The organism is Candidatus Hydrogenedens sp. (assembly GCA_035361075.1).
GTDB lineage: Bacteria > Hydrogenedentota > Hydrogenedentia > Hydrogenedentales > Hydrogenedentaceae > Hydrogenedens.
Genome location: DAOSBX010000012.1, coordinates 1 through 57,671 on the forward strand (window position 1 = coordinate 1; position 57,671 = coordinate 57,671).

Annotated in this window: 42 protein-coding genes and 1 riboswitch (1 of these 43 running past the window's edge); of the genes, 22 read left to right on the forward strand and 20 right to left on the reverse strand. The window is 38.8% G+C overall.

Annotated features, from left to right (window positions below):
* The 4 genes from PLJ10_05305 to PLJ10_05320 form a co-directional block, all read left to right on the forward strand.
* On the forward strand, positions 1-1,282 hold a 1,282-nt coding region (locus PLJ10_05305; GenBank protein ID HOK09062.1), incomplete at its 5' end, for a TolC family protein.
* 67 nt (positions 1,283-1,349) lie between these two features.
* Positions 1,350-2,411, forward strand: coding sequence for an efflux RND transporter periplasmic adaptor subunit (locus PLJ10_05310; GenBank protein ID HOK09063.1), 1,062 nt, complete (start codon positions 1,350-1,352; stop codon positions 2,409-2,411).
* Between the two features lie 20 nt (positions 2,412-2,431).
* The gene (locus PLJ10_05315) at positions 2,432-3,589 is read left to right on the forward strand and encodes an ABC transporter permease (GenBank protein ID HOK09064.1); all 1,158 of its coding nucleotides are present in this window, start codon (positions 2,432-2,434) and stop codon (positions 3,587-3,589) included.
* Positions 3,586-4,785, forward strand: coding sequence for an ABC transporter permease (locus tag PLJ10_05320; GenBank protein ID HOK09065.1), 1,200 nt, complete (start codon positions 3,586-3,588; stop codon positions 4,783-4,785). Before PLJ10_05315 ends, PLJ10_05320 begins: the two co-directional genes overlap by 4 nt.
* 4 nt (positions 4,786-4,789) lie before the next feature.
* On the opposite strand, the gene amrB is transcribed toward PLJ10_05320, so the two are convergent.
* Entirely contained in the window at positions 4,790-6,040 is a 1,251-nt protein-coding gene (amrB, locus tag PLJ10_05325; protein ID HOK09066.1) for an AmmeMemoRadiSam system protein B, read from the reverse strand.
* Between the two features lie 80 nt (positions 6,041-6,120).
* Between amrB and PLJ10_05330 the strand changes: the two genes are divergently transcribed.
* From PLJ10_05330 to thiL, 3 genes are all read left to right on the forward strand, one after another.
* Positions 6,121-6,255, forward strand: a complete 135-nt coding sequence (locus PLJ10_05330) for a hypothetical protein (GenBank protein ID HOK09067.1) — start codon at positions 6,121-6,123, stop codon at positions 6,253-6,255.
* A gap of 127 nt (positions 6,256-6,382) precedes the next feature.
* Positions 6,383-7,270 carry an NAD(P)H-hydrate dehydratase gene (locus tag PLJ10_05335; protein HOK09068.1) on the forward strand — a complete coding sequence of 296 codons (888 nt, stop codon included), beginning with the start codon at positions 6,383-6,385 and terminating at the stop codon, positions 7,268-7,270.
* Positions 7,263-8,246 carry a thiamine-phosphate kinase gene (thiL, locus tag PLJ10_05340; GenBank protein ID HOK09069.1) on the forward strand — a complete coding sequence of 328 codons (984 nt, stop codon included), beginning with the start codon at positions 7,263-7,265 and terminating at the stop codon, positions 8,244-8,246. Before PLJ10_05335 ends, thiL begins: the two co-directional genes overlap by 8 nt.
* Before the next feature lie 90 nt (positions 8,247-8,336).
* Here the strand turns inward: thiL and PLJ10_05345 are convergent, their stop codons facing one another.
* Positions 8,337-9,401 (reverse strand): glycosyltransferase family 9 protein, encoded by a 1,065-nt coding sequence (locus tag PLJ10_05345; GenBank protein ID HOK09070.1) that lies wholly within the window; start codon positions 9,399-9,401, stop codon positions 8,337-8,339.
* 201 nt (positions 9,402-9,602) lie between these two features.
* Positions 9,603-10,532, reverse strand: a complete 930-nt coding sequence (locus tag PLJ10_05350) for a Stp1/IreP family PP2C-type Ser/Thr phosphatase (protein HOK09071.1) — start codon at positions 10,530-10,532, stop codon at positions 9,603-9,605.
* Positions 10,533-10,726: 194 nt separating this feature from the next.
* Here PLJ10_05350 and PLJ10_05355 point away from each other — a divergent pair, with 194 nt between their 5' ends.
* Together PLJ10_05355 and PLJ10_05360 are read left to right on the forward strand one after the other, a co-directional pair.
* Positions 10,727-13,255: a hypothetical protein gene (locus PLJ10_05355; protein HOK09072.1), complete on the forward strand. Its 2,529-nt coding sequence runs from the start codon at positions 10,727-10,729 to the stop codon at positions 13,253-13,255.
* A 32-nt stretch (positions 13,256-13,287) separates the two neighbouring features.
* Positions 13,288-14,136 (forward strand): hypothetical protein, encoded by an 849-nt coding sequence (locus PLJ10_05360; protein ID HOK09073.1) that lies wholly within the window; start codon positions 13,288-13,290, stop codon positions 14,134-14,136.
* Between the two features lie 11 nt (positions 14,137-14,147).
* Here PLJ10_05360 and PLJ10_05365 read toward each other — a convergent pair whose 3' ends face one another.
* Both PLJ10_05365 and gltB read right to left on the reverse strand, forming a co-directional pair.
* Entirely contained in the window at positions 14,148-15,644 is a 1,497-nt protein-coding gene (locus PLJ10_05365; GenBank protein ID HOK09074.1) for a glutamate synthase subunit beta, read from the reverse strand.
* A 10-nt stretch (positions 15,645-15,654) separates the two neighbouring features.
* The gene (gene gltB / locus PLJ10_05370; protein ID HOK09075.1) at positions 15,655-20,193 is read right to left on the reverse strand and encodes a glutamate synthase large subunit; all 4,539 of its coding nucleotides are present in this window, start codon (positions 20,191-20,193) and stop codon (positions 15,655-15,657) included.
* 522 nt (positions 20,194-20,715) lie between these two features.
* On the opposite strand from gltB, the gene PLJ10_05375 reads away from it, so the two are divergent.
* On the forward strand, positions 20,716-21,084 hold the full coding sequence (locus tag PLJ10_05375) for a DUF1330 domain-containing protein (protein HOK09076.1): 369 nt from the start codon (positions 20,716-20,718) through the stop codon (positions 21,082-21,084).
* Between the two features lie 54 nt (positions 21,085-21,138).
* Here PLJ10_05375 and PLJ10_05380 read toward each other — a convergent pair whose 3' ends face one another.
* The 7 genes from PLJ10_05380 to rny form a co-directional block, all read right to left on the reverse strand.
* Positions 21,139-22,533 (reverse strand): aldehyde dehydrogenase family protein, encoded by a 1,395-nt coding sequence (locus PLJ10_05380; protein HOK09077.1) that lies wholly within the window; start codon positions 22,531-22,533, stop codon positions 21,139-21,141.
* Positions 22,534-22,597: 64 nt separating this feature from the next.
* Positions 22,598-23,263, reverse strand: coding sequence for a carbonic anhydrase (locus PLJ10_05385; protein ID HOK09078.1), 666 nt, complete (start codon positions 23,261-23,263; stop codon positions 22,598-22,600).
* Positions 23,264-23,405: 142 nt separating this feature from the next.
* Positions 23,406-24,473: an NAD-dependent epimerase/dehydratase family protein gene (locus PLJ10_05390; GenBank protein ID HOK09079.1), complete on the reverse strand. Its 1,068-nt coding sequence runs from the start codon at positions 24,471-24,473 to the stop codon at positions 23,406-23,408.
* Positions 24,474-24,527: 54 nt separating this feature from the next.
* Positions 24,528-25,658, reverse strand: coding sequence for a glycosyltransferase family 4 protein (locus tag PLJ10_05395; GenBank protein HOK09080.1), 1,131 nt, complete (start codon positions 25,656-25,658; stop codon positions 24,528-24,530).
* 7 nt (positions 25,659-25,665) lie between these two features.
* Positions 25,666-29,247 carry a chromosome segregation protein SMC gene (smc, locus tag PLJ10_05400; protein ID HOK09081.1) on the reverse strand — a complete coding sequence of 1,194 codons (3,582 nt, stop codon included), beginning with the start codon at positions 29,245-29,247 and terminating at the stop codon, positions 25,666-25,668.
* Between the two features lie 58 nt (positions 29,248-29,305).
* Entirely contained in the window at positions 29,306-30,091 is a 786-nt protein-coding gene (locus PLJ10_05405; GenBank protein ID HOK09082.1) for a TIGR00282 family metallophosphoesterase, read from the reverse strand.
* Positions 30,092-30,149: 58 nt separating this feature from the next.
* Positions 30,150-31,715: a ribonuclease Y gene (rny, locus tag PLJ10_05410; GenBank protein HOK09083.1), complete on the reverse strand. Its 1,566-nt coding sequence runs from the start codon at positions 31,713-31,715 to the stop codon at positions 30,150-30,152.
* Positions 31,716-32,369: 654 nt separating this feature from the next.
* Here rny and PLJ10_05415 point away from each other — a divergent pair.
* Complete coding sequence (locus PLJ10_05415; protein ID HOK09084.1) at positions 32,370-33,614, forward strand: immunoglobulin domain-containing protein; 1,245 nt, start codon at positions 32,370-32,372, stop codon at positions 33,612-33,614.
* Positions 33,615-33,963: 349 nt separating this feature from the next.
* Here PLJ10_05415 and PLJ10_05420 read toward each other — a convergent pair whose 3' ends face one another.
* Complete coding sequence (locus tag PLJ10_05420) at positions 33,964-35,394, reverse strand: sigma-54 dependent transcriptional regulator (GenBank protein ID HOK09085.1); 1,431 nt, start codon at positions 35,392-35,394, stop codon at positions 33,964-33,966.
* 445 nt (positions 35,395-35,839) lie between these two features.
* Between PLJ10_05420 and PLJ10_05425 the strand changes: the two genes are divergently transcribed.
* The 4 genes from PLJ10_05425 to PLJ10_05440 all read left to right on the forward strand — a co-directional run bounded on the left by PLJ10_05425 (position 35,840) and on the right by PLJ10_05440 (position 40,751).
* Positions 35,840-36,457: a response regulator gene (locus PLJ10_05425; protein ID HOK09086.1), complete on the forward strand. Its 618-nt coding sequence runs from the start codon at positions 35,840-35,842 to the stop codon at positions 36,455-36,457.
* A gap of 46 nt (positions 36,458-36,503) precedes the next feature.
* Positions 36,504-38,621 carry an ATP-binding protein gene (locus PLJ10_05430; GenBank protein HOK09087.1) on the forward strand — a complete coding sequence of 706 codons (2,118 nt, stop codon included), beginning with the start codon at positions 36,504-36,506 and terminating at the stop codon, positions 38,619-38,621.
* Between the two features lie 3 nt (positions 38,622-38,624).
* Positions 38,625-39,101: a phosphohistidine phosphatase SixA gene (gene sixA, locus PLJ10_05435; protein HOK09088.1), complete on the forward strand. Its 477-nt coding sequence runs from the start codon at positions 38,625-38,627 to the stop codon at positions 39,099-39,101.
* A gap of 126 nt (positions 39,102-39,227) precedes the next feature.
* The gene (locus tag PLJ10_05440; protein HOK09089.1) at positions 39,228-40,751 is read left to right on the forward strand and encodes an alginate export family protein; all 1,524 of its coding nucleotides are present in this window, start codon (positions 39,228-39,230) and stop codon (positions 40,749-40,751) included.
* 199 nt (positions 40,752-40,950) lie between these two features.
* On the opposite strand, the gene PLJ10_05445 is transcribed toward PLJ10_05440, so the two are convergent.
* Positions 40,951-41,919 carry a DUF1559 domain-containing protein gene (locus PLJ10_05445; GenBank protein ID HOK09090.1) on the reverse strand — a complete coding sequence of 323 codons (969 nt, stop codon included), beginning with the start codon at positions 41,917-41,919 and terminating at the stop codon, positions 40,951-40,953.
* Between the two features lie 600 nt (positions 41,920-42,519).
* Between PLJ10_05445 and PLJ10_05450 the strand changes: the two genes are divergently transcribed.
* The gene (locus PLJ10_05450) at positions 42,520-42,966 is read left to right on the forward strand and encodes a GatB/YqeY domain-containing protein (protein HOK09091.1); all 447 of its coding nucleotides are present in this window, start codon (positions 42,520-42,522) and stop codon (positions 42,964-42,966) included.
* A gap of 23 nt (positions 42,967-42,989) precedes the next feature.
* Here PLJ10_05450 and PLJ10_05455 read toward each other — a convergent pair whose 3' ends face one another.
* The gene (locus PLJ10_05455) at positions 42,990-43,937 is read right to left on the reverse strand and encodes a glycerophosphodiester phosphodiesterase family protein (GenBank protein ID HOK09092.1); all 948 of its coding nucleotides are present in this window, start codon (positions 43,935-43,937) and stop codon (positions 42,990-42,992) included.
* 125 nt (positions 43,938-44,062) lie between these two features.
* Between PLJ10_05455 and PLJ10_05460 the strand changes: the two genes are divergently transcribed.
* The gene (locus tag PLJ10_05460) at positions 44,063-45,175 is read left to right on the forward strand and encodes a DegT/DnrJ/EryC1/StrS family aminotransferase (protein ID HOK09093.1); all 1,113 of its coding nucleotides are present in this window, start codon (positions 44,063-44,065) and stop codon (positions 45,173-45,175) included.
* On the opposite strand, the gene PLJ10_05465 is transcribed toward PLJ10_05460, so the two are convergent.
* From PLJ10_05465 to PLJ10_05485, 5 genes are read right to left on the reverse strand one after another with little or no spacing between them, the layout of a single operon-like run.
* Positions 45,158-46,816 carry a galactokinase family protein gene (locus PLJ10_05465; protein HOK09094.1) on the reverse strand — a complete coding sequence of 553 codons (1,659 nt, stop codon included), beginning with the start codon at positions 46,814-46,816 and terminating at the stop codon, positions 45,158-45,160. The two genes, PLJ10_05460 and PLJ10_05465, sit on opposite strands and share 18 nt — an antisense overlap.
* Entirely contained in the window at positions 46,813-48,636 is a 1,824-nt protein-coding gene (locus PLJ10_05470) for a VWA domain-containing protein (protein ID HOK09095.1), read from the reverse strand. Before PLJ10_05470 ends, PLJ10_05465 begins: the two co-directional genes overlap by 4 nt.
* A gap of 4 nt (positions 48,637-48,640) precedes the next feature.
* Positions 48,641-51,019 carry a tetratricopeptide repeat protein gene (locus PLJ10_05475; protein ID HOK09096.1) on the reverse strand — a complete coding sequence of 793 codons (2,379 nt, stop codon included), beginning with the start codon at positions 51,017-51,019 and terminating at the stop codon, positions 48,641-48,643.
* 22 nt (positions 51,020-51,041) lie between these two features.
* On the reverse strand, positions 51,042-51,527 hold the full coding sequence (locus PLJ10_05480) for a biopolymer transporter ExbD (protein HOK09097.1): 486 nt from the start codon (positions 51,525-51,527) through the stop codon (positions 51,042-51,044).
* Complete coding sequence (locus PLJ10_05485; protein ID HOK09098.1) at positions 51,524-52,258, reverse strand: MotA/TolQ/ExbB proton channel family protein; 735 nt, start codon at positions 52,256-52,258, stop codon at positions 51,524-51,526. The genes PLJ10_05480 and PLJ10_05485 overlap by 4 nt, the downstream gene beginning before the upstream one ends.
* 368 nt (positions 52,259-52,626) lie before the next feature.
* Positions 52,627-52,712, forward strand: a riboswitch (ZMP/ZTP riboswitch).
* Positions 52,713-52,768: 56 nt separating this feature from the next.
* Here PLJ10_05485 and gcvT point away from each other — a divergent pair.
* The 5 genes from gcvT to folD all read left to right on the forward strand — a co-directional run.
* Positions 52,769-53,854 carry a glycine cleavage system aminomethyltransferase GcvT gene (gcvT, locus tag PLJ10_05490; GenBank protein HOK09099.1) on the forward strand — a complete coding sequence of 362 codons (1,086 nt, stop codon included), beginning with the start codon at positions 52,769-52,771 and terminating at the stop codon, positions 53,852-53,854.
* A gap of 67 nt (positions 53,855-53,921) precedes the next feature.
* Positions 53,922-54,302, forward strand: coding sequence for a glycine cleavage system protein GcvH (gcvH, locus tag PLJ10_05495; protein HOK09100.1), 381 nt, complete (start codon positions 53,922-53,924; stop codon positions 54,300-54,302).
* Positions 54,303-54,414: 112 nt separating this feature from the next.
* On the forward strand, positions 54,415-55,755 hold the full coding sequence (gene gcvPA, locus PLJ10_05500; protein ID HOK09101.1) for an aminomethyl-transferring glycine dehydrogenase subunit GcvPA: 1,341 nt from the start codon (positions 54,415-54,417) through the stop codon (positions 55,753-55,755).
* A 5-nt stretch (positions 55,756-55,760) separates the two neighbouring features.
* The gene (gene gcvPB / locus PLJ10_05505; GenBank protein HOK09102.1) at positions 55,761-57,209 is read left to right on the forward strand and encodes an aminomethyl-transferring glycine dehydrogenase subunit GcvPB; all 1,449 of its coding nucleotides are present in this window, start codon (positions 55,761-55,763) and stop codon (positions 57,207-57,209) included.
* A gap of 22 nt (positions 57,210-57,231) precedes the next feature.
* Positions 57,232-57,671, forward strand: partial view of a bifunctional methylenetetrahydrofolate dehydrogenase/methenyltetrahydrofolate cyclohydrolase FolD gene (gene folD, locus PLJ10_05510; protein ID HOK09103.1) — the 5' end (the start) only. 463 nt of this gene lie beyond the right edge of the window; only the first 440 of its 903 coding nucleotides appear in the window; it begins with the start codon at positions 57,232-57,234; its stop codon lies off the right edge, out of view.

Sequence of the window (57,671 nt, forward strand, 5' to 3'; positions counted from 1 at the left end):
GCCAATATCATTTGCGGATGCTGTTGCAAAGATGGAAGCCAACAATCCGTCTCTTTCCGCTGCAGAAGAGGAGATTCAACAAAAAGAACAGGAACTCAAATCAGCAGAGGGGTTACGTTATCCTAAAGGAGAGATTGAACTAAAACAGACATTTTTAGATTCTCCGATAGACATTAGCATTGACCCGATACCATTTTCCTATGAAGTCCAAGAAAAACAGTTTACCAAGGGGCAAGTTAAGTTAAGTTTACCAGTATATACTGGTGGACGCATCTCTGCAGCAAATGAAGTATCACAATATCGCAAGAAAGAAGCGACCGCACAAAAAGAATGGACGCGTTGCCAGCTTCTAACAGAACTTGCTCAACGGTATTATGGTTTAGTACTTGCAAAACAGAACTATAAGGTGCAAACTCTAAAAAGGGAATTGATGGAGCGTCATGTTGACCGTGCAGAACGTTTATTCCGTGAAGGTATTATCGCCAAAGTTGAATTGCTTCATGCTCAGGTGGAGTTAGCCAAAGCCAAACAAGAAGAAGCCTCCGCACAGCGAGATATAACAATTGTTCTTGAAGGTCTAAATAATATCCTTTTTGAAAACTCTATATGGGAACCGAAATCCGAGTTGTTTGTTCTCAATGCAGACCCATCATTGGAAAATATGAAGGCAGGTTTAGACGAAACACATCCTGCAATTCTTATTGTATCTTCCAAAGTAGAGCAGGCGTATGCAGGAGTTAAAGCAGAGAAAGGAGCAAATCGACCTACAATATACCTCTTTGGAATGCATGAAATCTTCAAAGATGACCTTACCTTATTAGACCCTACTTGGGCTTTTGGAGTAGGCATGAACTACACTTTCTTTGATGGTTTTCAGGGCAAACATAAAACCGCAGCTGCAAAGGCATTGGCTCGAAAAGCAGAGTATATGCGGGCAAAAATAAAGAAAGACCTGGAAAGTTTAATGGTGAAAAGATATGAAGAGATGAAAAAAGCACGTGAACAGTGGGAAAGTTTTGATACAACACTACAACTTACTAAAGAAAATTTACGCGTTCGAACAAAAGCATTTGAAGAAGGTGTAAGTACGTCCCTGGAAGTAGTTGATGCGGTCTATCAACATTCGCGAGCACAATTAGGCAAATTAAAATCCGCTTATGACTACGATATCGCACTGTTTCAATTATTAGAAGCCAGTGGTCGTTCTACACAATGGCAAGATTTTATGAGTGATGTTAAGGCGGTGGAGGCGGAAGAAGAAGAAATAACAATACAACAATAATTTAGAAAAATAATTTAACAATTATTTAGTAATTTATGAAGTAACCGATAAAGAAGGGTATTATCTCATGCGGCATCCGCGGTTAGTAGCGTTTTTCATGTTTATGATAGGCTTGTTTGTCGTTTCATTTCTCTCTTATATATTTATCCAGCCTCAACCATTTTATCTGCAAGGAGAAGTTGAGACAGATAAAATTAATGTCTCCGCTAAAGTTCCAGGTCGTTTGCTCGAAATTATTGCTGAAGAAGGGCAAAATGTTAAAAAAGGTGAGATTATTGCAATATTAGACCGTCCTCAGTTAGAAGCAAAAAGAAAGCAAGCGGAAAGTGCTCAAAAGGCAGCTCAAGCTCAGTTTGAGAAGGCGGAGAAAGGAGCCCGTGAAGAGCAAATACGTATGGCTCAAAACCAATGGCTACAGGCACAAGCAGGCAGAGAATTGGCAGAGAAAAGTTTTCAGCGAATACAAAAATTATTTGAGGAAGGGGTTGTGCCTGCTCAAAAACGTGATGAAGTAGAAGCACAATATAAAATGGCATGTCGTTTAGAAGCCACCGCAAGAGCCCAATACGATATGGCACTCAATGGGACACGTGAAGAGGATAAAAAAGCAGCAGAAGCATTAGTTCAACAAGCGTCTGGAGCGGTTCAAGAAGTTGATTCCTTAATTGAAGAAGTTACCGTAACAGCACCTGTGGACGGGGAAATCCTTGAACATATTGTATATCCTGGTGAAATTGCCTCCGCAGGTATGCCAATATTGACTATGATTAACCCTGACAAGATATGGGTCACATTTAATATTCGTGAAGATCAACTCAAAGGCTTGAAAAAAGGGCAGGTGATTGCAGGAATGATTCCTGCATTAAACCGACGCATCCTCGAGATGGAGGTTTACTATATCTCTCCTTTAGGAGAATTTGCGACGTGGCGAGCAACCAGTGCTTCTGGCGGTTTTGATTTGCGCACATTTGAGGTTCGGGCAAAACCATTGCAAAAACTGGAAGGTTTACGCCCTGGTATGAGTGTGGTAGTCCCCTGGGAACGTCCAGATAAAGAAGCAGATTGGGTCATCAAGATACGCAAAGGAGTTGATAATCTTTTAAACAAATACATATTTCACAGAGGGTAAAAATAATGGAAACGGGTCTGATGAAGGTCCTCCGACGGGAACTTCACATCATCGCTCATAGTCCGTTCTATTATTTATTCACTTTCATTTTACCTATTATTAGCTTCATTATCTTATATGCCATTTTTTATCAAGAGATTCCTCGTGATTTACCCATAGTTGTATGTAATTATCAAAATTCAGAATTAGCCCGACAGATTATCCGTTCTGCAGATGCTTCCGCTTCTCTTAAAGTGGCTCTGGTAACACCTAACTTTCAAGAAGGCGAACAATGGTTGAAGGAAGGTAGAGCCTACGCTATGATATACATCCCCAAAAACATTGAGCAGAAACTTATGGGTAATAAAGAAGAAGCAGTCGTTGCTTTTTATAATAATCAATGGATGTTAACCAGTAGCCTTATTAGCAGGGCTCTGCGTGAGGTTATCGGTAAAATATCATATCAGGAAGAATTTTATTTCCGTTCACAAAAAGGAGAACCTGCAAATTATATTCCTACCTTTGCAAACCCTATCGCCTTAGATAGTCAGCCCTTATATAATCCCAACTTGAATTATCGGTTCTTCCTATTACCTGCGTTGCTTCCAAGTATGATTCAGGCTTTCATCATCATGGTTATGATTCGTGCCTTCGGCTCCGAGTTGAAATATGGCACGGTCAAAGAATTGATGGATAAAGCTGGGGGAAATTATTGGATTGCCATTATAGGTAAATCCATTCCCTATACTATTGCTTTTAGCGTGTTAACACTTTTCATGCTTACCCTGTTGGTATACGGTGCTAACGTTCCTTTCGAAGGGGATCTATCTTTTGTGATTGTATCCAGTATTTTATTTGTCCTTGCATATCAAAGTATTGGCTTTGCCTTCGTTACACTAACTTCAAATTTAAGAATGGCAAATAGTTTGGGTGGCTTCTATGCGGGTCCTGCTTTCGCATTTGCAGGCATTACATATCCCGTTATTGGTATGCCACTACCTGCAAAAATATGGAGTTATTCCCTGCCAATCACCTATTACTTAAAAATACTCCTTGAACAAGCCATTCGTGGTATGCCAACTTGGGTCTCTGTGACGAATATGATAATTTTGTTTTTATTCTTCTTTATACCACTATTGATATTGGCTCCACGTTGGCAACGTTTTGCAACCCATCCAGAATACTGGGGAAAAATATGATAAAGTATTTTTGGGAAATATTGAAAGAAGAATATAACGCTATTTTCAGTGACCCTGGAATACTCATGATTGTTATTGCTGGGTTAAGTGTTTATACAATGGTCTATCCACTACCTTATTCGCCAGAAGTTTTGAAAGAATTAAAAGTAGTTGCGGTAGATAGAGATAATACCGCATTAAGCAGAAAACTCCTCCGGTGGATTGATGCCACAGAAGAGGTAACTATTTATTGTCGTGTGGCTGATTTTAACGAAGCAAAAGAACTCATTACCGCAGGCAAAGCATATGGAGTTATTGTTATCCCTGATGAATTTGAGAAGAACGTGTTAACTCGAAAACGTAGCGTCGTTCAACTCTTCGCCGATGCCTCTTATTTCCTCATTTATCGCCAGATATTTACAGGCGTCTACAAAGCAACTGCGACATTATCCGCTGGCGTGGAAATTCGCAGACTAACAGCAGAAGGAATGACTGAGCCTTATGCTCAAATGAAATGGAATATTGTCAATACAGATGTTCGTGCATTATTTAATCCCGTTGGAGGCTATGCTACCTATGTTGTTCCAGGGGTGCTTATGCTAATTTTACAGCAAACATTACTTATCGGTATTGGTATACTTACTGGTACAAGGCAAGAACAATATGAAAGTTTGCCACTACCAGAAAAAGGGGAGAGACCTATCTTTTTCTGCATCATACTTGCCCGTGGGTTTGCCTATTTCAGTATGTACATCTTCTTCCCATTCTTTTATATGTTGGTTATATACCGTATCTACAACTTACCACAAATAGGCAATTTACCTGAAGTTATGCTTTTCCTAATTCCCTATGTAAGTTCTATTATCCTATTAGGATTTACCTTATGCACAATATTTGTCAGCAGGGAAATATCTATACCTGCCCTTATCTTCACTTCTATTCCCACCGTTTTATTAGTAGGTTTTGCATGGCCTCTCGAAACATTACCACAATGGTTACGTTGGTTTTCTTTACTCTTTCCGAGTACAAGCGGTTCCGCAGGTTTTGTGCGAATGAACCACATGGGTGCTTCCCTATACGAAGTGCGTTGGGAATGGTTTACACTCTGGGGTTTGAATTTCCTCTACTTTACAACTGCTTGGCTCTCCTTTCGCCTCTATCACTATCGCATCCAGCACAAACAATTACTCTTCACAGAACACCCACCTTTAGTGTAATTTTTTATCCAAAGTAAGCAATGCTGGCAAAGGAAACAATACCACCAATAGGGTCAGGTGCTTGACCATAATAAAGAAATTCAGAACGTTCTGCTTTATGTTGGATTAGTCTTAACGTCGAATAAATAGAGAACAACCCACATACACGACGTTGATTCTTATCCTTCATAACTGACTTATAAAAACATCCCGCATCCATGTTAAGTGCTTGCTGAAGGTCCTCATCATCCCGATTCCGAATTTGTTGCCGTATGGTATCATCAATCTGAATTGGGTCTCCAAAACGTTGACCTACATGAGCCAAATCCGAAGCCGAAAGAATCAATATCTGCTCCTTACTCCCTTCGATATAATCAATACATAATCGCAGAAATTTCTCTACATCCGGAACCGAATCCGGAGGTGTCTCATACTCATTATCAGCAAAAGGTCCGCATAATATCGGTACAATCTGAATATCTGTCCCAAAAAGATAATTTAGCATTAAAACCTGAAACTCTATCGAATGTTCCATTCGATGCATAATCTCAGACTCAAATAGGTCTATCCCCATATTCTTGGATAGATAATCCACACATTCCTGATTTGTTTTTATCGTGCCTAATGGGGTGCTGTAATGCTTCCGTGTCAAGATGAAAGGCGTACTTCCCCCTTGATGACTAACCCCAAAAATGAACACCGTATCTGGTTTTTCGCACTGATAAAGCCGATAATACGCATGGGCATAACCAACTCCACCACGTTGAAAATCAATATGAGGAACCACCAAACCGACCATCCTCTCACCCGTCGGCGTCTGCTTGTCAGGCAACGGTCCAGGTCCTCCAGGCTTCGTAAAAAGTGAACCAAGAAAAGCCCCCAATTCATGTTTCGCTGAAGAATAAGATTGACCCGCATGATATGGGAGACGAACCGTTTGCTGAAGGAATTCGCTCTCTATACGATTTTTAATCTCCTCGAAACGCTCATTTAACAGAAACCCATGTTCATCAAGAAATTCTACTATCTTCTCTATCTGCTCACTCGGAATAAGGGCACCTTGAAACTCACGAGCAAACTCTAACTGTATATCCCGTAATGTATGATTCCCATCTAAACAAACAGCAATAAAAAACGCCGCTGGCGAAAGGGTTATCTCTGTATTTACATACCCCAGTGGGTCATGAAGACAGATTAAAGTCTGTCCCTGATGATGAACAGGGAAAGCCTCTATGTTACGCAATGGCGGATATGGCTGATTCGAATTCGTTTCCATAACAGCAACTAATCAAACCTCAAAAAATTTGTTTCTTCTTATATTATAGGAGATATAGATGCTTATAAAAAAGAAACGTAATGCAAAGTTTATTAACAAATACATTTTCCCCGTTAGCATCTCCAAATAGCTCAGCCATATTACCTGCGTTAGAAAGAGCATCAACAACAACCCAGATGAATAATAATGCAAGCATCCCACTTGTAAAATCATAAGTAAAATAACTACCTCATTCTATAAATGAGGTAGGGTTCATCAAATAAAAAGGATATATTGGCTTCTCAAGTTTATATATGGAGATGTAGATGTTTTATAATTGAAGGAAAAGAATATGGAAAAGTTATGGATAAATTCATAAATGTTAATGAATTGAGAAAGATTTTGCCCACAAGGTCATCCCATGACCATAAAGGCAGATTCGGTCATCTTCTTATCGTTGCGGGTTCGCGATATTATACAGGTGCGGCGAAATTATCCGCATGTGCAGGGATGCGTTCTGGTACAGGATTGGTGACATTGGCGGTTCCATCTGTTGTGGCAGATGTGATTGCAAGTAATCTAATGGAAATCATTTTTTATCCATTACCTTCAACGAAAGAGGGGACATTTTCGGAGGAAGGTGCTGAAAAAGTCATTGAATTCTCGAAAGATAAAAATGCAGTTCTTATTGGACCTGGATTAACTCAACATCCATCTACTGTAAACTTTGTTAAAAAGGTAGTCCCTAATATCGATGTGCCTCTTATCCTTGATGCAGATGGTCTGAATGCTATCAGTGACACTCCAGGTATTCTGAAAATGTGTAAAGGAATACCTATTCTTACACCTCATCCAGGTGAGATGTCCCGCTTAATTAAAAAATCTACGGGGGACATACAACGAGAAAGGGAACAATGTGCCCTCGAGTTTGCAAAACAGATGGGTGTAGTGGTTGTTCTAAAAGGACATCACACAGTAATTGCAAGCCCTGACGGTGAATACGCAATAAATACCACAGGTGGACATGGCTTGTCTAAAGGTGGCACAGGAGATGTTCTTGCAGGTATTATCGCAGGTCTCGTAGCACAAGGAGTTTCTCCTTACCCAGCGTGTCAAATAGGTGTGTGGCTCCATGGTAGAACTGGAGACCTTGCGGAACGAGCCTTACACCCCCGAAGTATGACCGCAGGGGATTTACTTGACTTTTTACATCAAGCGTGGAGGGAGTTAGACCCACAACCGTATGATTAAGATTCAAAATATAGGCGAATTAGCATTTATAAAAAAACTTGAGACCCTTATCCCAAAAACGAACGAAGAAAATGTTATTCTATCGTTGGGAGATGATTGTGCGGTAGTTAAGTCTGGCTCCTCTCTATTCTTAATTTCATCAGATATGTCAATAGAGAATATCCATTTTTTATCAGATAATTTTCCGCCATCTGCAATAGGCTGGAAAGCAATGGCTTCTGCATGGAGTGATATTGCTGGGATGGGGGGAGAACCTCGTTGGGCAGTGGTTTCTATAGCTTTACCCAAAAATATTTCTGTACAAAAAGTAGAGGCTATATATAAAGGCATGTTAGAGGCAACTAAATTTGTAAACGGGACCATCATCGGTGGCGATACAACCATGTCCCCAGATGATAATATTGTTATTGATATAACTGTTGTAGGTGAAGCCTTACGAAAAAAGTTTATCCCCCGCTCTGGTGCAAAACCTGGCGATGTTATTGCAGTTACAGGCTCATTAGGAAATTCGTCCGCAGGTTTATTGGCATTGAAACAACATTTACCTGTCCCCGATTTATGGCGTTCGCATTGGTATCCCATACCACGGATGGAAGAAGGGAAATGGTTATGCACAAAAGGCAAAGCAACTGCTATGATTGACATCAGCGATGGGTTGATTACTGATGCGGAACATATCGCAGAAATGTCTGGTGTAGGTATTAATATCCAAAAAGATAATATCCCTATATCCACTGAGCTATCAGATTTTTGCGAAATATACCATCTCGATATTGATAATTTTATTCTGGCAGGTGGAGAAGAATATCAATTATTAGTGTCTATCCCAAAAGAGAAATGGCAGAACGTATATACCCAATTCAATGCCCATTTTCCCTGTTCCATAACTGCGATTGGCTATGTTACCAACGAATGGCAAGGTGTCCGCATCGATGGCACACTTCCCTCCCTCAAAGGCTACGAACATTTTAAATGAGAGGGTACGCAATTATTTTATACGCTATAATTTCAATCTCCTTTACAGTTTACAACGTTTTATCTGTAAAAGATACAAATATAAATCAAATTATGACGAATTGATTTGTTGTGTTAGTTCGAGGACGGTTTTGAAAACTTCGTCGGGAGTAATTTGCTTTAATGCTTCTTGGGCTTGATGAAGTGTCATTTTCTTTGGGAAAGGAATGGGTCCTTTGTAAAGTACTTTGAAATAAGTGCCATGTGGAGCATGTTGTTGTGGGTTTGTTCCACCAAAGATGCAAATAGCAGGTTGATGTAACAGCCATGCTAAGTGCATGGGACCAGTATCACCTGAAATAAAAACGGAGGAATGAGAAATCAAGCAGGCTAAATGTTTTAATGTGGGTAATTGAGGAGATACAAGAACAGGGTATTGCATGCGTTTGGTTATTTGTTTTATGACATCAAGTTGTCCTGGACCCCATGTAAATAATACCTCAAATCTTCCATCTGCGATTAGAAGGTCTGCAAGTTTTGCAAAGTGTTCAAATTGCCACTGTTTCTCGGGACGTTCTACTGGGGGATGTATTATAATTAATTTTCTATTTGTTTGACAGAGTGTTTGTAGGAGTTCCTGTATTTCTTCCTCAATTTCCGCAGGAAGTAGCATGCCTAACCAGTCATCTATCTTTTCTGCTCCTATAGCCTCAGCGAGGAAAAAGTTTTCTTCTACGCGGGTAAGTATCCTATCCTTCGGCAATGAAACACGATGAGTTGCAAAAATATAACTCAGTTCTTGGGCTCGTGGAGGTGCGAATGAGATGCGGTACGGTGCCTTAGAAAAAAAAGATATAAGACCACTTTTTAGGATACCATGAAAATCAAGAACAAGGTCATATCGATTTTGTCTTATGTGCCTACACAAAGTTAAAAACTTATTCAAAGATGTCATGAGCTCGTTAGTTCGGTCAAATATAATGCAATTGTTTAATGCGGGATGCTCGTTAATGACATCACAGGCTTTATTTTCCACAACCCAATCAATTTGAGCATCTGGGTAGGCTATTCGGATAGCCTCCATTGCAGGAATAACACGAATAACATCACCAATAGCACTCAAACGGATAATTAAAATTTTTGAAATATGTTGTTTAGGTATTAACATGGTATTCATTTATTATCATTATCTTTTTTAATTGTAATGAATTGGATATAGTCATTGCATAGTTTGCCCCCTTATTTAATTGAGGTTATTGACGATTGAGAAAACGAATTTATATGGAATTAAACGCCCCATTCTGCCAAGCGATATGCCAACGATGCTCTTTATGCAACAGGCAGGTTGTTTATATTCGTTTTTGTTTGTTCAGAAATTTCAATGAATGACATCGTGGAGATAATAACCAACAATAGCGGAAATAGCCCCATAAGCGATGAGGAATAAGGTTTTGAGTATTTTGCTACCATGTTTCCGCCAGAATAAACGAACTTTGAAAAAAAACTGTTGGAATGGTTTTGGCTCGATAATAGTAACAATAACTGTAATATTATCTTTACCACCGTTTTCGTTTGCAAGGTTTACAAGTCGTTGTGCTATTTCACCGGCGGTACCACCTTTGCGAATTTCCTCGCAGATTTTGTTATCGGGAACCATATTAATAAGGCCATCTGTGCAGAGGAGTAAAATATCCCCAGACACAGGATGCCAACGATAGACATCTACTTCAATATCGGGATGAGTTCCTATGCACCGTGTTACAATATGTTTTCGTGTATCCTTTTCTGCTTCCGAACGGGACATAAGTCCTTGTTTTATTTGTTCATCGACCCATGAATGGTCTTCGGTAAATTCTAAAATTTCGCCGTTCCGTATGTGGTAAGCTCTGGAATCACCTACATTCGCAATATAAATTTTTCCAGGGATAACAATAGCTGCAATTGCTGTTGTCCCCATAGGTCTACTACCCTTGACTAAGTCTTTGTTTGTCTTGTAGATACTTTCATTGGCTTTTTGGAATGCCTCACGAAGTAAAGGTAAAGGTCCTTCATCTCGTAAGTCTCTCACCTCTTCCTCGGTATTTTCTTGCCAAGGTTCTTCTTTTAAGATATCTTTAATTAGTGACACTGCTAATTTGCTTGCTACGTCACCTGCAATATGCCCCCCTAACCCATCTGCTACAATGAGCAATGCACCATCTTCAAATAATTTAATATCCGTTGACTCGCTTCGGAATATTCCAAAGAAATCTTCATTTTTGTCTTTTTTTCTGCCTTTATCGGATACTCCCGCAATATCTAACTTCATTTTCCATCCTTTTTATAAAAGAACATTATTCCTCAATTATTATGATGTAGTATATAATCATATTACAATTGTTATTATATTTGGAAATTGATTCCGTTAGAAATTTATTTCCATGTCTAAAAATGTTTGAAAATTAAAATTTAAATGTATTTAAGATTTATTTCGTCTATATATAATGAATAAGGAGAATGAATATGAAAGACACAATCGACATAACATCCTTGAAAGAATTCAGAAAGGGTAAATATATGAATATCAATGAGATATTAAGAATATTTGTTGTGGCGATTTTTACTATATTGATAGTAAGAATGCCCACAATTTATGCAGATGCGGACTTTCCATTGCATGGACGGATAAGTTATGATGCAGAAAGTACCTTAATAAAAGGGGCTGACGATGACGATTGGAGTCGTGCCACATTAAATACATTGGTGCTAACAGGTGACACGTTGTGGACAGATAAAGCAGGGAGTACAGAAATAGAATTTCCTGAGGGAGTTTTCCTGCGGATGGCAGATGCTTCCAAAGTAAAAGTAGAACAGATTTCCCCTGAAATAATATTTTATGGCATAACGGGTTCTTTTTATATTGAACGGGTTGCCCGCAGTTCTGGAAATGTAACATTCCGAACACCTGCCTGCCGTATAACATTCGACCCGAATACCTGTACCCGTATCGATATTGGTGATGGTGGTGCGACACGTGTTTCGACAAGATGGGGAAAAGCATACGTTACGACAGACCGTGGTGGCAATGAAATGGTAAGTAGCGGTAAACGATGCTGGATAGATGTGGAATATTTACCCTCAGAGGTTGTCTCGTTTGCAACAAATGAAATGGACAGTTTCGACCGTTGGAATCAGGGCAGGTCTGAATTACTTTCTGCACCTGTTCGTACACCACCTAAATATGTTGAAGTCACCAGCAAAACAATTGGATATACAGAACTGGTGGACAATGGAGAATGGGTGCTGATTGAGGAGCGTTATTATTGGAGACCTACAGTTGTTGTAAATTATGTTCCATACCGCACAGGTTATTGGACGTATGTGCCAGCCATTGGGTCTGTTTGGGTTGAAACATATCCTTTTGGGTATATAACAACCCATTATGGGAGATGGGTATATTATGAGACTTACGGTTGGGTTTGGGGATATGACCCTATATGGAGTCCTGCATGGGTAGCAACAGTTCGGTGTGGTGATTATTTCATTTGGACACCAGTTGATTTCTATTGTCGCCCTGTTCGTGTTTCCACTGGAGTTAGTTTCTCTGTAGGCGGTTTGGACTTTTATGTTTCTGCATCCACCTATGCACCTGCAACGTATGTTTACAGAGCACCTGTATACGTGGCACCTGTTGTACCAACCGTCGTTAATTACGTTGCAACAAACCGTCCTAATATCTCTGTTTGGAATATAACACGTTATCCTTCAGCGCCGATTCGTGTCCCGTATCAGGAAACATTACCCACCGTTCGAGACTACAATCCACCACGATCTATTCGTGGCGTGTCTTATTACAATGATAGTGGGACACTCGCACGCTCTCGTGTAAATGAATTGGAACGTTCTTTTTCACAACGGTCTTCTGTACGAAATCTAAATATGTCAACCAATTCACCTCGTTCGATGGTTCGAACTGCTATGACAAATGACCGTGGCAATATGTTTCGTGATGTAAAGTTAAATACTACATCTCCGAGAGCCCCCTCTGTTAGATTCTCTTCGGAAAATGCTTTATTAAGTAAAACAGGAGATATGGGGAATACTTCCGTTCGTAATATCCGTGGGAAGGATATTAACACCAGTTTTACACAGGCTGTGGAACGAACATCCTCATCCACACGAGATATCTCAGGAATATCATCGGTCAGGAATACACTCAACAGAGGAGCAGAACGGACAAACACGGCACGTGAGAATTTGAGCATTCACAAAGATGTGAGAGGAGCAATATCCAGTAGTTTAGACCGCACACCTAAAACAATGAACTCCCCTACCCTGTCACGATTAGATATGGATGGAGAACGGAAACCACGAAATTACAATCCTCCAAGTGGTGGCTCTACGAATCCACAAAGAACATCACCAAAGAATGATTCTGGCACTGGCAATCGTGGGATAACACCACGCTCCACACCTTCAGACCGCAATAGCCCAACAAATCGGTCTACACCTCGAAATTCAAGTCAAAATTGGGACAGAAGTCTTTCAGATATTCGTACAACAATGAATCATATCCCTGAACGAGCAGGAAGTTCACAGAAAACAGCAATTCCAGAGATTGCTTCACGGTTTTCCGATAACAATGCGAGAAACAACAGCAATTCGATAACACCCAGTATACCAAGTCACACATATCATCAGAATATAAATAGATCTCCATTAAACGGCTCTTCACCATCAAAAGGAACTTCATTATTTAATTCTGGAGGTAATTCACGTAATTTCTCTGTTCCAAATCGTGTTTCAACTCCTAACCCTTCCACATCGATAAGACCAAGCATCCCTTCCATGCCATCATTCAACCATGAAAGTTCAGGAGTAACTCAACAGAACAATCTTTTTTCTCCACGCAATTCATCAAGCTTTTCATCACCTAAATTAAATACTCCAAGTATTACAACCCCATCTTCACCCTCCTTACATAGGTCACCTTCCATCTCGCAAGGATTTTCTGGTGGTAGACCTTCGTTTGGAGGTAGAGGAATCCGATAATGACATTAAATATTAAAAATAGGAGACACATCATGAAAAAGGCATCATTAAAACAATCCAGAATGGTTTACGTTGCAATGGTAATCGCATTGACTATCCTATTGACAGGATGTCCCACAAAAAAAGATGATGCTGAATATGAACAGGGATTTTATGATGGTTTTATGCAAGATGATTACTATTGGACAGGCTTCTATGATAGCTACGACACAGTAGATGGCGGTCCTATTTATTATCGAGGAGACCAAATACCTTCAGTAACCAGCCCTTCCTATGATAGAGGGTATTATGACGGGCTCTGGTATGCCTATAACGATGGGTATTTTGTGGAATATGATTATGCATTTACGATTGGTTTTAGTGAGGGTTATGACTGTGCATATCAAGCAGGGTGGGCTACATTCCTTGCAGTAGATAGTCATATCGAATGGCAAGACGGTGGCTTTTCTGACGGTTACAATGATGGCTTCTCCGAAGGTAGAGTTTTTGGAGCCTATGATTATATTAATGGAATCCCTTATGATTGGTTAGGAGCGATGATGGATTATCGGCAGGGATTAGATTTATCTGTTGATGGTGTCTCTACAGGAAATCAGGGACCTGTTATACTGTATGAATGGGGAACAGACCCGAAAACATTACAAAAATCTAAGGCATCTAATAATGGAGTTCCGGGACGCTCAATTCGCTACACACACAGTGAACACGACACGAAAGAATTTAGCCCACCTGAAATAAGTTATAGGACAATGCCAGAAGATGCCATGAATAAGTATAATGTTGTTCCAACAACATCGCCACGCAACTCTTCGCAAAATTTAACACTAACCACTTCTTGGCTCGAACGCATTAACCAATATCGAAATGTGATGGGCAAATAAGTAATATTTGGTTATTTTCTTTCACATGAATAGCCCCAGGAGTCTTTGGCATGAAGGTAACTGACCTTCCCCATAAGCCATTCATCAATATATCGAGCCGACTCTCTGCCTTCAGAGATAGCCCAAACAACAAGTGACTGTCCTCTACGTGCATCACCTGCAGAAAAAATACCAGGATGTGTTGTCATATATTTTGAGTTCGTTTTTATCGCTTTCCCGAAACGTGTTGTAGTAAGTTCCAGACCTAAAGCCTCTAAGAAAGCATCCGTCTCTGGGGCAACAAATCCCATAGCAAGGATGACAAGCTCACAAGGTAGTTTCATCTCTGTGCCTGGTATTTCACGCATTCGCTTCTGTCCATTTTCATCTGTATACCATTCTAAACGGATAAGGTTAATCGCTTTTACGTGCCCATGTGCATCACCTTCGAATGATTTTGTCATAACGCTAAATAATCGTTCTCCTCCCTCCTCATGACTGGATGAAGTGCGTAAAATCATAGGCCATTGTGGCCAAAGATTATCGCCTGTTCTTTCCAGAGGAGGACGCGGAAGCACTTCAAGATTAACAACAGATTTACAACCCTGTCGAATACTTGTCCCAATACAATCTGAACCCGTATCACCTCCACCAATAACGATAACATTTTTATTGGTAGCCACAATTTCTTTACCTTCAATTTTTTTACCTAACAACCTCCGAGTACTTTGAGTTAAGAAGTCCATTGCTGTATGAATTCCAGAGAGAGAAGAGCCTGGGATGTTCATACTGGCAAAAGTTCGGGCAACAGTAGAACCTATTGTGAAAAGGACAGCATCATACTCCAATATTTGTTCTACAGGTATATTTTGACCCACCTCAGAAGAACATTTGAAAACAACACCTTCATCAATAAGTTGATTTAATCTTCGCCAAACAATAGATTTGTCCAATTTAAAGCCTGGTATGCCATACATAAGCAAGCCACCAGGTTCATCTGCACGTTCAAATATGTGTACAGTATGTCCTGCTCTATTTAACTGCTGTCCTGCTGAAAGTCCGCTGGGTCCAGAACCGATTATGGCAACACGTTTGCCAGTTCGAAATTCAGGTGGTTCTGGTTTTATCCAACCTTCACGCCAACCTCGCTCAGCAATTTCATATTCGATTTGTTCTATTGTCACGGGTGGTTCATTAATTCCCAACACACATGAAGATTCACAAGGTGCTGGGCAAACACGACCTGTAAACTCTGGGAAATTATTCGTCGAATGAAGTATTTCTAAAGCACGTTTCCAATCACCATCCTTAACACAATCATTGAAGTCTGGAATCTGATTGCCTAATGGACAACCATGATGACAAAAAGGGACACCGCAGTTCATACAACGATATGCCTGCTGTCTTATTTTCTCTTCTGGTAAAGAATGATGAAATTCACGGAAGTGTTTTATCCGTTGTTGTATAGGCTCTTCTGAACCTAATTCCCGTTGGAAAACCATAAATCCTTTCGACTTTGGTGGCAACATTATCATTCTCCTAATTTGCTAACTTTAATTTAGATTCTTCCTGTGTCGTATTCATTTGTTTTAAGGCACGAGCATAATCTTTAGGCATTATACGGATAAAATGTTCCTGTTCTTTTTCCCAATTCATTAATATCTTAATTGCAATAGGACTTCCTGTATATTGGGCATGCCTTTCAAGCAAATATCGCAACTCTGGTAGACTCTTTTCATGTAGAGGTTTCATATCTACCGTTTGCTGATTACACTTTATATGAAGTTCATTATTGGGGTCATATACAAAAGCAATGCCACCTGTCATTCCCGCTGAAAAGTTTCTACCTGTTTTCCCAAGGACTACCACCCTTCCATTCGTCATATATTCACAGCCGTGGTCCCCAACACCTTCTACAACAGCCCAAGCCCCAGAGTTGCGAACACAAAACCGCTCACCTGCAACACCACGGAAGTAAGCTTCACCGCCTGTCGCTCCATAGAGAGCCACATTGCCTATCACAATATTATCTTCTGGCGGGATATGACAGTTTTCTGGCGGACGAACAATGATTTTTCCACCAGACAACCCTTTCCCAATATAATCGTTCGCTTCGCCAATCAAATTCAGGGTAACACCTTTTATTATGAACGCACCGAAACTTTGACCAGCGACTCCATAGCAATCAATCCAGACCGTATCCTCTGGTAATTGCCCTGTATACATTCCCAAACGATGCCTACGTGTTAACTCACTTGATAAGATGGTGCCTACTGTTCGGTGAATATTCCGAACCTGTATTGAAAATCGGACAGGCTCTTTATGTTCTATAGCAGGTTTCGCCTTCTCTAATAAAATATTGTCCAATGCCTTCTCAATGCCATGGTCTTGTTTTTTACTGCAATATAATGTTGAACCTTCCCATGGCTTAACTTGTGCTAACACTGCTGAAAGGTCAACCTTCCTCGCTTTCCAGTGTTCAGGGTAAGGGTTATATTCAAGATAATCTGTCCTTCCTATCATATCATCAAATTTACGGAACCCTAATTCAGCCATAATACGACGTACTTCTTCCGCAACAAAGAAGAAATAATTCACTACATATTCAGGTTTACCTTCAAACTTTTTTCGCAACTCTGGATTTTGTGTGGCTATGCCAACAGGGCAAGTATCACTATGGCATTTCCTCATCATAATACACCCACTAACAATAAGAGGGGCTGTAGCAAAACCGAATTCGTCCGCACCCAACATTGCTGCAATAACAACATCTCTACCTGTTTTTAGCTGACCATCAACCTGTACCTTTATCCGGTCGCGCAAATTATTTTGAACAAGGACTTGATGTGTTTCTGCCAAGCCTAATTCCCAAGGTAAGCCCGCATGCTTAATAGAACTTAACGGAGAGGCACCTGTACCTCCATCATGCCCACTAATTAAAACAAGGTCTGCTTTCCCTTTTGAAACACCTGCAGCGATTGTTCCGACACCGACTTCCGAAACCAACTTTACAGATACTTTAGCATAGATATTTGCATTTTTTAAGTCATATATAAGTTGTGCCAGGTCTTCAATTGAGTAAATATCATGATGAGGAGGTGGAGATATCAGTTCTACCCCAGGTGTGGAGTATCGAACTTTTGCAATGTGTTCATATACTTTATGCCCTGGAAGTTGTCCACCTTCACCTGGCTTGGCTCCCTGTGCCATCTTTATTTGAAGTTCATCTGCATTTACAAGGTATTCATTGGTAACTCCAAATCTACCAGAGGCAACCTGTTTTATTGCACTTCGTTTGCTATCCCCATTTGGGCTGATAATAAACCGTTTGGGGTCTTCTCCACCTTCACCTGTGTTACTTCGACCTCCAATACGGTTCATTGCAATAGCAAGATTTTCATGAGCCTCCTGACTAATGGAACCGTAGGACATAGCCCCAGTACAAAAACGTTTTACAATTTCCGTGGCAGGCTCGACCTCTTCTAAAGGAATTGGAGTGCCTTTCTTAAACTTTAATAGCCCTCGCAACGTAGCAAATGTTCTATTACGACTATTTACCTCCTCAGAAAATTGCAAATACTTTTCCCAACTCTTCAAACGCGTAGCATGCTGGATAAGTGAAATTGTCTCAGGGTTCCATTGATGAAACTCACCTCGTCTACGCCATTGATACGCCCCACCAATATCTAATTCATTATCACGGTGCTTATAGGGATTATATGCGAACTCATGACGAACCAATGTTTCCTTGGCTATATCTTCAAAATCTAACCCACCAATGCGAGAAGGTGTCCCTGTAAAACAGCGGTCAATAACATTGCGACTTAATCCCACTGCCTCAAAAATTTGAGCACAACGATAACTCTGAAGGGTAGAAATACCCATTTTAGACATTGTTTTTAATAAGCCTTTTTCTATCGCTTTTACAAACTTCCTATGCGATTCTCCTGGATAATCTTCTTGTATCTTTCCTGTCTCTACCATGTGCGAGATACTTTCAAACGCAAGGTAGGGATTAATCGCACCAGCACCATACCCACATAACAAAGCAAAATGCATAACTTCACGTGGTTCACCACTTTCAACTACAATTCCGCAACGTGTCCGTTTATGAACACGCACTAAATGATGGTGAACTGCTCCAGTGGCTAACAAACTCGGAATTGGCGCATGATGTAAGCCAGCACCACGGTCCGAAAGGATAAGAATGGTTGCTCCATTATTTATATGTTCCTCTGCCTCTTTACAAATTCTATCAATAGTATTCAGAAATCCTTGCACCCCCTCTTTTACGGGAAATAATACACTTATAGATTCAGCCCGATGCCCTTTCTTTTTTAAATTTCGAATATAAGTAACCTGGGCATTGGTCAGAATTGGAGAGTGTAGATGTATCATTTGGCAGTCTTCTTGGGTTTCATCCAATAAATTGTATTCTCGCCCAATATCTGTTTCAAGGGACATCACAATTTCTTCACGAATCGGGTCTAACGGGGGATTTGTGACTTGTGCGAAAAGCTGTTTGAAATAGTTAAATAGTAACTGTGGGCGTTCAGAAAGGACAGCGAGAGGAACATCATTACCCATAGAGCCTACAGGTTCTGCTCCTTCTTCTGCCATAGGCTTTAATATAAAATTTATATCTTCCTCTGTATACCCAAAAATACGTTGCCGTTTTTTCAGTGGGACCAGTTCCACCGTAGGTCGAGTTTCTAAAACTTCCCGTGGAAAAATAATCCGACTTAGATTAAGCCAAGCACGGTAAGGTTTTCTCTTTGCAAGATTCTCTTTTATCTCCTCATCTTCAACAATCCGTTTTTCATTAATATCAATGAGAAACATTCGACCAGGCTGGAGTCGCCATTTCTTAATTATCTTTTCCTGAGGTATATCCAACACACCAACTTCAGATGCCATAATAACCTGATTATCATCCGTTATCCAGTATCGAGCAGGACGAAGTCCATTTCGGTCTAACACAGCACCAATTTGAACACCGTCTGTAAAAGCCATACATGCAGGACCATCCCACGGCTCCATTTTACAAGCATGAAACTCATAATAAGCCTTCTTTTCATCGGACATACTCTCATGGTGACTCCATGGCTCAGGTATCATCATGGTCATTGCATGGGCGACACTACGACCACCACGAACAAGAAGCTCAAAAGCATTATCAAATATGGCAGAATCACTTGCCCCTTCTGTTAACAATGGAAACAGTTTCTTTATGTCATTACCAAAGAGAGGACTACTTAAATCCGTCTCACGTGAACTCATAAGATTGATATTGCCACGTAACGTGTTTATCTCACCATTGTGGGCAAGAAACCGAAACGGTTGAGCAAGTGGCCAACTCGGAAGAGTATTTGTACTATAACGTTGATGAATAATAGCAAGTGCAGTGTCAACCTCTGGTGAACTTAGGTCTTCATAATAACTGTCCATAACCTCTGGTAAAAATAAACCCTTATAAACAATCGTCCGTGCAGACATACTCGGAATGTAAAAAAGATGTTTCTGCTCACCTAAATAGGTGCGAATTTTATGCGATGCTGATTTCCGTATGATAAAAAGTTTCCGTTCAAAACTGTCTGTGTCAGGATTATTGACCGATTTTATAAATACCTGCTCTATAACAGGTTCATTTGAACGAGCAAGCCAGCCAATCGCTTTTGAATTACGGGGAACTTCTCGCCAACCTAAAAATTCCTGACCCTCTTCAATAATAGTTTGCCTTAAAATCTCTTTACATGCAGTTCTTAATTCCTGACTTTGTGGTAAGAAAAGCATTCCTACACCATATTGAAATAACGGCGGAAGTTCAAAACCTAACCTATCTGATTCCTTTTCAAAAAAACGATGCGGTATCTGGAACAAAATTCCACAGCCATCCCCTGTTTCAGGGTCACAACCACACGCACCTCGATGTGTTAGGTTAACCAAAATTTGGAGGGCATCCTTTATTACTTTATGTGATTTCTTACCATCTATATTTACTATAAATCCAACACCACATGCATCATGTTCAAAAAATGGCTCGTACATTGTCCTTTGTTGGTGATACTCTTGTTCCATATTTTTATCTCCAAAAACTAAATTTTTTAAAGTAATTTGTAGCATATTAACATACATTAATGTATAATATCAACACCATAATCTTTAATAATAATTCTAATATGTAACAAATTTGAACTTGTTAAATTTTTATTATGACCATTCATAAAAACAAAAAGAAGATCTAAATAATTTCATACATAAATGTAAAAACATAATAATAAAAATGATAATAATGATGTATTAAATTTCTTTCTATACAAAATAAGTAATTTTAACCATTACATTCTTTATAAATATTTACATATACTAAAGTAATAACCACGGAATTTTATATAAAAACAGTAGTGGAAAGGTGGTAAACTGAAAAATAAATACATGGTGTGTATCAAATTTTAAAATTAAAAAGGAGGGGGTTTTAAGGTAGGATTTATCACCTTTTATTTTTTAGAAAATTTAGATAGTCAGATGGATTAAATAGTAACTCTTCTGTGTTAGAATGTAATTAAAAATACATTGTGAATGAACATAGGAGTCAAAACAATGAACGTTCATCATGAACGAGAAAAGGAAAATTTGCGTGAACATGGAAAGGGTGGCAAAGATGTAGAGAAGGCATATATTTTTCAAGCAGTGTGGTTTAAGAAACCGAATGGGGCATCAAGATATCGCTCTTACTTGGAAGCGGCAAATCCGATAGCGACGAAATACGGTGCTCATCGAATGGTTGGGTTAGTTCCGAGAGAAATTCTTCGTGGCGATTTTCATCCCGATTATTGTTGTGTAATTGAATGGCCTTCTATAGAACATTATTACCAATTTTTAAAAGACCCGCATTATCAAAGTATTGCGCCAATGAGGGAAGAGGCTATCGAAAAAGTGGTCGTGATTGACTGCCACCGTATAAGTTAATTTGGATATAAAGAGATTTCTCTTTTTTATTTATTGTTATATAAAGTTAATTATTTATTGCCATTGGGTTCGTAAGTGCATACTTTTTAATTGTGTCAGTTGATAGTAGCCGTAATGGGAAAGAGAGGCACCTCTTCCAGTATCCTTAACCCCTGTCCAGGGAAGAGCAGGGTCTAAGTAATCACAACGGTTCATATAAAAAGTACCAGTTTCAACCCGTTCACCGATACGTTTTGCTCTTTCGAAATCAGAGGTCCAAATAGATGCAGTTAATCCATACGGACTGTCATTCATATAAGTAATGGCTTCTTCATCACCAGAGACAGGTAAAATTCCAATAACTGTTCCAAAACTCTCTTCTTGCATGAGAGATGATTTTTGAGGGGCATTCGCAACGACAGCTGGAGCAAAGAACCATCCATGATTAGGCGTTTCAAACTCTGAGGGGCTCACCACTAACGTTCCGCCCATAGCAACTGCTTCTTCTACTTGCTTTTTCAGAAACTCACGTGCTGAAGAGACGGCAAGAGGTCCTATTGTTGTTTCTTTCTGCATGGGGTCACCCAATTTATATTGTCGGGTTAGTTCTACAAATGCTTCTACAAATTTCTCATAGATAGGTTTTTCCACATAAATTCGTTCCACTGCACAGCAGGATTGTCCTGCATTATAAAAAGCCCCATCAACACAGTTCGCTACTGCAAAATCGAAGGGTGCATCGGCACAAACATAAGCTGGGTCTTTCCCTCCTAATTCCAAACCTTGATTGATAAATCGGGTAGATGCACTTTGAACAATTTCGTGTCCGCCTCGTACGGAACCAGTAAACGAAACGAAGCCTATCTTTGGATGTTTTATCACAGCATCAACGACCTGATGGTCTGCAATTAAATCTTGAATCAACCCTTCTGGTGCTCCTGCCTTTTCAAAACATTCAACAAATGCTTTTCCACAGAGAGGTGTTAGCCGTGCATGTTTTACTATCACAGCATTACCAGCCATAATAGCTGGCACAATGACATTGACAGCAATAAGTAAAGGATAATTCCATGCGGAAATATCAAGAACCACGCCAATAGGTTCATGACGAATATAGCGAACGAAACCAGGCTTTTCAGGCAAATATTCATCTGCTAATGTTTTCTCAGCAATTCCTATCATATATTGTGCTCGGTCTAACATGGTGTTGACCTCATTTTGGGATTGCCATAGCGGTTTGCCCATTTGTTCCGTAATTTCACGGGCTATTTTGTCGCGTGATTTCTCAAATTCCTCCATAAACCGTAAACATAGTTGTTTACGTGTTTCTATCGATGTACATTTCCAATCCTGATAGGCTTTATGTGCTTTTTCAACTTTTGCTATGGCTTCTTCCATAGTATCCATTGGAAAGGAATACATTTCTTTTTCCGTATATGGATTCATAACTTTTAATTCTTTCCTTGTCATTTTTATACTCCTTTTAGAATTTGGTTTTTATTTTATAAAAGCAAGAAAATTTATAAATTGCTGATTATTCTATTTGAAAAACCCTGCCTGTTTCTAATTCATAATACACAGGAATAATTTTTATTGCCTTTACTTTTTCCACTTCTGCAATTGCAGGGCTTTGTGTTCTTATCTGTTGAATGATGTGCCTTGTCTGTTCACGAGCACATAGATTAATTATTTCTTGTCGTGATAAGGTAGGTCCTAATTTTTCTAACATTGATTGAACTACGGGGGATAGTAGGTCAAATAATTTGTATATATTTGTATTTTCTTCATGCGTATGAGTAGATGCGGTTCCTGCTTCATTTTTTAAAGCGTCCACAACCGCTGTAATGGCACCGCATTGGCTGTGTGCCATTACTAACAGTAATGGTGTATTAACATGGAGCACACCATATTCAATACTTGCAAGAGCAATATCACTAAGCACGTTTCCCGCTAACCGCACTACGAATAAATCCATAATTCCACAATCAAAAATAATCTCAGGGGGAACCCGAGAATCAGAACAAGATAAGACCGTTGCAATTGCATAATCAGCTTGTGATACCTGAGAAGAAAGAACTCTACGTTCAGGGTCGGAATGAGGTCGTTGTAATGTTCCTTCTATAAATCGCTGGTTCCCTTCTAATAACTGTTTTAATACTTCATCTGGTTCCGGCTTTAACATAGATAAATGATGATTCATAATGGCTCCTTTACTTTTGAAATATATAATACAAAAATTCAGCTTAAATTTTAGAATTGATATTAAAACCTTTACTCAAGTTCCTTTTTATCAAAACCCTTATACATACTTGAATTCAAGAGATTTTACCCATGATTCTTTATTAAAAGAGGATACCTTTTAATATGTATTGATTTGAAGAAAGCCAGTTTGCAGTATCTAACAAGGTCTGTTCAAGTGAACAAATAGGTTTCCATGGGGTTACTGATTGGATAAGTGACGCATCTGTTATGTAGTAGGGAATATCGCCAGGGCGAGTGTTAGGGTCGGGATGAATAGGTATTTTATGATTTGTAATATCTTGACACAGTTTTGTTAATTCAAGAAGAGAGAAACTTCGTTCGATACCTCCTCCAATATTGAATTTCGTTTGATTTAGTTTTTCATAATTTTTAAGTTGCCATAGGATAAGGTTACATAGGTCTTTAATATCTATTAAATCGCGAACTTGTTTCCCTGTTCCACCAAAGCCGATATAAGACAATGGCTTTTCAGCAATATGATGGGCGAGCCATAAAGCGACAATACCCTGGTCAATACGTCCCATTTGCCATGGTCCAGCAATAATGCCACAACGATTGATAATTATAGGGAGGGAATACATAGCGTTATATTCTTCAGCAATAAGTTCAACGGCGAGTTTGGTTGCTCCATAAAGTGTTCGCAAGCCATCTAATGGAAATAGTTCTGAAATACCCTTGTGAGATAAACCCACAGGGAGTTTCTCATTGAAATCGGGTTGGTATCGTGTTTCAGTTTCCTGAAGAGGTAGTTCGTTTAGTTTTGTATATGGATATACACGGCTGGTTGATAGAAACATAAACTTAGTGCCTGTCTCCTTTGCCCAGTTCAAGCAATGGAGTGCTCCAGTAAGATTGGAGTGAAGAACGTATGTAGGCGTAGATACATATCCTGCAAGGACAGAAGGCTCTGCACTACATTCAATTATCCAATCACACGGTGGAATGTTTTTAATGTCAGACTCATTACGAATATCCCCATGAATGAACTCTATACGTTTCTCATATAGTCTTGGTAAATTTAATTCTGAACCCCGGCGATGTAAATTGTCGAAAGCAATAACATGTGTATCTGTTAAACTTTCTTTGAGAAATATTGCTAAATTGGCTCCTACAAAACCAGACCCACCTGTGATTAAAATTCTTTTCATTTATGTTTCCTTTGCAATGATTTTTTATATCATAGATTGGGAAGATGCTTTATTTCATATTTTTAAACAATTTTCATAAATCTCCGAAACTTTTTCTGCTTGATATTGAGGAGAGAATTGTTGAATGGCTTTATTTCGGGCATTTTTACCTAATTCTTTTCGATATCCCTCATGTTCGCAAAGAGTACGAATAGCCCGATATAGTTCCTCAACAGTATCGTTAACGATAAGTCCCTGTTTCTGATGTTCAACCAGTTCAGGGAGTATCCCCGTTTTCGTGGTAATAACAGGCTTACCCATCGCCATATATTCACGCACCGTTCGACATGTGCCATCGGTTCCTGGGACGAGATATATGCAAATATCTAATATATTTAACATAGCGACATAATCGTCGTTGTTCAAATACCCCGTGAAAATGACTTGTGATTCCAATTCCAACTCTTTTACAGGCTTAAAAGCGACTTCATCCTGTCGAGTACCCCTACCTACAATTACGAGGTACAAGGGCCAGCCTTCCTGAATAAGTGAATGAATCGCTGAAAACAATAAATGGTACTTACGATGGGGTTGTAATCGTGCCACGATACCTAAGACAATAGCATTGTCAGGCATATTTAACTTTATTTTAGGTAGCATTCGATTGGGATTAAATCGTTGCAAATCGATAGCAAGTGGAATAATAGGGCACCGCTCATCTGTGCGGTGAAATCGTTCCATATCGTTTTTTTGGGCGAGACGAGAAGGTTCAAGAATGTAATGTGTTTTAGTCACATATTTTTTCATCTTTTCGGGGAGTCCTTCACCATAGTAATTGGAACGAATGAGAAACTGGCTTGTCTTTACTTCTGTAGCGATTCTGTGGTCATTATCTAAATGGCAGTGTATTATTTTATATTCTTTTTCCTGAACCCATTTCACGAGATTTTTGCGGTCGAGAAAATCTTTGATAGGGTGTTTATGTTTTGACATGTAAAAAGATGAAAGTGTTGGGATATTCTCCTGTAAAGCAGTTTCATATACTCGGTTATATTTATTTTTGGGAACCCCTTTTACACTGCATATAAAGTCAATATCCCAACCCAATTCGCGTAGGTTTTTAATAAGCGTTAATGCTGGTTCCGCAGGTCCAGTCCAACGATGGTTACTGAACACATGGAGAATTTTAGGTTTTGATGGTTTCATTGGAAATTTACGAGGTGGCTTCAACCAGTTCTTTTAATTTTATTGATACAATTTCAGAAACACCGCGTTCCTGCTGAGTGATTCCGATAATAGCATCGGCACAAGCCATCGTTTGTTTATTATGCGTAATGATAATGAACTGAGAACTATGGGTAAATTCTTTCACAATTTCAAGGAAACGACTGATATTTGTGTCATCCAATGGGGCATCAACCTCGTCAAGGATACAAAATGGGCTGGGTTTCGTTTTGAATATGGCAAACAATAAAGCGATAGCGGTAAGTGCTTGTTCTCCACCTGAAAGTTGATGTATAGACTGCGGTTTCTTTCCTGGTGGACGTGCCTCAATTTCGATGCCTGATTCCAATGGGTCATTCTCATCTATCAAATAAATACGGGCATGACCACCATTAAACAATCTTCGGAAAAATTCCTTAAAATGTTCGCCGACCTCTTTAAATGTCTGTGTGAACATTATAAGAACAGTTTCATCAATCCGACGTATTACTTCTTGTAATTTCTCTCGTGCTTGATTTAAATCTTTCTGTTGGGATATTAAAAACTCATATCGTTTTGATTGTTCTTCATATTCCTCCACTGCCATCGGATTTACGGTTCCCAAACGTTGAATTTGTTGCCGAATTTGTTCTATCTGCTGTTCTCGTTCTGTTTCATCCCATTCATCACTCCCAACATCCGTAGAGGATAACATATCCAGTTCTAATTGATACTCTTCTAATATCCGTTGGCGAAGGAATTGAGCCTGTTGATTTATTTGTGAGAGTTCCAGTTCTAACTGGTGTAATTCTTCCTGATTCTTTTGAAGTTCAGCATGTAAATCCTTAATTGTTCTGGAAACCTGCTCAAAATTCTGGATGTGGTTTTGGTATTGTTCCTGTATTTGAACCAATTCCTGTTGGGCTACCTGACGGGTTTCGCTTAATTGAGTTAATTTTGCCCTTGTGTCGGCTATCTTTTCTTGAACCAACTTGATTTCGTTTGTTAAATTTTGGGTTTGTTTTGATGATTCATCGGAGGTTGTTTCCACATTTGATGTCTCTTGAGCCAATCGGGCAAGGTTATTATCAACTTCTTGTAACTGAGAGGTAAGCTCGGTAGCATGGACAAGCAAATTAGTTATTCGTTGTCTGATGCGCTCCAACCCATTACGATACTGGTTTAATTCTTGTTGTTGCTGGTCAATTTCACTCTTTAATTGCGTATCATCCTTTATAATCAAATGTGCTTCCTGGTCTGTTTTAGCCACTTCAGCGTTGATTTTTGACGCTTCATTTTCTAAGTCATTAATTGATGCGGATAACTGCGTGATGAGGTTCGAAATTTGTTCTTGCTGTGCAACAAGACGGGCTCGTTCAATTTGTATCTGTTGAATTTGCAGTGACCAATTATTTTGTTCGTTTTGTAAAGCCCGTATTTGTTGTTTTAAAAGTTCTAATTGCTCATTATATTGTTTTATATGTTCTGCTGTTTCTTGGATGTGTTGATTTGTAGTGGCTTGCTGTTGTTCTAATTCCTCAATTTCAGAGACACGAGTTAGAAGGCCACGTGCCTCTTGTTTCGTTCTACCGCCTGTAACTGCACCAGATTGATTAATAATTTCCCCTTCCATCGTTACCAATTTTGGATATTGCTGGTAGGTTCGTGCAATTTGGATAGCATCATCAATGGTCTGCACCAGATAGGTATTGTAAAGTAAATATTGCAGTGCAGGTATAATTGGAGTATCAACATGAACAAAATCTATTGCTGGGCCAATAACTCCTGGATGTGGGTCTAATTCAGGGTAGGATGGGGTTGTGCTGGGTCGAAGAGTATCAAGCGGTAAAAAGGTAACCCGACCTGCCCAATGTTCTTTCAGAAATGCAATGGCTATCTTTGCGGAGTCTGCTGTTTGGACAACTATATTATTAATATTTCCACCCAACGCGGATTCAATGGCTAATTCGTAACCACGTTCTGTGCGGATTAAGTCGCCAATGGGTCCTAAAATGTGTTCACCGCCTAAAAGTCCCTCATTTTTTGCATTCATTACCGCTCGAACACCACTGGCAAAACCTTCATACCTCTCACGAAGTTCGTTTAAGGAATGAAGTCGTGCTTCTATTCTACTTATACGTTCTCTTAATTGCTGATGTTTTTGCTCTGCTTGCTGAATCCTTTTCTCGGTCTCTGAAAGTTCGAATTGGACTTGTTCTGTTTTTTTAATCAGTTCTTTTATATGGACTTGCTTCTTCTGGATTTCCATATCCAGTTGTTGTTTCTGCTGTTCCAAATCATTACGTGTCTTTTCATGTGTCTGAATTGTTTCTTGTATTTCTGCAATGTGTTTTTGTATTGACTGTTGTTGAGATTGTAGTATCTGAATTCGAGACTGAATTTGATTTTTAGAATTGATATGGTCAATAAGAAATTGTTGTTTCTTGGTTAATTCCAATTCTGTTTGTTGAATCTGTTTTAATTGTTTTTCTTCTTCCTTTTTGGTTGATTCTAACGTATTCCCCAATTCTTTAATTTGATTGGACAACTCTATTTTTTTCTGTTCTAATTGAACAATTTCGTTTTTTATCTCCTGCAAACGAAATGATAGGTGTTGTTTTTCCTGTTCCGTTTCTTTCTTGCGGAGTGATAAGTATTCTAACTCACGTTGATGCAAGCCCAACTGTGATTCAAGGTGTTCTAAGTTCGTTTCCAAATTATGAAACTGTTCTCGTTTCTCTGAGAGAAGTTTTTCAATTTCAGAACGTTTGAGGTAATTCTGTTCTTCTTCCGTTTCTAATTTTGTTTGTAGATTTACCTTTTCATGGTAGTTTTTCTTTTTCTCATTTAATTCGTGTCGCAGGTCGTGGATTTTTTCCTGTAGCGTATTGAACAAAAACCAGGCATTACGCACCTCAAACTCTTTAAGTTTTTGGGTTAGATTACGATAGCGTTGTGCTATTTGAGCCTGCCGTTTTAGACTGCGGAGTTGCCGTTCTACCTCAGCGATAACATCTTGAAGACGGAGCAGATTCTGTTCTGCTGATTCTAATTTTCGGACTGCAATTTTACGACGGGATTTATATTTAACAATACCTGCGACTTCTTCGAACAGATAACGGCGGTCTTCAGGATGTGTGCTGATAATTAAATCAATTTTCCCCTGTCCTATAATAGAGTAAGAATCTGTTCCTACGCCAGTATCCATAAATAGTTCTGTAATGTCTTTAAGTCGGCAGGGGGATTTATTAATAAAGTATTCCCCATCCCCTGTACGATATACCTTACGAGTTATTTGAATTTCATTAAAGTCAACGGGTAATTTGCCATCATGATTATCAAAGGTAATAGTGGCTTCAGCCATGCCGAGAGCAGAACGATTTTCACTTCCATTGAAAATGACTTCTGCCATCTGCATGGTTCGAAGTTCTCGCGTGCTTTGTTCGCCTAATACCCAGCGAATAGCATCAAGGATATTACTCTTCCCACATCCATTGGGTCCAACTATCACCGTTATCCCCGGATTAAAGGATAATGCAGTCTTTTCAGCAAACGATTTGAAACCTATAAGTTCTATCTGTTTTAGATACATGAACCTTTTTATTTGCCTCCTGTTTCATGATTATAAAAGAAAGAGCCATAGTTTTTCATTATGTATTTTTTATCATAATTCGTTCAATCCGTGTCGCCTTCCCATTCTTTTCATCTATTTCCAATACAACAGCACAAAACACGGTGGGTCCACTTGCTACTTCCCATTTTTTAGGAATCCCTGTGACGAAACGGAGAAGTACTCGGTCAATCTGCATGCCGATAACTGAATGGTATGGTCCGCACATCCCAATATCAGAAATGTAAGCAGTTCCGTTCGGTAGTATCCATTCATCGGCAGTTTGCACATGCGTATGTGTTCCTACAATGGCACTGCATTTGCCATCAAGATACCAGGCAAGTGCCAATTTCTCCGCAGTGGCTTCTGCATGAATGTCTATAATAATTATTGATGTTTCTTTGGATATTTCGTTGACGACTTCCTCTGCACGACGGAAAGGACAGTCCACAGGCTCCATAAAAACCCTGCCTAATAAGGAAATAATCCCTACTTTTATCCCATTATTGGTGCTTAAAATCATATAATTCTTACCAGGGGTTGAAGGAGGCAAATTTGCAGGCTTCACTACATCGCTATCGTTTTCTAACGCCTCTGTTATCGAGTCATACCTCCAGATATGATTACCAAGGGTAAATCCATGAATACCAGTTTTTCGTAAGGCGTTCAATGTCTCGGGAGTTACTCCCAAACCACCAGCACTATTCTCCGCATTTGCAAGGATGAGGTCAAAGTGACGCTCTTTCTGTAATTTTGGCAGGACTTCATGCACAACAGCCCTGCCTGGTTTACCTATAATATCACCTAAAAAAAGAACATTTAGCATGCTTTTCCCTATCATGATACTTTTTAACAAAATTATCAATTATCATTGCATCTGTTTTTTACTTTGCTGTTTCAACAGCCCGCGTCTCGCGAACAACTGTTACCTTAATCTGTCCTGGATAAGTTAGCTCGCTTTCTATTTTGCGGGCTAAATCACGAGCAAGAACCGTTGCCTCGGCGTCACTAACTTGATTCGGTTGAACCATTACACGAACTTCACGGCCAGCCTGAATCGCATACGCTTTTTCCACACCTGGGAAGGAGGAGCAAATTGTTTCCAACTGTTCCAACCGTTTCAGGTAAATTTGCAAACTTTCGCTTCTTGCACCGGGTCGCGATGCAGACATGGCGTCTGCTGCCTGAATTAATACCGCCAATACAGAGTTGTTAGGCATATCTCCATGATGAGCACCGATAGCATTGGCAATTGTTTCGGACTCACCGTAACGTTTCGCTAAATCATGCCCAAGAACAGCATGGGCTCCTTCAACTTCGTGGGTCAATGCTTTACCTATATCATGGATTAGGCCTGCTCGTTTTGCTTCCTGGATATTCAACCCGAGTTCTCCTGCCATAATCCCTGTTAGATGTGAAACCTCTATAGAATGCCGTAGGACATTTTGTCCATAAGAAGTACGGAAACTTAATTTCCCTAATAATTTAATGATTTCCGGATGCAATCCGTGGACATCTGCCTCCAGACAGGCTTCCTCACCACGTTCTCGTATCGTTTGATTCAGTTCCTCAGTAACTTTCTCAACTAACTCTTCAATTCGTGCGGGGTGAATTCTACCATCCTGTATCATTCGTTCAAGAACTAATTTCGCAATTTGCCGACGTATAGGGTCAAAACCGGAGATAATAACTGCTTCTGGGGTATCGTCAATAATAATATTGACGCCCGTTGCATTTTCCAATGTGCGGATATTACGTCCTTCACGCCCAATTATCCTACCTTTCATTTCTTCATTGGGCAAGGAAACAACCGTTACGGTCGATTCTGCAACATGGTCAACTGCACACCTCTGGATTGCTTCACCAATAATCCATTTAGCACGTTTATCCGCTTCCTCTTTCAGTTCATCTTCGATTCGTTTCAGATGTAGGGCAGAATCACGCTTCACCTCTGTTTCTAACATAGTAAAGAGTTCTTTACGTGCCTGCTCTGTAGTCATTCCAGCTATCGTTTCCAACCGTTTAAGTTGTTCCTGCTGTAAGGCTGTGATTCGTTCCCGCTCTTTGTCTAACTGTTTTTCACGTTGAACCAAATCACGTTCCTGAGTGCTTAACTGGATTGCCGTCCTGTCAAGGGCTTCAGCACGTTTCTCAATGGCTTCTTCTTTTGCTTGAATCCGCTTTTCAAGGTTGGCAATCTCACGACGCATCTCGCGACCTTCCTGCTCTAATTTAGAGCGGATTTCAACTTCAATTTCGCGGGCTCGGGTTTTTGCATCACGGATAATTACCGCAGATTCCCGTTCGGCATCAGTTATCATCTGGGCGGATTCACGATGGGCACGACTTAAAATGCTGTTCGAACGAATCCGAACCACAAGCAACGTGCAGATAACACCAACAAGAATCCCAATAATCCCGCCTCCAATTGCATAATACAACATTAGCATAGGTAACTCCTCCTTCTTTACTGGAAAAGGCTGGGGAAGGAAACCTGCACATCAGAGGGGTAACACATTCACCAACACACTACTTGTAAAATCTATGGTGTTGATGATATGTATAATAAGGGTAAAGTAATAGTTAAATGCCTATTAAAATCTGAGACATATATCGAACATACCGGGGTATACCGATATGTCTTTTTATCTCGTAAAACTACAAACATATATTCTTGAACCCCTCGATATATAATAATTTTTCCTTTCCAGAACCTTTTCACAGGGTTTCATTTAACATTGAGTTCAATTTTTACTTTCCTGGTTGTTAGCCAAATATAAATTTGGCATGAAAATATTATACCTGTTTTGATTATAAAATACAAAATTGATATAAGTTATTCCTTCCTTTTCTTTAAGACATGTATAGCATATATCTAATATATACATCAAGATTGACCATAAATAAAAAGAACATGTAAAATTAAAGGGGATTAATTGGATTTTTATTGGGAATAAAAATCTACAAAAAATATACATTCTGACTTGACTTTTAAGTTTTTAAATGGTATATTATATATGTGTCAAGGCTGTAGGTTGTCCTTGAGGTTTATATTAAAATTTAATAATAACATTTAACCCCTAACCTTAGGGAGGAGAAAAACTATGTTAAAACAAAAAAGTTTCACCATGATGCTGTTGTTAAGCCTTATCTTAGGGCTGGCTGGTAGTTCGTATGCGGTACAACCACCTCCGAACCCGAGCGAACTGGATTTTTGTGGTTTATTAGACGGTGCCTATAACCTCGTAACGAATGAGTTTGCTTTCTTATTAGAGTTGTTGGGTGATGATGCTGCATTATTGACCATGGTTCAATGTGCAGTAGCAGATATTAATGGCGGAATTGTAGATGACCTGCCAACCCCGAATGGGATGTTGGATGGTAATTATGAGTTGCGGATTATTAAAGAGTTGGTGCAAAATCCAGACAAATATGCTAATCTTGCTTCCGGAACACTACCTGGACAAGTAAAACCAGGTGTAAATCCAACCGATGTGATTAATGCATATAATGCAAACTACCAGATGCTCTATACCGATGGGATGTATACATTTCTAAATGGCATGCTTCCCTACTCTTGGCCTTTACTTCGAGGGATTTATCCGACAGTTCCACCATTATGCACGTCACCAGGTGATCCTCCTGGATGTATCGATAAGGCACTTATCGTAACCTTGTTCCGTAATTTGCTTATGGTTCTTGCAGGTTTTGCAACTGAAGGTGATGATGCCAGTGCGGAGTCAGTCGCAACAGTAGCAGGTTTGTTAGCATTATGTGATGTGTTGTCACACGGGTCCTGCCTTGTAGATGATATAGAAACTGACCCGAATGCTTACGAGAGATTACCAGAGTTCCTCTCCAAAGATGGTGATGCGGATGGTGATGGCTACACGAATTATAAAGAATATGAAGAATATGCAGATGTAAAAGGTCCGGGTGATGCATTTATTGCAGCGGTATTAGACCCCTCTGTCTATCCAGGGCCTCCTGCTGATGAAAAAGTAAAGATTTACCCGAGCGGAAAAATAAAGGTAGAAGAAGGTGGAACCATCGACCTGAGAGTTGAAGTAAAAGATATGGTTGGAACTGTCAGTTATGAATGGACACATAATGGAGAACCCTGCGGTGAGAATGCTCCACGTTTGATAATTCGCGATGTAACCAATGCAGATGCTGGTAATTACCAGTGCGTAGTAACAGATGAGTCCAAAGGAATGTATGCTTCATCGGTAGTAATCGTTGAAGTCCTTCCAGAAGGTTCAATGCCAGTTGCAACAGGAATCGGTCTTGCGATTGCAGGTGTCCTTTGTTCTGCTGGTGGCGTTTTAGTCCTTCGCAGAAAAAAGTAATTTGTTGATTTAGAAATCACATAATATAAATGTTGTTTTAGAGGAAGTCAGAAATGACTTCCTCTTTTTTGTTATTTTTTATTAAACTTTTAAATACAAATAATCACGTAAAATTACACGAAACTTTTAGTAAATAAGCACTACGTTTCCAGCCAGAACAAGTAGTACAACATCCTACTTATAGTAAAAAACCAACATTATCATCGGCATAAAAAGTAATGTAAGCCTCCCACTTACAAACTGAATAGGGAATATGGAGAAAAGGAGTAGGCGATTTATAAACACGTTAGAAAAAACATTAACATTAAATTTTTTTGCCACCTCTTTCGATACAATATCCAATAAAGTTCTATTTTGGAAAAGGAATTTTATATTGCTTAATTTTTCTCCAGAGTGTAGAGCGTGAAATACCCAGAATCTTTGCCGCTTCACTTTGATTATAATTAACTTTCTCAAGTACATGTCGAACATGTCGAGCCTCTACTTGTGCTAAAGGTAATAAACCATCATTCGTATCTGTAGGTAGAGCAAGAAAACGAGTTTGTTCGGTTCGCACTGTTTCTGGTAAATCGTGTATGTGAATAATAGTATCCTCAGCCATAATTACTGCATGAGCAATGATACTTTCCAGCTCTCGAACATTTCCTGGAAAGGGATATTTCCGCAACATAGCAAGGGCATTGTTGTCAATACCCTGAATGTTTTTCCCAAATCGGTGATTATACCTCGTAATAAAGTGCTGAACTAACGTCGGTAGTGCTTCTAATCGTTCACGTAATGGTGGAATTCGTATCTGCACTACATTTAGTCGGTAAAACAAATCCTCACGAAACGTATGTTCTTCAACACTCTTCTGTAAATCTTTATTGGTGGCAGAAAGGATACGGACATTTACTTTCTGGACCGAATTTGAACCGACAGGACGAATTTCCCCATTTTGCAGGACACGAAGCAATTTTGCCTGTGTCATTAAGGACATATCGCCAATTTCATCTAAGAGTATTGTTCCTCCATCTGCTTCTGCAAAAAGACCCCGTTTATCTCGTTCTGCCCCTGTAAAGGCACCTTGAACATGTCCAAACAACTCACTTTCTAGTAAATTTTCAGGCAAGGCGGCGCAATTGATAGCAATAAAAGGTTTGTCCCGTCTCGGACTGAGACGATGCAAAATCTGTGCGACTACTTCCTTACCGACACCTGTTTCACCTAAAATCAAAACTGTACTATCTGTCGGGGCAACCTTCCTAATGATTTCAACCACACGATGCATCTGGGGATTATTACCCGAAAGCTCCTCAAACAAAATCTGTTCAAAACCTGCCTCCTCACGCTGTTCACGTCTCCGCTCTAAAATAGCACGATGCACAAGATTGGCAACATCGCTCGGGTCACATTTCTTGGGAATATAAAAATAAGCACCCATTCGTATTCCTTCAAGTGCCTGCTCCATTTGCTCCATCTCATAAAGTAAAATCAGCTTAATCGATGGAAATTTCTGGCGAAGAAATGAAACAAGATTTATATTCCCTTTGTATTCAATTGCTAAGTCGAGAAGAATAACATCACATACAGTTCTACGCGAACAGGTTAAAATTTCCTCCGTAGAACGGCACGTAATAATACCATGCCCCAGACTCTCAATAAACTGAGAAACAGCCTTGATATACTTATTATCCGACGCAATTATAAAAACAGTCCCCTGTTCACGAGAAGAAATAGGCTCTTCTTGTGAAAAAAATCGTAAATCAACAATCTCTTTCGATAACGTCTTCGTCCGCATAAAACTCTTATTTCATTTTATAAATCTTATTTTATCAAAATAAATGTAGATAACAAATATTTCTACCTATCTCTTCCGTAATACATGGGTTTATTTAAAAACGTAAAAATTTCTTCTTCAGAGAACCTAAGCATATAAATTGAAAAATATTAAATTTTTCTATTAAACCAAGGAGTAGTCAGGCAAGGGTATCTGTGCTACTACTTAACAAATTTGTAATGCTTCTATGTCACTATATGCATGGTTCTTGAGGTATTTTAAATAGATACGATTATTGTTCTTTAAAATATGTTAATTTAAAATTTCAATTTTAATTCAGGCAGTATTTGCTTGAATATAATTTTTTATTCTGTGAATGAATTTATGTTATATAATATAGAAAATAGTTTATAGATAAATATGTCTATAAGTGCTGTGGTAAAAAAATTAAAAATGGAGATTTATTATGAGAGGGCGAGTATTTACGACAGGTGAAGTGGCATCAATATGTGGTGTTTCATCAGATACTGTTTCACGTTGGTTTGACATGGGACAGATAAAGGGGTATCGTTTAGGACCTGGTGGAGACCGTCGTATTCCTTATGAAAGTTTACGAGCATTTATGATTGCCCATGGAATCCCGTTAGAGCGATTGGAGACAAGCGAGACAAAGATTCTGGTGGTTGATGACGACCCATTTTATCTTGACATTATACCGGATGCAATTGCTAAAAAGGCAGATAAGGATAAAGAGATATTAGTCCTAACCGCATCAACTGGTTTCGATGCAGGAGCCTTGATTGTAGAGCATAATCCTAATTTAGTTATTATGGATATTCATCTTTCTGATATTGACGGCAGAAAAGTGTGCGAACGATTAAAAAATCGGCATGAGACAAAATATGCACGTGTCCTGGGTATTTCCGGATTGATAGATGAAAGTGAGGTTAATAAACTACGTGATTATGGTTTTGATGATTTTCTGAAAAAGCCTTTTTCTTTGGATGAATTGGTAAAGAAAGTATTTCATCTGCTTTCTTTACCGCCGACCAGTGTAAGTAGACCTAAATCTACTGGCACTTAAATTAAATAAGTAAAATGAATTAAAATCATTTTTGTGAGACTATATTATGAAACTATCTCCTTATAAGATAGTTGTTATTTATCTTGCCCTTGCGGGGTTGTGGATTGCATTTTCAGACCAGATTCTCTACTGGTTTATTAAAGATAGTGAAAATTTAACCATAGCCCAATCCATAAAAGGGTTCGTTTATGTTATTACCACAGGTTTATTACTTTATATCCTCATATCAAGATACACCTATGAACTAAGAAAAGCATTTAGAAGAGAGCGACGACGAGAAGAAGAGAAAAATGTTGTTTGGAGGTCATCCCCAGATGGTATTGTAGGAATAACAAAGGACGGGAAGATTTTTTCCCTAAATGACCAAGCTAACAAGTGGTTAGATGTGTCTCTACCAACAGAGCAAAAGTTCTGGGATTTTTTCGAAAAGCCCTATCGAGAACAAATTAAACAGTCAATTGAAGAGATACTTCGTGTTGATAAACCCGAATTCGTATTTTCTATCTATGGTATGCTGCGAAAGGAGAGGAGTCATTACTGGTTTGAAATAAGACTAAATAAAGGAACGTATGAATTCAATGAATTTGTAGTAGCCACGATGCATGATATTACTGACAAAATAAATCGTGAAAAGGAAGTGGAACTTTTAAAAAATGGCTTTGAGCAAATAGGGGTCGGAATTGCCCTTGCATATAAACATGGCGACATCATTTTTGTCAATAATAAGTTGTCGGAATTACTTGGGAAGGATAAAGACCAGTTAAAAAGCTACTTCGATTGCCTCCGTTTCATTTCGGACGAATCCGAGACTATTATAAATCAAGTTAAGGAGACAATAAATGCAGGGAAAGCATGGGACAAAATATTTGAAGTTAAACAGGAGGATTACAGCATCGAGTATCTCACTGTTAATGTTTTTCCAATGAGTTATAAAGATGAACATTTCATACTTGTTATATTAGAAAACATAACTCAGCAGGTTTTATCAGAAAAAAGACTTTCTCAACAACAACGAATGGAGGCATTAGGCTACCTTGCAAATGGAGTTGCTCATGATTTTAATAACATTTTAGGGGCTATTCTTGGACATGTAGATTTGATACTGGAAGAATACAGCGATGTTAGAGGCTTATCTAAAGAATTGGAAATTATTCGCAATGCAGTTTTGCGGGGTAGAGATATGACCAGTCAGATATTATCTGTTTCTCGTGAAAATGGTGGAGAACGAATTCCATTGGATATATCACAGATTATCAATGAAGTATTGACCCTGCTAAAACCCAAAATTAGTGCACGTATAAAGATAGAAGTGGATACTACTGAACCACTTCCTAAGGTTCTTGCTTCCCCAGGTAAAATAAACCAAATTTTATTAAACTTGTGTATTAATGCCTGCCAGGCTATGACACAAGGAGGAATTTTACATATAAGAACGGAGAAAATCATTGCTGATGAACCCCTTTTAGCAAAGCATCCGGAACTTGCACCTGGTGAGTATCTTCGAATATTGGTTAGTGATACCGGCATTGGGATTGACCCGGATATAATGGAACATATATTCGAACCCTTCTTCACAACGAAAAGAGGCAACGGTGGTTCAGGGGTAGGTTTATATATTGTGCGAAGTTTAGTTACAAGTTTAGGTGGTGGCATTTCCGTTTATAGCGACCCCGGAAAAGGAACTCGTTTCTGTGTATATTTGCCCGTGTATACCGAAATGAAAGAAGAGCCAGTCGTTACACTAATAAGCGAAGAAAAAGTCCCTAAAGGCTCCGAAAATATCCTGTTGGTTGATGACGAACCTATGTTATCAAGAATTATAGGTAGATTACTTACAAAATTAGGGTATCACGTTCGAATTGTAAATAATCCCATAGTGGCTAAAGAAATGATAGAACAGGGATTGATTGAAAATTTTCAGCTCGCAATCATTGATAATATTATGCCTGAAATTTCAGGAGAAGAGATTATTCGTATCTTACATGACAAAGGGATTTCAATCCCCGTAATTTTAACCAGTGGGATGATTACCGATGAGATTGTTGATAGTGCTAATAAGTTAGGCGTATCCGCAATTCTTGAAAAACCGTGCTCATATTCCGTGTTAGGAAACCTTATTCGTAAAGTTTTAGATGAATATATGAAAGATATACAAGGAAGATGACGTATGAAAAATCAGTTTATTTTTCTTGTTCAACATGGAGAGGCAGTAGGAAAGGAAATTAATCCTGAACGCCCCTTATCAGATAAAGGACGAGAAACCGTTAAAAAAGTTGGACATTTCCTTTATAACTATGGATGTCATGTCGATAGTATCTGGCATAGCCCTAAACTAAGGGCACGTGAAACAGCTAAAATTTTAGGAGAATGCCTAAAAAAATCGGAGTGTCTCTATGAATTCAAAGAATTAGAACCAGAAAAATCACCAAAGAAGATAATGAAATACATTCAAAAAGAAGCAAAGCAAAATATTATGATCGTTGGACATCTACCCCATTTATCTCATCTGACTGGATTATTACTGTGTGGTGATGAGAATAAAGAAATTATAGCCTTCGAAAAAGGAGGCGTAATATGTATCGAAACAAACAGCGGTAATTTTAATGTTTTAAGATGGATAATAGTACCTACAATGGTGATGTAAATAATTAAACACACTATTTAGTATTATTATAATTTTGATTTGATTTCTGTGTCATTATATATTACAATCATATATCTTTGTTCGTTATATAACTTTAATCTTAACAAATCAAGGAAAGGGTCTTGTATGAAAAAAACTGTGTTACTGACGCTATTGGTATTTTTACTTTTAATGATTAATTCCTATGCAGAATTGCAGAATGTAGAAGTTGGTGGGTCGATAAGATTAAGGTGGGATTATATCACCAATCACTTCAACACATTTGTAGGTCCTATGCCCCAACCTCAAACAAGATGGTCTGCTATTTCCGTTATGGGACGCCCTATCGGGAATCTTTTAGGTCCAGGAGTTGTCAGCATTTATGATTGGGACAATAAAGGTGAGGACTTGTCATTCATTGAACAGAGAACCCGATTACATGTAAATGCAGATTTTACAGACCAAGTACGGGCATTTATTGAGTTGGATTCTTACGACATTTGGGGAGAAGATTTTAGGTCTGTCAATTATCTAACTGGTGTTGATACACGTCAGAACTCTATTGATGATGTTGAAGTGTATCAGGCATACATTGAGGCAGATGAGATGTGGGGAACGCCATTGCGTTTACGTGTTGGACGACAAGAGTTAGCATTTGGCAGTCAATTTTTAGTAGGACCACGTGATTTTGCCTTTTTCTGGACAGGACTCTCTTTTGATGCTATTCGGCTTACGTATAAAGCAGATGCCTTCACAATCGATGCCTGGGCATCAAAATTATTTGAATCCATGTCTGATTTCGCAGAGGATGATATTAATTTTTATGGCGTTTATGCTTCTTGTAATGCAGTTGAAAATGTTACCTTTGACGTATATTGGATGTTGCTTGAAGATGACCTTCCCATCGCTGACGATTTAGTCCCGACCTTCCTCGGTGGTGGCGAATACGACAAGACTATGCTACACACTGTCGGATTACGTAGCGCAGGGAAATATGAGGCTTTCGATTTTGATGCAGAAGTGGCTTATCAATTTGGAGAGGCAGATAGTATTGGCAAAATATTCCGAACCCGTGGTAAAGGTGATGATGATGCAGAATTTGATAATTGGGCTGGAAAATTGGATGTAGGGTATACCTTTGATTTCTGGCGGAAACCGCGTGTATTTGCCAGTTTCCGTTATTTTGGTGGAGAGGATAATCGAGATATTTCCTTCTGGGATTTTATCAATCCATTTTATAAACCGACAGCCAGCGTCAGTTTCAACCGTCTGTTTTCAAACGAAATTGCAAGTGGTGCGGTAGACTTGAATAATGAACTTACTAATGCTTGGTGGGTACGGTTAGGCGCAAATGGATATATAACTGACAAAATTCGTGCAATCCTCTGTGCTACTTATTTCGAAGCTGTCGACGAATTCGAGAGACCCGTTTTTGTTCTTTTCCCATGGTGGACACAAAAGAACGATTCACATCTTGGCACAGAACTTACCCTATTTCTTGAGTATCAATACTCACAAGATTTAGTCATAGAGGCAGGCTGGTCACATATGTTTACAGGTGATGGTTCAGCAGAAGGACAATTTGTCCGCTGGAATGGCCTACTTTATAATGGCGGTACTGATGATGACGGAGCAGATTACATATACACCGGCTGTAAAATTTATTTCTAAAATACGAACTTAATTCAAATATTAATTGAGGGAAGATACAATAAATATTGTATCTTCCCCTTTTATTTACCCTTCAAAAATGTACAGCCTTATATTGCCTTATTCAAAATTATAGATGGGGATATATTATAGTCAGCATTTCTTAACCACTTTATAAATTTCATAAATCGCATTCCAAAATAAAAAAGTGTAAAAAAAATTAATGGTTATGTGCACCGTGATGTGACGCTTCGTGGATAATAATTCCTCCACTGTTCACTGGGAATAAATTGCCTTTGTTAATTTCAACATCTGGTTGTGGAACATATTTTAAAAAGTCAACATGTCCATCCATATATAGAACATTGCACCCACCAGGGACATGGTTAAAATGAGATGCATCGTCACCAGATATTCCATCCCACACTACAGGTATAATAGATTGAGCCATGTTAGCGTTACCTGGATTGTTAATATCGGTAATTAGAAATCGTTCAATTCCTTCACGTAAACGATATGCTTGTTTTGTACTTCCGAGGATAGAAGGGACAGGAAGTGTCGGGAAAATCCAATCCTCATCTGCATACTGTTTACATTGTTGTGTCGTATTAGTTGGATTTGTTATTCGCTCTATTAATTCTTCCAAGGCTAATTCAAAGAATTTAAAGTCTTCATCTAATTGAAACAGTGTCGGATTAACAGCCCAACCGAAATATACATAGGGATGTTCGTATACTTCACAAGGTTCAATTATTCCGTTCTGATGCACAGAAACACCATTAAGTAGCATATGCCCTTCTGTTAACGCTTCTTCATAAGTAGTTGCTGGGTTTTTTCCTTCATCCCATAACTGCAATGCGGGACCTGCCCATGGCGAACTCGGACAGACCAAAACTTGAAAATCATTTAAATACTCTGGATATATCGTCTCCATGTCAATTATTGTGGCAAGACCCAAGGTTGGACTCCCATCACAATTAGTAGATTTAATAGGCGGAAAACGTTCTCCCTTTGCTTCATTTGCATACATTTTTAATGCCAGACCTAATTGTTTTAGGTTATTTGCACATGATGAGCGTCGTGCTGACTCTCGTGCTCGTGCCAGGGCTGGCAATAATATCGCCGCAAGAATACCGATAATGGCTATAACAACAAGTAATTCTATTAAAGTAAAACCTTGCTTTTTCATAGGTTAATCTCCTTTCTTAAAATAAATAAAAACCATTAGAAAAATGAAACGTAAATTTTCAAATACTCAATTATCAATCAAAAGTAGATTAGCTAAAGAAAGGAGGGGCACGGGATGGAAATATTAAAGGATATTCATACGAGAAATGTCTCTTTATCAGGAAATTCCACAATAATTGAAGGTAGAAAAAGGATATAAAATAATATAGGAAGGAAAAACTTACGATTTGCAATATAAACCAGCAAATGGGGCAAAACTCTTCAGAATGTACCAGCGACCCGACGTCTCCATTGTTATAGCAATAATGACAATGAAATAAAAAAGCAGACAAAGCAGAAAAGCAGATCGCAAGAACTACAAACCAGAGTAGTCCCTTGCTAATATTATTATCTTTGAGCTGATTTTTCATTTTAATTGTCATCATCGTTGTTCGTATTACAAAGTAATACGTATTATACACCTATTTATAAAAGTATTTCAAGTATTTTATGTACTATACAGAAATTTCACCTATTTTTTGGAGTTTCATAAATTTAGGAATATGATATAATTGCATGGGATATAGTTTTAGTTCCAAAGGAATTAAAAGGAGAAACTTTTATGAGCATAATGAATACTGTTCAGGAAGCAATGAAACAGGCTATGAAAGACAGGGATACGATACGTTTGGAAACCTTGCGAATGGTGAAGTCTGCATTATTGCTTAAAGAGAAGTCCACTGCACGAACTGAAGAAATGTCGGACAATGAAGCCATTGCTACACTACGTAGTGAGATTCGAAAACGGAAAGATAGTATTGAAGTATTCAAGCAATTAGGGAAGGATGAAGAGGTAGCCAAATTAGAAAAGGAAATATCTGTCATTGAAGAATTTTTACCACAACAATTAAGTCGTGAGGATGTTGTCCAGCGAGTAAAACAATATCTCGCCGAGCATCCTGATATGAATCACGCTGGCAAGCTAACAGGTGCAATGAAGAAAGAATTAGGCGAAACAGTTGATGGCAAACTTTTGAACGAAGTTTGTCGCGAATTGCTTGGTGGATAAATCTAACGTATTTATCTCTTTTACTACTTTGTTTTACCCATTTGCCGTAAAATAGAGAGGGCAACATCAGGTTTGTTTGTAATAATAGCGTCTACACCCCACTCAGCAAATTTCCGTATCTCTTCTTCTTTGTCTACTGTCCATACAGCAACAGTTTGTCCATTTGCATGAAATTGATTAAGTCGTTCCTGAGTAAGACTATCCTTACTGACATTCATGCCTGGGGCATTTAGTAATTTCCCGAATAGTACATAGTAATTCCACCACTCGGGATGTTTCTCCGACTCTTCACCAAGAAACTCTGTTCTCAAATCTGGTGCTTCATTAATTGCTGTAAAGAAAATTATTGGTGAAAAGGTTTGTAATACAACTTGTTTCTCCATTTTTAGTTTTCGAACTGTTTCAATAGTTTCTTTAGCTAAAAGAACATTTCTCGAATTACTTCCGTAAATAATATCTTCTAATTTCTTCTTCAATTCTGGGGTCATCTTATCTCTGCCGTGAATATTCATAATAATTAAAGGGATGATGGGGTCGTCATTGTCACTACTTTTAATTTCAATATACACACCAATCTTATTTTTCTTTGCGAGTTTAAGGGCTTGCTCGAGGGAGGGTAAGTGTTCCCCTTTAAACTCTGGAGAATACCATGAACCCGCATCAAGAATTTTTAATTCATCCCATTTCTTTTCTGTTACTTTTCCTTCCACACCAGTAACCCTTTTTAGCTCATCATCATGAATCACCACCAGTTTATTATCTGCTGTTAAATGTACATCCAACTCAAACCAATGTGCACCTAATTCTGATGCTTTTTTAAATGACGCTAATGTATTTTCTGGGGCATATGCACTTGCTCCACGATGAGCAATGACATCGATGTACCCTTCCGGTGCTCCGGGGACAAAGTATGTGGCACAACCTAAACATAACATTGGTGTTAATAAAACTAAATATCTCGTTTCAACCATATTAATACTCCTTTGTGTTTTTATTGTATTTCATGATTTTCAGTAATAAAAATTGTATAATATTACCTTTACTAAAATCATATTCATTTTCACACCATGGGACTAAACTTTTTAAGGATAGAACTATGCATGTTCCTATACTAAACCTTCGGGCTCAGTATGAAGCCATTCGGGATGAAATTCAGCAAGCAATAGCGGAAGTGTTGGAAACCCAGCAATTTCGCGGAGGTCAAATCCTTTCACAATTTGAAGAGGATATAAAAAACTTTATCCAATGTAGATATGCAGTTGGTGTAGGCTCAGGGACAGACGCATTAACCTTAGCATTAAAGGCGATAGGTATCAAATCAGGCGATGAAATTATCACCACTCCTTTTTCATTTATTGCAACAGCAAGTAGTATCGTTCATGCGGGCGGAACACCTGTCTTTGCAGACATCGAACCTGACACATATCACTTAAATCCAAAGGAAGTAGAGAACCAAATAACGGAACGAACACGAGCAATACTACCAGTGCATTTGTATGGTCAATGCGTTGATATGCCTCTATTTTTATCTTTAGCGGAAAAATATTCCCTTTATATCATAGAAGATTCCGCACAAAGTTTGGGTGCCAGTCTTCATAATAAAAAAGCAGGTGCATGGGGTCATGTTGCGTGTTTCAGTTTTTATCCAACAAAAAACTTAGGAGCCATGGGAGAAGGTGGTTTAGTTACTACAAACTATGAAGAGATTGCTAACAATGTGATGTTATTGCGTTGTCATGGCTCACAAAAGACGTATGAACATGAACTAATTGGCTATAACTCCCATCTACATACATTACAGGCGAATGTATTGAGGGTGAAACTTCGGTATCTTGAAAAATGGAATGAGAAACGTCGTGAAATTGCACGGTATTATACTCAGCACTTAAACGAATTGCCTGAACTTCAATTGCCGATAGAACGGGCAGGTAGTGTTCCAGTTTATCATCAGTATGTCATCCGTATTCCTCAACGAGATTCAGCACAAAAGTATCTTCGGGAACAAGGAATAGCCACTGCTATATTCTATCCAATCCCCATACATCGGCAACCCTGTTTTTCAACATTTCCCTCATCATCTAACTCCTATCCAGAGGCAGAAAAGGCTTCAAAGGAAGTATTGGCACTGCCTATTTATCCTGAACTGACGTATGAACAAATAGATTATGTTATTGACAAAATAAAAGATTTTTTAGTGCACATAAGATAAATATGGAGCGGGAAGAATTCCTGCACCCTGAGTAGAGTTGTGTTCGTATACAGATTTTTTTGCCACCTCCAGAGAAAGGGGCTCATTGGTTCCAGCCCATTTAGCATAATCCTCAGAGGCAAGCCAATCTTGCAATGCCTGTTTAACAGCGGGCACATCTTTTTTCATACACAGACTTAAGACGACTCCTCCTAAACCTGCTCCTGTTAAGCAGGAACCTAATGCACCATGTTGATTCGCAATGTCAACTATTCGGTCTAATACTGGAGTACTTGCCCCAAAATCGCCAGGTAATGAAAATGGTTCAATTTCAAGGTCATCATATACAAATAATATATCATCATTAACCTCGCGATGGAATGGTTTTCCTACCGAATCTATAATTCGGTCTCCATTATGTCCTAACGTCATTAGATAACCAGCCATGGAAACATTACCCTGACGTATAGCCTCACAGAAAGCCTTTGCTCGAAGCGATTCACAAATACCGAAAACAAGTGGCCCACGGATAGAAACCTCTCTGGGTCGATTTTCCTCCAATAGATGTCCATAATAACGCTCATAAAGTTCTTGAATGTCTGGAATTTTAAACTCATGAAGGAGAGATTCGACAGAAAGCGTGGATGGGATAGAACGAAACAATTTATACAGAAGTCGTTTGTTACCTAATTTTTCAGGTGTAAAATCAGCGAGGGTTTGAAATTGTGCTAACTCTTCCTGAGTAAACCCTTGCTGTTTCATGATTTCGGCTAATATTTTCAGAGCAACAGAATAAGCAAATCGATTTTTTATATAAGATACCGCATGGGTAGAACTAATATCTCTCCGCATCTTCGAGTCTGTAATAACAATAGAGACATCTTCAGGAAATGGCAAATATTCTTTTTCAAGGATTTCTGCTGTTATAGGATGCAACCTTATACCTAAAATAAAACCTCGTCTCCCTAATAATTCCGCTGTTTGGTCGCTAAGTCCACTTCGTGCACCTGTAAACCACTCGGCATCCTGCACCATTTTCAGTTTTGTAGTTTCATCAAAATTGAGACGTGTTATGTACATAATAGCGTTTAAAAGAGTCAAACACAAAGCATGTGATGAACTTAAAGCGGAACCTTCTGGAATATCACCACCGATAACAGCATTAATACCTGTTGTAAGAGGTGTAGATATTTGTTTTGCAGTCCGAAGCAAAATTCCGCGGATAAACTGATGCCAATGCGTAGTAGCGTCTGTATTATTTTGGGCTTGTTGGCAAATCTCCATCCAGGGAGAGTTTATTGGATATTTTTCTAACAGTTCACGAAACTTGGCTTGAAAGGGTTTGTGTTTTGTTTCAAGATTATGTAGATTGAAAACATCATCATCTCGAATTTGTCCGATAAGAAGGATTTCTTGTTCAATAGTCATTAAATTCAAAAAACCACCATGGGTATCTATATGCATCCCACGCAAATTAATTCTACCCGGACAACGGACAATAAATACCGCCTGGTCACCAAATATCTCAATAAACCGATACATTAAATTGAGAATTAGTGGTATACGGCTCTGACCAGAAACACCATATGCTTCACTCAAAAACTGCCTTCGTTCCGATGTATCACGTATTAAAAAATCTATCCATTTGCTCGCTAATATCATGGTGTATATGTTGTCTTGATGTTATACTTTTCTTTTAATTCTTTTAAGATTTGGATTAGTTCTGGTTTTTCACCTTCACGGACAATTTTGCTAATTATATAAAATGCTTTATGAAAAGCCCAACGACGTGCTATTTCAATATCACCCTTTTCAGACTCAGCAAAATCGGCACGGAATATTACTTCTTTCCTTTTACCCGATGCAACTCCTTGCAAACGGAAGACAAAATTTTTATGTTCCTGTGGATTAAACTTCCCATAGATAGTAACAGGTAACGCTTGATAAAAATCAGGTAGAACAAAAGGATATATTTCCTCTCTTGGGATGGAGCCAAAGTCCATTTTAACATCGATTAGGATAGGGTTCTGAACTTTGGCAAATGCCTGAGGTATGGATGTAGATATTTGGTCAATATTATCCTTAATTACCGAAAAACCCTTGTTGAGGTAAGCAAGCAATTCAAGTAAATATCGGTCAACAGTATTACCGCCTCCGAGGGTGAAAATCTCATACCCACCCTGATTTTCCATAGTTAAATTTGCGATAATCATTCGCGTATCTCGTAACCCGATTGTCGATTTACCATCCGAGTAAAGCCAGAGAATATTTGGCAATCCACTGGTTGGTGGTACCTGTACAAGCTGGCGAACTGAAGTATATACATCCGTTTGCCCTGTGGAGGGTATCTGTTGCAAATATTTCAGGGCAGAATTTTTATTCGCGGTATTAGCCTGAATATAACCATCAGAAAAGAACGTGGCACGTTCCCGAAACAAAATGATATTGAATAGGTCTTCTTCACGAAGTTGTTGAATTGCTTCTCGTACCCCTTTTATTGTCTGGTCTAATTTGCGTTGCCCAATACTGGCGGAACTATCAATTATGAAGGCTACCTGCTTCGGTAAAGGTGTTATCTTTGCATCTTTTTTAGGAACAATATTCAATTGAAAAAATCCTTGAGTGTTGTTATCTGTAAAATACGTTTTCAATTGTAATTCTAAAAGGTCATCCCAAAACTCATAAGGACGATTTTCCTTCTCCTTTTTCGTTTCTTCAATAATTGGCTGTTGTAAAATTTCTTCCTCTACTGTTTGCTCCAATGGAATAGGTGGTTCAATTGGTTCCAGTTCAGGGATAGAAACGACAGGAGCTGTCGCTCCCTCTGTTTCATTACGTTCTGTAGGTGTTGTGGGATACATTCCCAGAGTGCTGGGTAATGTAGAGGGTTTCGCTGATATTCCTTCTGCCGTTGGCATATTTTCTGAAATCGAAAAAGTTGGAGATTCACCATTAGTTAGGATGGTTTCTTCTGCTGGAGGTAGAACACGACGAACAACTTCAACAGAATCCTGAGCGGTTTCTTTCTCAATCATAAGTATCTGTTCCTCAACTTTTTGAAGTACTTCTTCTGGAGGAAGCGGTTCTGTATCACGAGACAGAGATTCAGTACCTGCTTGTTTTGCCAGGTCTTCTTTTTGAGATGACATAGAAGGCAATGGCTCAGGCATTTCTGTCGGAGGAAGTATTTCTTCAACAAATTTTCGGAAAGAAATAGGACGTGTTGATAAAGAAGTACTTACAGATTCTTCAACAGGCTCTACAATTGTTGGGCTTTCCTCTCTCAATTTCACCTTAATATTATAAGATGAAAAATCTGGACCCGTAGTAAACAACGGGACATAGCGGGAACCATAAAAAATAAGGAGATATATTAAGATACTCAGAATAAAACTGATGGTAAACCGCAGTTCCTTACCCCGCAGAAACTCACGGGTTTTTAACCATATCGTTTCATTATTTTTTATCTGCGTATTATACATATCTCTATTGTGGTGCCGATGTTAATGGTGCTGTATTAGCTTGTTCCTCTGTTATAAATGTTTTTGCCTTTTCTGCTAACGGATGCGATGGAAAGTCACTTATCAACTCACGAAAGGCACGTTGGGCATTTTCCTTCTCATTGCTCTTCAAGTAGCATTGTCCACTTCGCCATAACGATTCCGGAGATAGTTCCGGGTGGAGATATAGAATAGCAACTTTCAAATAATTCCTCCCTGCTTTTTCATAGTCTCCTCGACTCTCATAGATTTCCGAAAGACGGAACTGTGCTCGTGCACTGGTTTCACTGCCTCCATTATTGGCACATTTTTCATAAAAGGTTAAAGCCTGCTCCATCTGATTTCCATGTTCATAAATCTGAGCAATACGGAATAGAGCCTCTGTTGCGGATGCCGAGGAAGGAGCCATATCTACCACCTTTTGATATTCCTGTATGGCTTCCTCTGTTCTCCCTAAATTTTGGATACACTCTGCATAACGATATTGCAATCGTTGAGGAGCAGGATAATCTTTTAACACTTCCTGCATCCGCTTTAATACCTTTGCAGACTCATCCCATTTCTGAGCATCGAGGTAATATTGAGCCAACCATGCAAATTGTTCTTCCTCCATTGGCACTTGGGGATAATCTAATACCGTCTTCAAAAGAGCCTCTGCCGCTTTCTCATAGTCCTTCGTCTCATAGCAAGCAATACCAATAGCATGCCATACTTGACCTGCAATTTGCGGTGGCGGATTTTGTGCCAACAACTTTTGCAAGGTCTCAATTGCTTTAATGGTGTCTTTCTTCTCCTTCAAATAATGTAATCCTAATTTTAATTGCATGTCATATGATTGTTGGGACTGGGGAAATTTGTTAATAAATTCTTGATAAATCTGAAGAGCCTCTTCAGATTTATTTAACCTCTCATAACACACTGCTAAACGAATAAATACCTGCTCTTCAAGTGGATTATTTTGAGCCAATGCTTTGGCTTTTAGATAAGAATCCAATGCCTTCTCGTAAGCCCCTTCTTTGGTATACAAATCCCCTGAGCGGAGGTAAGCAGAAACCGTAAGAGAATGGTTTGGATACTTCTCGATAAAACGCATATATAATTGTGAAGCAGATTGCGTAATTCCTAATAGTTCAGCACATTCTGCTGACTTATACATTGCTTCTGGAGCAAACTTAGAATCAGGGTATTTTTCATAAACCAATTGAAATTCTTCCATTGCATCCTCATAATTACCTTCTGTTGTATAAATAGAACCTAACAAAAAATTTCCCTCTGGCTTCAAGGGTGATTCACCACACTTATCTAAAAATGTCAATGTGTCTGTTTTCGCACCAGCATAATCATTCTTTAAATATTTTACCCACGCTGTTTTATAGATAGCATCTACTGCATAAGAAGTATTTGGAAATTGTTCCCTCAACGAATTATAAAAAGTTAGAGCCTCATCTAATTGGTTTTGTTCCAGTAGCGAATTTGCAAGGATATACATAGCAAATGGTCTTTTTTCAGCGTTGGGATATGATTGCAGAAAAGTTTTCCCCTCATTAACTGCTTCTGCGAATCGTTTTGCTTGATAAAGTGTCCATAAATAACCAAAATCTGCACGCTCTTTATAAGGTCCATCCTTAAATTGTGTTTTGACAACACCATAAGCATTAAGAGCCCCTTCATACCATCCCAATTGCGAATAAATCTCTGCCACCCGAAAATGACTTTCCATCCGCAATTCCTTATCAATTCTGGCATCATTAGCAACTTCAGAAAGGACAGATGCAGCATTTTCTAACTGATTGACCTTCGTATAAATCGTGCCTAATATATATCTGGCAATAGGAGTTAATGAGTGTTCAGGAAAATTTTGTATCATTGTTTGTAAAACATTAATAGCGGTTTCATAATTTCGAGTTTGCTCTAATGCTCGTGCATAAAAATATAATGCACGCACCCGAAATTCTGGCTGTGTATTTTCATCGATAAGTCCTTTCAATATCTCCGTGCTCTCTGCCCAACGCTTTAAGTAATAAAAACATTCTCCCTTTCCAAGGATTGCTTCCGTTTTTCGTTTTAAGTCCGACAATCTCGAAATTGCCTGGTCAAAAGCACTGATTGCAACTTCATATTGCTTCTCTACTAATGCCGATTTGCCTAATCGGAGATATGCTTCTCCTAACCGCGGTGAGTTAGGATAATTTGCTATAAATTTTTTATATTCCTCTATGGCTTCTTTGAAAAATTGACGGCTATACAAACCATTTGCAAAATCAAACTGAGACACTTCTTCTGTATCCACATCAGTAGATTGTGCATAAATAAAGCCAGAAATAAAAGTAAATCCGATACAAATAACAATACGTATCAACTTCATAAACTTTTTTCCCATCTCTATGTTATTGCCCCGAATTTTCAGGAACAGGTTCTGTCGTTGGACGTTCTCCCGAGGCATTAAAGCCTTGAGTAGCGGCTTTCTCATTTATCGTAGAAAAGGCTACATTCTGTATATTTGCTTTTCGACAGCAATCTAACACACGAATCGCATTTCCTAACATCGCACTCTGGTCTCCACGGATAATAACTGAACTACCTGGGAAGAATTGAGATACTTTATTAAGAACCTCTTGTAATTCGGGTAAAGTAACAGTGCGATTATTTACCACGATAGTGCCATCTGCCTTTAAATTGATGTATATTTCACCTTGGCTTCGTGTTATTGGTACGGAGCTTTCCGCTGTTGGTAATGTAATATCGATTTCCGATTCCAAAACACCGTATACCGTCGTTGCCATGAAAAATACCAATGTCAAAAAGACAATATCAATCAACGGTGCCATTTGGATTGGTTCTGGTTCCTGTTCAAACGTTTTTCGAATTCTCATAACCGTGCCCCTTTTGCTATAAGTTCAACCAACTCACTCGCCACTGCTTCAACCTCTGCAATAATACGATTTACACGCCCACGTAAGTAAAAATAAATTGCCATGGCTGGAATGGCTACAACCAACCCACCTGCTGTTGTAACCATGGCTGTCGCTACACTATATGCCATTGTCAAACCTTTAACTTGCGCATCATTAAAAGCAATAGCACCAAAAGCTTGCATCATGCCCCATACTGTACCCAGCAATCCCAATAACGGTGCCAATACCGCGATATTATTTAAGTATGAAATCCTCTGCCATAATAAACTTGCCCCACGCTCTCCTTCGCTTTCCATAGCATCCTGAACAACATATCGGTCATGTCCTACTAACTTCACGCCAGCAAAGACCATTTTCGCAATTAATTCATCTCTACCCTCACACAAATCTAAAACACCTTTGTAATCACCTGCTTGTAAGAGATGGAACAAACGACGGATTAACGTCTGAGGCAGTTCTCGACGCGGTGTCAATGTAAGCAATAAATAAAGTGCCCAGACCAACCCAATAAAGCCAAGTACACCTATAACCCAAAGGATAACACCGCCAGCTTTTATCATATCCCACAGCGTTAGGTTTTGTTGTATCTGTGGAACTGCCGACGCTGTCGATGCGTCTTGCCCATAACAATAATTAAAAACGCAAAAAACGACGAGTAATAACAAAAACAATATCCATTTATTTCGCATGCAACTATTCCCTTTTTATTGTTAAATGTTAAAAATTGTTCCTATACATTATTACAATAATATTATCCTTTTACAAATAAACCAGTTGCAAAAATATTATAATACTTTAATAAAAAGTGAAGTTTATTTTCATTTATACCTTTAATGTTAAAAAGAGAAATAAAAATTTATATAATAAAAACGTATTAAAGAAACAAAAATAACATTTCTTGATGGTGTCTTATTATATAGCATTATATTTTTTAAATTTTATTTTATAAATACCTCTCCAATTCCTATTTTTTTGTGAATATATAGTTATAATACGCAAAAATTGCAAGTAAACTACATACTTGAAAATTTAGGGAATATTCTGATATAATTGATTTTATAGATGTCGCGACTGGCGATTTAAGTGGAATGAACCACAAGGGAGCGACATAAAATATCTGTGCCGATCGCCTGGGCAAATGATTAGGTTTTTTCTAAAAAAATAACAAATTAAACAATTGCCCTTTTAGGAGAGTTTCTTTGGAATTAAGAACAACTCCGTTATTTGAATGCTGTAAAAAAGCAGGTGGTCGGTTTGTAGATTTTCATGGTTGGTACTTGCCTGTGCAATTTGAAGGTATAATCTCAGAACATCTTCATGTCCGTTCTGAGGTGGGTATTTTTGACTGTTCACACATGGGCGAATTTCTGATTCATGGGAAAGACAAAATATCTCAGTTATCATACCTAACATGTGGAGACTTTGTTCGTTTACCTGTGGGTCGTTGTCGATATACCGCATTACTCAATTCAGATGGTTCAGTTCTTGATGACTGTGTAGGTCTTAGGATTAATGAAGAAACACTTTACCTTATTACAAATGCAGGGGTTCTGGAACAGGTCTCATCTTTATTATGCAATTCAACCATTGGTGCTACAGATGTATCGAACGGAACTGTAAAGATAGATGTACAGGGACCCAAAAGTCTGGATGTCCTTCTCCGTATCGGTTTTGGCTCGTGGATTACTGAACTAAAATATTGGACAGGCAAAGAAGCAGATTGGAAAGGGAACAAAATTATCGTAACTCGTGCTGGGTATACAGGTGAGTTGGGTTATGAATTATTTTTACCTCAAGAATTAGGTGAAGAGATATGGGAATTACTTATTAAAGAGAATGATGTAAAACCGTGCGGTTTAGGGGCTCGCGACACACTACGAACGGAGATGGGTTATCCCTTAAATGGACAAGATATACTCCCAGGTATAACTCCTCTAATGGCTTCAATGGAGCGGTTTATCGATTGGGAGCACGATTTTGTCGGGAAGGATAGGTTATTGAAAGACAAAGAACATAATGATTATCGAAGACTAAAAGGTATAAAAACTAATACTCGACAAGCCCCAAGACATGGACAAAAACTTGCTCTATCTGATAAAGAGGTCGGAGAGGTAACAAGTGGGACATTTGGACCGAGTCTCGGTGTTGGTGTAGGTTTAGCCTTATTGGATAAGGAAGCGTCTATTTCTGGAACAAAATTACAAATCATAGGTCGTTCTTTGGAAATTGATGTTTGTGACGTACCAATTTATCAGAACGGAACTGCACGAAGAAAGGTCTTATAAATATTATGTATGTTAAGTAGTAGTAAAAATTTAATAACAGCCCCATATTATTAAAGGAGAACATGCTATGTATCCAGAGGATGTTCGTTATACTGAAAATCATGAATGGATAGGGGAAGAAGATGGTTTGTATGTGGTAGGCATCTCCGAATATGCTCAAGAGCAATTGGGCGATGTTACTTACGTTGAACTACCAGAGGTAGGAAGACATGTTCGACAGAAAGACCCAGTCGCTCAGGTTGAATCAGTAAAGGCGGCAGAAGATATTTATGCCCCTGTCACAGGCATTATCGTAGAAGTCAATGAAGCATTAGAGGGAGAGCCAGAACTTATCAATTTAGACCCTTATGGTAGGGGCTGGTGTTTTAAGATGGATGATATTGATATAAGCCAATATCGACGTCTAATGAATCGAGAAGCCTACGAGAAATATCTAAAATCACTATAACATTTCTGGTATAAAAACATTTTATTTTGGGCAAGAGGAATCGTATTTTTGAAAATGGATTTTTGGTTTTTACGAGAGAAAACACAAACATTTTTTTGAGGAATAAAACATTATGACATGGGTACCATCAACAGAAGAAGATATTCAGCACATGCTCCAAATAATTGGTGTGCAAACAATAGAGGAGTTATTTCAGGACATTCCACAGGAGTTACAGTTAAAATCATGGAATATTCCCAAAGGAATTTCTGAGCCTGAGGCATATCAATTTCTAAAAAGACTAAGTGGTAGAAATCAGACAAATACCATTTCATTTCTCGGTGGTGGCATATACGACCATTATATCCCTGCTGTAGTTGATAGCCTCTCGCAACGTGGTGAGTTTTTGACCGCATATACTCCATATCAGCCAGAATGTGCCCAAGGTACATTACAAGCAATATATGAATATCAAACAGCCTTATGCCGACTGACAGATATGGAAGTGGCAAATGCTTCTCTTTATGATGGTGGCACAGCTCTTTTTGAGGCAGTCACCATGGCAGTGCGAATTACAGGTAGAAGAAAAATACACATTTTAGATGGCTTAAACCCTATTTATGAGCAAATGCTACGAACACATACCGCAAATCTTGATTTAGAGATTGAATACAGTAAACAACCGAAAGACTGTGCCTGTGTAATAGGGGCAACTCCTGATTTTTTCGGAAATATGCATGATTTTTCTGAACTCGCTAAACAATGTCATGAGGCTGGAACACTTTTAGTGGTTCAGTTCTATCCGATTGCTCTTGGCATCATGAAAACCCCTGGAGAAATGGGCGCTGATATTGCCATTGGTGAAGGACAAGGCTTAGGACTACCACTCGGTTTCGGAGGCCCCTATTTAGGATTATTTGCTACACGGAAAGAATACATTCGCAAGATGCCCGGTCGAATTACAGCCATGACTGTCGACAAACAGGGAAATCGAGGCTTCGTCTTAACACTCCAAGCCCGAGAACAACATATTCGCCGAGAAAAAGCAATGTCAAATATATGCTCCAATCAAGCATGGTGTGCACTTCGTGCTTTAATTTATCTATGTGAGGTCGGCAAACATGGGCTAACAGAAATTGCGAAACACTGCTATTGGAAATCTGAGTATCTAAAGCAGGAATTATCTAAATTTGTACCCGTCGTAAATTCATCATTAACTTTTAATGAATTTGTAGTCCGTTTGCCGATGCCAGCCGAAAAAGCTATTGAACAATTAAAAGAACAAAATATTTTGGCGGGTATCCCCTTAAAATCATTTTTCGAAAGTTGTAAATTGACATCGCCACGTAAAGATGTCAATGGCAATGTCTATGGAGAGGTTGGAGATATACTAATTGCAGTTACAGAAAAAAGAACACGGATTGAATTAGACCTGTTTGTAGAGGCACTTCGTAAAGTGCTTACAAAGGAGTAGTATATATGAAACTAATATATGAAAAATGCAATCATCGGCAGGCATTTTCTTTAGGGAAATGTGATGTCCCCGAAAAAGAGTTCCCCAGTGAATTTCGAAGACAAAAATTGGCAGAATTACCAGAGGTATCTGAATTAGATGTAGTCCGACATTTCACGCATTTATCACGGCGGAATATGGGAATTGATACTCATTTTTATCCGCTCGGTTCCTGTACAATGAAATATAATCCTAAAATAGCAGATATCGTCTCTGCTTTTGATGGTTTTACACAACTTCATCCTCAATTGACTTCTTCTCCAGTATATTATGACTGTATTCAGGGAGCGTTAGAAATAGTTTACGAAACTGAACGACTTCTAAGTGAAATTTCTGGAATGAAAGCGGTATCCTTACAACCGATGGCTGGTGCCCATGGTGAACTGACAGGGGTTCTTATTATATCCGCCTATCATAAAAAACATGGCAATCATCATAAAAAAACAATACTTATCCCTGATTCAGCCCACGGCACTAATCCAGCCAGTGCTGTTATTGCAGGATTTCAGGTACAGGAAATCCAATCAAACGAGCAAGGAACTTTGGATCTGGATAACTTCCGAAAGGCTATAAACGATGAGGTTGCGGGTATCATGCTAACCTGCCCAAATACCCATGGGCTGTTTGAAAAAGATATAACAGAAATTGCTCGATTGGCTCATCAACACGATGCTTTGCTTTATTATGATGGCGCCAACTTAAATGCAATCATAGGTAAGTGTCGCCCCGGTGATTTAGGTTTTGATGTGATGCACTTTAATTTGCATAAGACATTTGCAACACCTCATGGGATGGGCGGACCCGGTTCAGGTCCTGTTGGGGTTAATGAACGTCTGTTAGATTTTCTCCCCGAACCAAGAGTTGTCAAAACAAGTGATTCAAAATACAGCCTTGAATATCCAAGCAATAGTATCGGTAAGGTTTCATCTTTTCTGGGACAATTCCTTGTAGCAGTTCGAGCCTATGTTTACATCCTTATGCAAGGAGATGAAGGATTGCGAGAAGTCAGCCGTAATGCGGTATTAAATGCAAACTATATTCTGGCTCGACTTCGTTCTGTTTTTCCACCTGCCTTTGACCGATTATGTATGCATGAATGCGTACTTACTGCCAGTCCATTTCACGACGTTAATGTGCGAGCCTTAGATTTTGCAAAAGCCCTTCTCGATAGAGGATTTCACGCCCCAACTATCTATTTTCCACTCACCGTAAAAGAAGCCATGATGATTGAACCAACTGAAACAGAGACCAAAGAAACACTCGACCAATTTTGTGACACTATGTTGGAACTCGCAAAATTAGCCAAAGTGTCGCCCGAAGAATTACATAAAGCACCTATAACAACTCCAGTTCAACGGCTGGATGAAGTAAAAGCGGCAAAAGAATTAAATGTCGTCAAGCCTATTTCTAAATGAATAATAAGATAAGGGTTAGAGTATGCCGACACCGAGAAAACCAAAATTATTAGATGGCGTTAAACTCGCAGAAAAAATCAAGGCGGAATTAAAACAAAAAGTGTTAGAACTCAAAGAAAAAGGTATTATGCCCGGTCTTGCAGTTGTACTTGTAGGTGATAACCCTGCAAGTCAGATTTACGTTCGAAATAAACGAAAAACATGTGAGGAATTAGGAATTCAGTCTTTCGCTTATGATTTGCCTAAAGAAACAACAGAAACAGAATTACTCGAATTAATAGATAAACTAAACCGTGATAATGCAGTGCACGGGATATTAATACAAAGCCCTGTTCCAAAACATATTGATGAAGAAAAAATTCTGAACGCTGTTGACCCTAATAAAGATGTAGATGGTTTTCATCCTGTAAATAAAGGAAAGTTACTAAATGGACAGGATTGCTTTGTTGCCTGCACACCTGC

Bases quoted from the DNA above. Each gene is read 5' to 3' on its own strand.
- PLJ10_05310 (HOK09063.1), top strand. From the start codon at position 1,350: ATGCGGCATCCGCGGTTAGTAGCGTTTTTCATGTTTATGATAGGCTTG.
- PLJ10_05315 (HOK09064.1), top strand. From the start codon at position 2,432: ATGAAGGTCCTCCGACGGGAACTTCACATCATCGCTCATAGTCCGTTC.
- PLJ10_05320 (HOK09065.1), top strand. From the start codon at position 3,586: ATGATAAAGTATTTTTGGGAAATATTGAAAGAAGAATATAACGCTATT.
- amrB (HOK09066.1), bottom strand. From the start codon at position 6,040: ATGGAAACGAATTCGAATCAGCCATATCCGCCATTGCGTAACATAGAG.
- PLJ10_05330 (HOK09067.1), top strand. From the start codon at position 6,121: ATGCAAAGTTTATTAACAAATACATTTTCCCCGTTAGCATCTCCAAAT.
- PLJ10_05335 (HOK09068.1), top strand. From the start codon at position 6,383: ATGGATAAATTCATAAATGTTAATGAATTGAGAAAGATTTTGCCCACA.
- thiL (HOK09069.1), top strand. From the start codon at position 7,263: ATGATTAAGATTCAAAATATAGGCGAATTAGCATTTATAAAAAAACTT.
- PLJ10_05345 (HOK09070.1), bottom strand. From the start codon at position 9,401: ATGAATACCATGTTAATACCTAAACAACATATTTCAAAAATTTTAATT.
- PLJ10_05350 (HOK09071.1), bottom strand. From the start codon at position 10,532: ATGAAGTTAGATATTGCGGGAGTATCCGATAAAGGCAGAAAAAAAGAC.
- PLJ10_05355 (HOK09072.1), top strand. From the start codon at position 10,727: ATGAAAGACACAATCGACATAACATCCTTGAAAGAATTCAGAAAGGGT.
- PLJ10_05360 (HOK09073.1), top strand. From the start codon at position 13,288: ATGAAAAAGGCATCATTAAAACAATCCAGAATGGTTTACGTTGCAATG.
- PLJ10_05365 (HOK09074.1), bottom strand. From the start codon at position 15,644: ATGTTGCCACCAAAGTCGAAAGGATTTATGGTTTTCCAACGGGAATTA.
- gltB (HOK09075.1), bottom strand. From the start codon at position 20,193: ATGGAACAAGAGTATCACCAACAAAGGACAATGTACGAGCCATTTTTT.
- PLJ10_05375 (HOK09076.1), top strand. From the start codon at position 20,716: ATGAACGTTCATCATGAACGAGAAAAGGAAAATTTGCGTGAACATGGA.
- PLJ10_05380 (HOK09077.1), bottom strand. From the start codon at position 22,533: ATGACAAGGAAAGAATTAAAAGTTATGAATCCATATACGGAAAAAGAA.
- PLJ10_05385 (HOK09078.1), bottom strand. From the start codon at position 23,263: ATGAATCATCATTTATCTATGTTAAAGCCGGAACCAGATGAAGTATTA.
- PLJ10_05390 (HOK09079.1), bottom strand. From the start codon at position 24,473: ATGAAAAGAATTTTAATCACAGGTGGGTCTGGTTTTGTAGGAGCCAAT.
- PLJ10_05395 (HOK09080.1), bottom strand. From the start codon at position 25,658: ATGAAACCATCAAAACCTAAAATTCTCCATGTGTTCAGTAACCATCGT.
- smc (HOK09081.1), bottom strand. From the start codon at position 29,247: ATGTATCTAAAACAGATAGAACTTATAGGTTTCAAATCGTTTGCTGAA.
- PLJ10_05405 (HOK09082.1), bottom strand. From the start codon at position 30,091: ATGCTAAATGTTCTTTTTTTAGGTGATATTATAGGTAAACCAGGCAGG.
- rny (HOK09083.1), bottom strand. From the start codon at position 31,715: ATGCTAATGTTGTATTATGCAATTGGAGGCGGGATTATTGGGATTCTT.
- PLJ10_05415 (HOK09084.1), top strand. From the start codon at position 32,370: ATGTTAAAACAAAAAAGTTTCACCATGATGCTGTTGTTAAGCCTTATC.
- PLJ10_05420 (HOK09085.1), bottom strand. From the start codon at position 35,394: ATGCGGACGAAGACGTTATCGAAAGAGATTGTTGATTTACGATTTTTT.
- PLJ10_05425 (HOK09086.1), top strand. From the start codon at position 35,840: ATGAGAGGGCGAGTATTTACGACAGGTGAAGTGGCATCAATATGTGGT.
- PLJ10_05430 (HOK09087.1), top strand. From the start codon at position 36,504: ATGAAACTATCTCCTTATAAGATAGTTGTTATTTATCTTGCCCTTGCG.
- sixA (HOK09088.1), top strand. From the start codon at position 38,625: ATGAAAAATCAGTTTATTTTTCTTGTTCAACATGGAGAGGCAGTAGGA.
- PLJ10_05440 (HOK09089.1), top strand. From the start codon at position 39,228: ATGAAAAAAACTGTGTTACTGACGCTATTGGTATTTTTACTTTTAATG.
- PLJ10_05445 (HOK09090.1), bottom strand. From the start codon at position 41,919: ATGAAAAAGCAAGGTTTTACTTTAATAGAATTACTTGTTGTTATAGCC.
- PLJ10_05450 (HOK09091.1), top strand. From the start codon at position 42,520: ATGAGCATAATGAATACTGTTCAGGAAGCAATGAAACAGGCTATGAAA.
- PLJ10_05455 (HOK09092.1), bottom strand. From the start codon at position 43,937: ATGGTTGAAACGAGATATTTAGTTTTATTAACACCAATGTTATGTTTA.
- PLJ10_05460 (HOK09093.1), top strand. From the start codon at position 44,063: ATGCATGTTCCTATACTAAACCTTCGGGCTCAGTATGAAGCCATTCGG.
- PLJ10_05465 (HOK09094.1), bottom strand. From the start codon at position 46,816: ATGATATTAGCGAGCAAATGGATAGATTTTTTAATACGTGATACATCG.
- PLJ10_05470 (HOK09095.1), bottom strand. From the start codon at position 48,636: ATGTATAATACGCAGATAAAAAATAATGAAACGATATGGTTAAAAACC.
- PLJ10_05475 (HOK09096.1), bottom strand. From the start codon at position 51,019: ATGAAGTTGATACGTATTGTTATTTGTATCGGATTTACTTTTATTTCT.
- PLJ10_05480 (HOK09097.1), bottom strand. From the start codon at position 51,527: ATGAGAATTCGAAAAACGTTTGAACAGGAACCAGAACCAATCCAAATG.
- PLJ10_05485 (HOK09098.1), bottom strand. From the start codon at position 52,258: ATGCGAAATAAATGGATATTGTTTTTGTTATTACTCGTCGTTTTTTGC.
- gcvH (HOK09100.1), top strand. From the start codon at position 53,922: ATGTATCCAGAGGATGTTCGTTATACTGAAAATCATGAATGGATAGGG.
- gcvPA (HOK09101.1), top strand. From the start codon at position 54,415: ATGACATGGGTACCATCAACAGAAGAAGATATTCAGCACATGCTCCAA.
- gcvPB (HOK09102.1), top strand. From the start codon at position 55,761: ATGAAACTAATATATGAAAAATGCAATCATCGGCAGGCATTTTCTTTA.